The 57,671-nt window shown below is 36.6% G+C and carries 57 protein-coding genes (2 of these 57 running past the window's edge); 24 read left to right on the forward strand and 33 right to left on the reverse strand.

Translation table 11 applies throughout. The features are described from left to right. Nucleotides 1-394, forward strand: the 3' end of a protein-coding gene (locus HU137_RS08945; RefSeq protein ID WP_182043501.1) for a choice-of-anchor L domain-containing protein. The gene continues 3,617 nt to the left of window position 1, outside the view; the window shows 394 of its 4,011 coding nt (coding positions 3,618-4,011); the start codon falls outside the window, past its left edge; its stop codon occupies nucleotides 392-394. A 51-nt stretch (nucleotides 395-445) separates the two neighbouring features. Continuing rightward, entirely contained in the window at nucleotides 446-2,551 is a 2,106-nt protein-coding gene (recG, locus tag HU137_RS08950; protein WP_182043502.1) for an ATP-dependent DNA helicase RecG, read from the forward strand. A 53-nt stretch (nucleotides 2,552-2,604) separates the two neighbouring features. Here the strand turns inward: recG and HU137_RS08955 are convergent, their stop codons facing one another. The 8 genes from HU137_RS08955 to HU137_RS08990 all read right to left on the reverse strand — a co-directional run bounded on the left by HU137_RS08955 (nucleotide 2,605) and on the right by HU137_RS08990 (nucleotide 10,080). After that, entirely contained in the window at nucleotides 2,605-2,775 is a 171-nt protein-coding gene (locus tag HU137_RS08955; RefSeq protein WP_182043503.1) for a lmo0937 family membrane protein, read from the reverse strand. A gap of 156 nt (nucleotides 2,776-2,931) precedes the next feature. Beyond that, on the reverse strand, nucleotides 2,932-3,330 hold the full coding sequence (locus HU137_RS08960; RefSeq protein ID WP_317169919.1) for a prolyl oligopeptidase family serine peptidase: 399 nt from the start codon (nucleotides 3,328-3,330) through the stop codon (nucleotides 2,932-2,934). Between the two features lie 310 nt (nucleotides 3,331-3,640). Further along, nucleotides 3,641-4,813 (reverse strand): ABC transporter permease, encoded by a 1,173-nt coding sequence (locus HU137_RS08965; protein WP_182043505.1) that lies wholly within the window; start codon nucleotides 4,811-4,813, stop codon nucleotides 3,641-3,643. Then, entirely contained in the window at nucleotides 4,800-5,960 is a 1,161-nt protein-coding gene (locus tag HU137_RS08970; protein ID WP_182043506.1) for an ABC transporter permease, read from the reverse strand. Before HU137_RS08970 ends, HU137_RS08965 begins: the two co-directional genes overlap by 14 nt. 4 nt (nucleotides 5,961-5,964) lie before the next feature. Then, nucleotides 5,965-6,984, reverse strand: a complete 1,020-nt coding sequence (locus tag HU137_RS08975; protein WP_182043507.1) for an HlyD family secretion protein — start codon at nucleotides 6,982-6,984, stop codon at nucleotides 5,965-5,967. A gap of 30 nt (nucleotides 6,985-7,014) precedes the next feature. Further along, complete coding sequence (locus HU137_RS08980) at nucleotides 7,015-8,376, reverse strand: TolC family protein (RefSeq protein ID WP_182043508.1); 1,362 nt, start codon at nucleotides 8,374-8,376, stop codon at nucleotides 7,015-7,017. Nucleotides 8,377-8,489: 113 nt separating this feature from the next. Continuing rightward, nucleotides 8,490-9,455 carry an alpha/beta hydrolase gene (locus HU137_RS08985; RefSeq protein WP_182043509.1) on the reverse strand — a complete coding sequence of 322 codons (966 nt, stop codon included), beginning with the start codon at nucleotides 9,453-9,455 and terminating at the stop codon, nucleotides 8,490-8,492. Nucleotides 9,456-9,519: 64 nt separating this feature from the next. Further along, a complete protein-coding gene (locus HU137_RS08990; RefSeq protein ID WP_182043510.1) occupies nucleotides 9,520-10,080 on the reverse strand; it encodes a Crp/Fnr family transcriptional regulator in 561 nt (186 codons plus the stop codon). 142 nt (nucleotides 10,081-10,222) lie between these two features. Here HU137_RS08990 and HU137_RS08995 point away from each other — a divergent pair, with 142 nt between their 5' ends. After that, nucleotides 10,223-11,962, forward strand: a complete 1,740-nt coding sequence (locus HU137_RS08995; protein WP_182043511.1) for a thiamine pyrophosphate-dependent enzyme — start codon at nucleotides 10,223-10,225, stop codon at nucleotides 11,960-11,962. On the opposite strand, the gene HU137_RS09000 is transcribed toward HU137_RS08995, so the two are convergent. From HU137_RS09000 to HU137_RS09015, 4 genes are all read right to left on the reverse strand, one after another. Then, nucleotides 11,922-12,167 (reverse strand): hypothetical protein, encoded by a 246-nt coding sequence (locus tag HU137_RS09000; RefSeq protein ID WP_182043512.1) that lies wholly within the window; start codon nucleotides 12,165-12,167, stop codon nucleotides 11,922-11,924. The genes HU137_RS08995 and HU137_RS09000 overlap by 41 nt on opposite strands. A gap of 134 nt (nucleotides 12,168-12,301) precedes the next feature. Next, complete coding sequence (locus tag HU137_RS09005; protein ID WP_182043513.1) at nucleotides 12,302-12,496, reverse strand: hypothetical protein; 195 nt, start codon at nucleotides 12,494-12,496, stop codon at nucleotides 12,302-12,304. Between the two features lie 8 nt (nucleotides 12,497-12,504). Further along, on the reverse strand, nucleotides 12,505-13,752 hold the full coding sequence (fahA, locus tag HU137_RS09010; protein ID WP_182043514.1) for a fumarylacetoacetase: 1,248 nt from the start codon (nucleotides 13,750-13,752) through the stop codon (nucleotides 12,505-12,507). Between the two features lie 45 nt (nucleotides 13,753-13,797). Beyond that, a complete protein-coding gene (locus HU137_RS09015) occupies nucleotides 13,798-14,460 on the reverse strand; it encodes a uracil-DNA glycosylase (protein WP_182043515.1) in 663 nt (220 codons plus the stop codon). A 42-nt stretch (nucleotides 14,461-14,502) separates the two neighbouring features. Here HU137_RS09015 and HU137_RS09020 point away from each other — a divergent pair, with 42 nt between their 5' ends. Together HU137_RS09020 and HU137_RS09025 are read left to right on the forward strand one after the other, a co-directional pair. Next, nucleotides 14,503-16,650 carry an endonuclease MutS2 gene (locus tag HU137_RS09020; RefSeq protein WP_182043516.1) on the forward strand — a complete coding sequence of 716 codons (2,148 nt, stop codon included), beginning with the start codon at nucleotides 14,503-14,505 and terminating at the stop codon, nucleotides 16,648-16,650. A 14-nt stretch (nucleotides 16,651-16,664) separates the two neighbouring features. Continuing rightward, nucleotides 16,665-18,644, forward strand: a complete 1,980-nt coding sequence (locus HU137_RS09025; protein ID WP_182043517.1) for a S8/S53 family peptidase — start codon at nucleotides 16,665-16,667, stop codon at nucleotides 18,642-18,644. Between the two features lie 280 nt (nucleotides 18,645-18,924). On the opposite strand, the gene HU137_RS09030 is transcribed toward HU137_RS09025, so the two are convergent. From HU137_RS09030 to HU137_RS09045, 4 genes are read right to left on the reverse strand one after another with little or no spacing between them, the layout of a single operon-like run. Next, nucleotides 18,925-19,641, reverse strand: coding sequence for a DUF6048 family protein (locus HU137_RS09030; protein WP_182043518.1), 717 nt, complete (start codon nucleotides 19,639-19,641; stop codon nucleotides 18,925-18,927). After that, a complete protein-coding gene (locus HU137_RS09035; RefSeq protein ID WP_182043519.1) occupies nucleotides 19,601-20,086 on the reverse strand; it encodes a DUF6452 family protein in 486 nt (161 codons plus the stop codon). Before HU137_RS09035 ends, HU137_RS09030 begins: the two co-directional genes overlap by 41 nt. Nucleotides 20,087-20,090: 4 nt before the next feature. Beyond that, the gene (rlmD, locus tag HU137_RS09040) at nucleotides 20,091-21,506 is read right to left on the reverse strand and encodes a 23S rRNA (uracil(1939)-C(5))-methyltransferase RlmD (RefSeq protein WP_182043520.1); all 1,416 of its coding nucleotides are present in this window, start codon (nucleotides 21,504-21,506) and stop codon (nucleotides 20,091-20,093) included. A gap of 42 nt (nucleotides 21,507-21,548) precedes the next feature. Continuing rightward, complete coding sequence (locus HU137_RS09045) at nucleotides 21,549-22,817, reverse strand: MgtC/SapB family protein (RefSeq protein ID WP_182043521.1); 1,269 nt, start codon at nucleotides 22,815-22,817, stop codon at nucleotides 21,549-21,551. Between the two features lie 109 nt (nucleotides 22,818-22,926). On the opposite strand from HU137_RS09045, the gene pncA reads away from it, so the two are divergent. Beyond that, on the forward strand, nucleotides 22,927-23,517 hold the full coding sequence (gene pncA, locus HU137_RS09050; protein WP_182043522.1) for a bifunctional nicotinamidase/pyrazinamidase: 591 nt from the start codon (nucleotides 22,927-22,929) through the stop codon (nucleotides 23,515-23,517). A 6-nt stretch (nucleotides 23,518-23,523) separates the two neighbouring features. Here the strand turns inward: pncA and HU137_RS09055 are convergent, their stop codons facing one another. The 5 genes from HU137_RS09055 to HU137_RS09075 form a co-directional block, all read right to left on the reverse strand. Further along, nucleotides 23,524-23,880: a DUF2200 domain-containing protein gene (locus HU137_RS09055; protein ID WP_182043523.1), complete on the reverse strand. Its 357-nt coding sequence runs from the start codon at nucleotides 23,878-23,880 to the stop codon at nucleotides 23,524-23,526. An 8-nt stretch (nucleotides 23,881-23,888) separates the two neighbouring features. Next, nucleotides 23,889-24,842 (reverse strand): aldo/keto reductase, encoded by a 954-nt coding sequence (locus HU137_RS09060; RefSeq protein ID WP_182043524.1) that lies wholly within the window; start codon nucleotides 24,840-24,842, stop codon nucleotides 23,889-23,891. 75 nt (nucleotides 24,843-24,917) lie between these two features. Beyond that, nucleotides 24,918-25,334, reverse strand: a complete 417-nt coding sequence (locus tag HU137_RS09065; protein WP_182043525.1) for a hypothetical protein — start codon at nucleotides 25,332-25,334, stop codon at nucleotides 24,918-24,920. A gap of 40 nt (nucleotides 25,335-25,374) precedes the next feature. Then, a complete protein-coding gene (locus tag HU137_RS09070; RefSeq protein ID WP_182043526.1) occupies nucleotides 25,375-26,430 on the reverse strand; it encodes an NAD(P)-dependent alcohol dehydrogenase in 1,056 nt (351 codons plus the stop codon). A 327-nt stretch (nucleotides 26,431-26,757) separates the two neighbouring features. Continuing rightward, nucleotides 26,758-27,252, reverse strand: a complete 495-nt coding sequence (locus HU137_RS09075; protein ID WP_182043527.1) for a metallophosphoesterase family protein — start codon at nucleotides 27,250-27,252, stop codon at nucleotides 26,758-26,760. Between the two features lie 177 nt (nucleotides 27,253-27,429). On the opposite strand from HU137_RS09075, the gene truA reads away from it, so the two are divergent. From truA to HU137_RS09100, 5 genes are all read left to right on the forward strand, one after another. Next, nucleotides 27,430-28,176, forward strand: coding sequence for a tRNA pseudouridine(38-40) synthase TruA (truA, locus tag HU137_RS09080; protein WP_182043528.1), 747 nt, complete (start codon nucleotides 27,430-27,432; stop codon nucleotides 28,174-28,176). Further along, nucleotides 28,169-29,953: an ABC transporter ATP-binding protein gene (locus HU137_RS09085; protein ID WP_246361529.1), complete on the forward strand. Its 1,785-nt coding sequence runs from the start codon at nucleotides 28,169-28,171 to the stop codon at nucleotides 29,951-29,953. The genes truA and HU137_RS09085 overlap by 8 nt, the downstream gene beginning before the upstream one ends. Nucleotides 29,954-30,020: 67 nt before the next feature. Beyond that, nucleotides 30,021-30,428, forward strand: coding sequence for a hypothetical protein (locus HU137_RS09090; protein WP_182043530.1), 408 nt, complete (start codon nucleotides 30,021-30,023; stop codon nucleotides 30,426-30,428). A 100-nt stretch (nucleotides 30,429-30,528) separates the two neighbouring features. After that, complete coding sequence (locus tag HU137_RS09095) at nucleotides 30,529-31,554, forward strand: M28 family metallopeptidase (protein ID WP_182043531.1); 1,026 nt, start codon at nucleotides 30,529-30,531, stop codon at nucleotides 31,552-31,554. 64 nt (nucleotides 31,555-31,618) lie between these two features. Next, the gene (locus HU137_RS09100; RefSeq protein ID WP_182043532.1) at nucleotides 31,619-32,242 is read left to right on the forward strand and encodes an L-threonylcarbamoyladenylate synthase; all 624 of its coding nucleotides are present in this window, start codon (nucleotides 31,619-31,621) and stop codon (nucleotides 32,240-32,242) included. Nucleotides 32,243-32,245: 3 nt separating this feature from the next. On the opposite strand, the gene HU137_RS09105 is transcribed toward HU137_RS09100, so the two are convergent. Then, nucleotides 32,246-32,869 (reverse strand): hypothetical protein, encoded by a 624-nt coding sequence (locus HU137_RS09105; RefSeq protein ID WP_182043533.1) that lies wholly within the window; start codon nucleotides 32,867-32,869, stop codon nucleotides 32,246-32,248. A gap of 51 nt (nucleotides 32,870-32,920) precedes the next feature. Between HU137_RS09105 and yaaA the strand changes: the two genes are divergently transcribed. Then, nucleotides 32,921-33,679, forward strand: a complete 759-nt coding sequence (gene yaaA / locus HU137_RS09110) for a peroxide stress protein YaaA (RefSeq protein WP_182043534.1) — start codon at nucleotides 32,921-32,923, stop codon at nucleotides 33,677-33,679. A gap of 2 nt (nucleotides 33,680-33,681) precedes the next feature. On the opposite strand, the gene HU137_RS09115 is transcribed toward yaaA, so the two are convergent. Then, nucleotides 33,682-34,146: an ankyrin repeat domain-containing protein gene (locus HU137_RS09115; protein WP_182043535.1), complete on the reverse strand. Its 465-nt coding sequence runs from the start codon at nucleotides 34,144-34,146 to the stop codon at nucleotides 33,682-33,684. 101 nt (nucleotides 34,147-34,247) lie between these two features. On the opposite strand from HU137_RS09115, the gene HU137_RS09120 reads away from it, so the two are divergent. After that, nucleotides 34,248-35,555 carry a DEAD/DEAH box helicase gene (locus tag HU137_RS09120; RefSeq protein ID WP_182043536.1) on the forward strand — a complete coding sequence of 436 codons (1,308 nt, stop codon included), beginning with the start codon at nucleotides 34,248-34,250 and terminating at the stop codon, nucleotides 35,553-35,555. Between the two features lie 103 nt (nucleotides 35,556-35,658). Here the strand turns inward: HU137_RS09120 and HU137_RS09125 are convergent, their stop codons facing one another. Further along, the gene (locus HU137_RS09125; protein WP_182043537.1) at nucleotides 35,659-36,102 is read right to left on the reverse strand and encodes a thioredoxin fold domain-containing protein; all 444 of its coding nucleotides are present in this window, start codon (nucleotides 36,100-36,102) and stop codon (nucleotides 35,659-35,661) included. Between the two features lie 117 nt (nucleotides 36,103-36,219). Next, complete coding sequence (locus HU137_RS09130) at nucleotides 36,220-36,939, reverse strand: biotin--[acetyl-CoA-carboxylase] ligase (RefSeq protein ID WP_182043538.1); 720 nt, start codon at nucleotides 36,937-36,939, stop codon at nucleotides 36,220-36,222. 92 nt (nucleotides 36,940-37,031) lie between these two features. Between HU137_RS09130 and rsfS the strand changes: the two genes are divergently transcribed. The 6 genes from rsfS (at nucleotide 37,032) to HU137_RS09160 (ending at nucleotide 41,927) form a co-directional block, all read left to right on the forward strand. After that, the gene (gene rsfS / locus HU137_RS09135) at nucleotides 37,032-37,394 is read left to right on the forward strand and encodes a ribosome silencing factor (RefSeq protein ID WP_182043539.1); all 363 of its coding nucleotides are present in this window, start codon (nucleotides 37,032-37,034) and stop codon (nucleotides 37,392-37,394) included. A gap of 67 nt (nucleotides 37,395-37,461) precedes the next feature. Continuing rightward, the gene (gene ftsH, locus HU137_RS09140; protein ID WP_182043599.1) at nucleotides 37,462-39,420 is read left to right on the forward strand and encodes an ATP-dependent zinc metalloprotease FtsH; all 1,959 of its coding nucleotides are present in this window, start codon (nucleotides 37,462-37,464) and stop codon (nucleotides 39,418-39,420) included. 57 nt (nucleotides 39,421-39,477) lie between these two features. After that, complete coding sequence (locus HU137_RS09145) at nucleotides 39,478-40,068, forward strand: LUD domain-containing protein (RefSeq protein WP_182043540.1); 591 nt, start codon at nucleotides 39,478-39,480, stop codon at nucleotides 40,066-40,068. Between the two features lie 29 nt (nucleotides 40,069-40,097). Next, nucleotides 40,098-40,931: a phosphatidate cytidylyltransferase gene (locus HU137_RS09150; protein WP_182043541.1), complete on the forward strand. Its 834-nt coding sequence runs from the start codon at nucleotides 40,098-40,100 to the stop codon at nucleotides 40,929-40,931. 53 nt (nucleotides 40,932-40,984) lie between these two features. Further along, nucleotides 40,985-41,638: a phosphatidylserine decarboxylase family protein gene (locus HU137_RS09155; protein WP_182043542.1), complete on the forward strand. Its 654-nt coding sequence runs from the start codon at nucleotides 40,985-40,987 to the stop codon at nucleotides 41,636-41,638. 31 nt (nucleotides 41,639-41,669) lie between these two features. Further along, nucleotides 41,670-41,927, forward strand: a complete 258-nt coding sequence (locus HU137_RS09160; RefSeq protein WP_182043543.1) for a hypothetical protein — start codon at nucleotides 41,670-41,672, stop codon at nucleotides 41,925-41,927. Here HU137_RS09160 and HU137_RS09165 read toward each other — a convergent pair. Both HU137_RS09165 and recR read right to left on the reverse strand, forming a co-directional pair. Continuing rightward, the gene (locus HU137_RS09165) at nucleotides 41,924-42,991 is read right to left on the reverse strand and encodes a glycosyltransferase family 2 protein (RefSeq protein ID WP_182043544.1); all 1,068 of its coding nucleotides are present in this window, start codon (nucleotides 42,989-42,991) and stop codon (nucleotides 41,924-41,926) included. The two genes, HU137_RS09160 and HU137_RS09165, sit on opposite strands and share 4 nt — an antisense overlap. After that, nucleotides 42,988-43,608 (reverse strand): recombination mediator RecR, encoded by a 621-nt coding sequence (gene recR / locus HU137_RS09170; protein WP_182043545.1) that lies wholly within the window; start codon nucleotides 43,606-43,608, stop codon nucleotides 42,988-42,990. The genes HU137_RS09165 and recR overlap by 4 nt, the downstream gene beginning before the upstream one ends. Before the next feature lie 145 nt (nucleotides 43,609-43,753). On the opposite strand from recR, the gene HU137_RS09175 reads away from it, so the two are divergent. Then, the gene (locus HU137_RS09175; protein WP_182043546.1) at nucleotides 43,754-45,316 is read left to right on the forward strand and encodes a sodium:solute symporter; all 1,563 of its coding nucleotides are present in this window, start codon (nucleotides 43,754-43,756) and stop codon (nucleotides 45,314-45,316) included. Between the two features lie 323 nt (nucleotides 45,317-45,639). On the opposite strand, the gene HU137_RS09180 is transcribed toward HU137_RS09175, so the two are convergent. Further along, nucleotides 45,640-46,152: a gamma carbonic anhydrase family protein gene (locus tag HU137_RS09180; protein WP_182043547.1), complete on the reverse strand. Its 513-nt coding sequence runs from the start codon at nucleotides 46,150-46,152 to the stop codon at nucleotides 45,640-45,642. 147 nt (nucleotides 46,153-46,299) lie between these two features. Here HU137_RS09180 and HU137_RS09185 point away from each other — a divergent pair, with 147 nt between their 5' ends. Both HU137_RS09185 and HU137_RS09190 read left to right on the forward strand, forming a co-directional pair. Continuing rightward, nucleotides 46,300-47,178 carry a NifU family protein gene (locus tag HU137_RS09185; RefSeq protein ID WP_182043548.1) on the forward strand — a complete coding sequence of 293 codons (879 nt, stop codon included), beginning with the start codon at nucleotides 46,300-46,302 and terminating at the stop codon, nucleotides 47,176-47,178. 1 nt (nucleotide 47,179) lies between these two features. Beyond that, entirely contained in the window at nucleotides 47,180-48,523 is a 1,344-nt protein-coding gene (locus HU137_RS09190) for a M28 family metallopeptidase (protein ID WP_182043549.1), read from the forward strand. On the opposite strand, the gene HU137_RS09195 is transcribed toward HU137_RS09190, so the two are convergent. The 5 genes from HU137_RS09195 to HU137_RS09215 all read right to left on the reverse strand — a co-directional run bounded on the left by HU137_RS09195 (nucleotide 48,510) and on the right by HU137_RS09215 (nucleotide 53,291). Beyond that, nucleotides 48,510-49,307, reverse strand: a complete 798-nt coding sequence (locus HU137_RS09195; RefSeq protein WP_220457204.1) for a class I SAM-dependent methyltransferase — start codon at nucleotides 49,305-49,307, stop codon at nucleotides 48,510-48,512. The genes HU137_RS09190 and HU137_RS09195 overlap by 14 nt on opposite strands. 10 nt (nucleotides 49,308-49,317) lie before the next feature. Next, entirely contained in the window at nucleotides 49,318-51,591 is a 2,274-nt protein-coding gene (locus HU137_RS09200; protein ID WP_182043550.1) for a GH92 family glycosyl hydrolase, read from the reverse strand. Between the two features lie 64 nt (nucleotides 51,592-51,655). Then, nucleotides 51,656-52,366: a lipoyl(octanoyl) transferase LipB gene (gene lipB, locus HU137_RS09205; protein WP_182043551.1), complete on the reverse strand. Its 711-nt coding sequence runs from the start codon at nucleotides 52,364-52,366 to the stop codon at nucleotides 51,656-51,658. 22 nt (nucleotides 52,367-52,388) lie between these two features. Next, complete coding sequence (locus tag HU137_RS09210; protein ID WP_182043552.1) at nucleotides 52,389-52,547, reverse strand: YqaE/Pmp3 family membrane protein; 159 nt, start codon at nucleotides 52,545-52,547, stop codon at nucleotides 52,389-52,391. 3 nt (nucleotides 52,548-52,550) lie between these two features. Next, a complete protein-coding gene (locus tag HU137_RS09215) occupies nucleotides 52,551-53,291 on the reverse strand; it encodes a hypothetical protein (protein WP_182043553.1) in 741 nt (246 codons plus the stop codon). Between the two features lie 276 nt (nucleotides 53,292-53,567). Here HU137_RS09215 and HU137_RS09220 point away from each other — a divergent pair, with 276 nt between their 5' ends. Together HU137_RS09220 and HU137_RS09225 are read left to right on the forward strand one after the other, a co-directional pair. Further along, nucleotides 53,568-55,619, forward strand: a complete 2,052-nt coding sequence (locus tag HU137_RS09220; protein ID WP_182043554.1) for an Ig-like domain-containing protein — start codon at nucleotides 53,568-53,570, stop codon at nucleotides 55,617-55,619. A 107-nt stretch (nucleotides 55,620-55,726) separates the two neighbouring features. Then, nucleotides 55,727-57,671: the 5' portion of a S46 family peptidase gene (locus tag HU137_RS09225; RefSeq protein WP_182043555.1), read on the forward strand. The gene runs 200 nt beyond the window's last position; 1,945 of the gene's 2,145 nt are visible here — the first part of the coding sequence; its start codon is at nucleotides 55,727-55,729; the stop codon falls past the right edge of the window.

The raw sequence follows: 57,671 nt of genomic DNA on the forward strand, positions 1-57,671 counted from the left end.
ACTGACTTGGTCTGACCATTACATCATGCACAACGTTCCGGGCGGAATTTATGATTTGATCGTGAAAAGCAAGTATGGTTGCATTTCCACGGCCAAAACCTTTGGTGTTTTGGGAGTTCCAAATCTGATCACACCGAACGGAGACGGGAAAAACGACTATTGGGAAATCAGAGGTTTGGAAGCTTATCCAGATGCGCATATCAAGATTTTTGACCGATACGGTAAAATTTTCGTAGACCGAACGCTTACTGTAGATTTCAGATGGGATGGGAAATACAAAGGCGAGCCGATTCCATCAGGTGATTATTGGTACATCATCACTATAGAAGAAGGAACTCGATCAGTTACAGGGCATGTCTCGGTTCGGAATCGATTTTTGAAGGATAATTATTAAGGAAACCTCAGGATATTTTCAGATATGACTTTTCTAATTTAAATTAGCAAAATGGCTGGAAATATCCTGAAAACTCCGATTGATTACCTAAATGGCGTTGGCCCTGAACGTGCAAAAATCCTGCAGTCAGAATTGGGGATTTACCGATTTGAAGATCTATTGAATCATTTCCCATTTCGGTACATAGACAGATCTAAATATTTTAAAATCAACGAAATACTACCGACTTCCGCTGAAATCCAAATTATTGGAAAAATCAAATCCCGTCAAGAAATTGGCCAACAACGTGGAAAAAGATTGGTCGCCATTTTTCAAGATGAAACCGGCGAAATAGAATTGGTTTGGTTTCGCTTTACCAAATGGCTGAAAGAAACCATACAAAATGCAGTTGGAAAACCAGTTGTGATTTATGGAAAACCCAATGAATTTAACCGTAAATATTCCATCGTCCATCCCGAATTAGAAACACTGGAGAACCATAAATCCTCTCCTCTAAGCTTATTTCCTGTTTATTCGAGCACAGAAAAGCTTCAAAAAAAAGGAATTACTAACCGGGTGATGCAAAAACTGCAACTTCAACTATTTCAGGAAGTTCAAAGGTTAGAAGAAAATTTATCAGATGAAATCATTCAAAAGTTCAGATTCCCTAAACGATTGGATGCCTATCGGCAAATTCATTTTCCGAAAAATTTAGAAGAATTAAAACAAGCAGAAAACCGCTTGAAATTTGAAGAATTCTTTTTTCTTCAATTGGGATTATTGGTCAAAAAATTGAACCATCAACAGAAGTTTAAAAGTTTTGAATTTGATTCTATTGGAGATCATTTTAATGAATTCTATTCCAATTACTTACCTTTTGAATTGACCAATGCGCAAAAAAGAGTCGTCAAAGAAATTCGGGCTGATTTGGCGCGTCCCGTTCAGATGAATCGACTGTTACAAGGAGATGTGGGAAGCGGAAAAACCATGGTAGCGCTACTTTCGGCGTTAATCGCCATAGACAATGGTTATCAAGTTGCCTTTATGGCGCCGACTGAAATTCTCGCCCAGCAACATTATCAAGCTTTGGAAAATTATTTGGGGAAGATGGATTTGAAAATCGGGATTTTATCCGGCTCGACCAAAACCAAAGAAAGAAGGGAAATTTTAGAAGATTTGGCCACAGGGAAATTGGAAATATTGGTCGGAACCCATGCTTTACTGGAAGAAAAAGTCGTGTTTCAAAATTTGGGATTGACCCTCATCGACGAGCAACATAAATTTGGCGTAGCCCAGCGCGCTCAATTTCTGAAAAAAAATAAATTGCCTCCCCATGTTTTGGTGATGACCGCCACTCCTATTCCGCGTACTTTGGCGATGAGTTTGTACGGCGATTTGGATATTTCGGTTTTGGACGAATTGCCTCCGGGTAGAAAATCCATCCAAACGGTTCATAAAAAAGACAAAGACCGATTGGCATTGTTCAAATTTATGAAAGACGAAATCCAAAAAGGTCGACAGGTTTATGTCGTCTATCCTTTGATCGAAGAATCGGAAAAATTGGATTATAAAGATTTAATGGATGGCTTCGAGAGTATTTCTCGAGCTTTCCCTCTCCCCGACTTTGCTGTGAGTATTGTGCATGGAAAAATGAAACCGGCTGACAAAGACTTTGAAATGCAGCGATTTGTCAAAGGACAAACCCAAATTTTAGTCGCCACAACAGTAATTGAAGTGGGCGTCAATGTCCCAAATGCAAGTGTAATGGTAATCGAAAGTGCAGAAAAATTTGGATTATCACAACTGCATCAATTGCGTGGAAGAGTTGGTCGTGGAGCGGAACAAAGTTATTGCATACTCATGACCAAAGATCAATTGAATGAAGATGCTTACCAACGCATTTCTACGATGGTGAGAACCAACGACGGATTTGAAGTAGCAGAAGTCGACATGCAATTACGTGGACCCGGAAATCTCATGGGAACCCAGCAAAGTGGTGTGCTCAATTTTAAATTGGCCAATTTGACTAAAGACCAAAAAATGATGCATACGGCAAGGTTTACAGCTGAAGAATTGTTAAAAAATGATCCTCAACTTGAGAAAATTGAAAACCAAGCCATCAAAAATCATTTTCAGAAAAATTACAAAGAAACTTTGATTTGGAGTCGGATTGGATAAAAAAAATGCGTCAAAAATAAATCTTGACGCATCCTAGTTGGAAAACCAACTCATCAATCCAGCGGCTTTCGCCCCGAAATTACATTGAATAATATAACGATTACCGCAATCACCAATAATATGTGGATCAGATTTCCCATCCCCATACCATCGCCTATCCCAACAAGTCCTAAAACCCAAATCACAATACAGATTACGGCAACTAACCAAAGAATACTTCTCATAATATTTGTTTTTTGTTAATACTATCCTAAAGATACAACAATCATTCCACATGATAAAAGTCATGATTCAATTTATGGGAACTTATTTTTCTATTTCCTTATAAAATCCGGTTTTCATACATGTTTTTTTGAATCTGGATTGATTTTTAAATTGCTCTATTTTTGAAAATCGGGATGTCCTGTTTGCCATAAAATAAAAGCTGTTTTTCTGGCTTCTTCATGGAAATAGTCATCCAACTTGTTGGGCCCAAAGTGTCTGGAAGAGTAATCAACTGCCAAAAATATGGGATTATCAGAGCCAATGAAAGCCTGCATTTTTGCTGCATATTTTGCGGGTATATAGCTCGCAACACGAAGGTCGTTAAATCCTGTGGTAATGATTTGAGCAAGATATTTCACACCTTTTTTTGTTTTTTGGTAGGCGTCCATTTCCAAAAGCGCTTTGAATTCTTCTTCAATATCTTCTAACCAACGGTAAGGATCTTCAATGGTTACACCCCAAAGAGTTTCTTTATCATCTACAGTTATAGTTGTAGGATAAGCAAACTGAGCAATTCATAGATTACTCCAAAGGATCGAAATGATAAAAGTGAATTGGAATGTTTTCATGGCTTTTCGTTTTAGAGTTCATAATTTTTAATTTTAATTTTTAGTAGAGTAAAAAGTAAGGCTAATATTATTCAATATTCTGATATAAAACCACTTAGGCTCTGTATAAATATTCATCCTAATGGATAATTTATACAAATTCTAACTTGGAATTACCCTATGCTTTTCGTTTTAAATCAAAAAAACATCCCGGAAAGTTTTCCAGGATGCCTCACAAACAAACTGTAGAAAAAATCTACAATTAAAAAATTCGGTATTACTTATTTTTATATTTCAAATTCACGACAAATGCCAGTAAAAAATAGAACAAAGCAGTGAACCAAAGATATTTCCACCAAATTCCTACTTCTTGAAATGATGCTCCAAATTGGCTCATCGCGACAAATCCTTTTGCTCCAAAAGTACTGGGGAAACTCGTTGAAAGAATTTTCACCCAAGTTGGAAAAGCAAATTCAGGCCATGAAATTCCCGTAAGAAAAAGTGCCGGAATTGAAGTGAATGTGATGGATAATGCGGCATCTTCTCTCCTTTTAAAAATTCCGCGAAGCGAAAATCCCATAAAAATCACCGCCAGAAAAAACGGAATTAAATAGATGATGACATCAAAGAAATTCGCTAAAAATGGAAGGTCAAAAATAGACATGCATCCGCCTGCAATAATCGAAAACAGAAGAATACAAATCATCAAATACGCCATTGAACGCCCCAATAAAATCGGCAAAATATTAAAATTGCTTTTGTAAATAGAATGATAATTGTCGTACTCACGCATTGTTCCTTCCAAGACACCAATTCCGGTCAATAAAAGCGTTTGAATGATGATTAAGTACACCACAGGCAACAAAAACGTCGCATAACCTCCGGTTGGATTGAAAAGTGCGTTACTAACTGGTGTTACGGCTCTTCTCGTATTCACCGAATTGATGTAAGTCATACCACGACGCATGGTTGCGCTGACTTCAATCTGGGCATTGAACGTAGCCAAAGATTTGGAAACCGCAGTACTTATGCCTTTATTGATCATCATGTTCGAAGCATCGCTGTACAATGAAATCGATGAACCACGACCATAGGTAATATCTTTTTCAAAATTCTCAGGAATTAAAACAATTCCTGATATTTCTCCATGTTCAAATTGCGTTTGAGCATCTTCTAAATTGGAACCAATTCCGACGATTTTTATATTTTGCCCGGCTCCCACCATCGATGTGAAATTTCGGCTTAAAGAAGACTGGCTCATGTCCACAACACTCACCGGGATTTTTTCAGGAATTTCGTTTTGATAAACGGCAGAATAAACAAATGCCACCAAAATTCCCGTCACCACAACAGATGAAAACAAGGCTTTATCTTTAAAAAAGTGAACCAACTCCACCCGAAAAGATCGGAAAAACGCCGAAAAAAAGTGGGAAAAATTAATCTTTTTCATAATGTCCTTTTTGAAGTTTAACTCCGAATTTTGGGAGAGAAAATATTCCAATCAAAGCAAAAATGCTAAAGCCAATTAAATAATTAACGTTGGTAAATAACGGCATTCCTTTAATTGAAAGATCCGTAAACATCCTCGCATAGGAAGAAAATGGAAAAACCATATCCAAAATTTGAATTCCAACCGGCATTCCCATTGCCGGAAAAGTGTAACCGCTAAATGAAAACGCTAAGGCTGCATAACCACCACCAATGGTACAAAGTGTTCTAAAATCTGAAGCGATGGAAACGAAAAACAATCCCATCAATTGAGTAACGATAATGAATAAAAAGGTAATGATGTACACATAACTAATGGGACAATTAAGCGGAATTTGTAGATAACCAAAAAGATACGTAATCATCACAGTAGCCAGCAAAAAATATAGCAAAGTATAAGGGAGAACTTTTCCCCAATACACATTCCAAGCATTTCCGCCACGTTCATAGGTTTGTTTTCCTTGATTGTATTTCAAAATACTTCCGAGTGTAAAAATCGTTACCACCATTACGCACATTTGTAAAGCCATCGGAAATAAGGATAAACTGAGGTAATGCGAATAATTTAAAGATGGATTAAACAAAGTATGCTGATCCAAAGTCACCGGATTGGCGGATAATTTCGCCTGATCCAAAGATTGTCCTTTTTTCATCAAAACATTCACTTTTGCTGAAGCCGAAAAAGTTCCCAAGGTTTGGTTAAATGCTTTGTACAATAAACCTCCGGGTGTTAAATAATTTCCGTTATAATTCAACACAACATCCACATTTTGCCCACGTTGAATATCACGCTCAAAATTTTCCGGAATGGTGATCCACGCAAAAACTTCTCCGGTTCGGATTTGATGCATTGCGTTTTTTTCGTTGTTCACATCTGAGGTAAAATTGATCGTTGAATTGGCATCCAGTTGACGGATTAATTCTCTCGACAATCCCGATTTATCCTGATCTTGTATCGCCACCGGAATTTCGTGCAGCGCGCCGTCTCCAAAAATCGAAGCATACAAATAGAACAGAAACAAAGGCAGCCCAACGTAAGCCAAGAGGCGTTTTGGAGAATTGATCAGATTTTTTATTTCGTCTGTAAAGACATTCCAAAAACCGCTCATCACTTTATTTTTTCAGTTCTGAAGATGGAATTAAAACGCTCATTCCCGGACGGAAACCTTCAATTTTTTGTGTTGGATAGGCTTTAATTTTAAAGGTTTTCAAATCGAAATCGCCTTTGGTTTTTGTAGCCGTCCAAGTTGCAAAATCGCCCAATGGCGAAATATATTTTACCTGAAGTTGAACTTTTTTATTTCCCAAAGCCGGAATTTCTGCATTGAATTTGGCATTCATTTTAAACTGTTCCATCAAATCTTCTTTGATATTGAAAACCACCCAAATATCATTCAAATCAACAATGGTTGCCACCGGATAACCTGCGTTCACCAATTCACCAACGTTTGGAAAAATTTGTTCAATTTCGCCATCTGCAGAAGCCGTTACATTCACTTCTTTTCTATAGGTATTCACCTCAGAAACTGCACCATTGGCTTGATTTACCAATGCTTCTGCCGCCAATTTATCTTCAGTTCTAGCTCCGTTCACCGCCATTTGATAATTATTGTAGGCTGCTTGTTGTTGTTGGTAAGTCGCATTTTTATTGGCAAATGCTTCATCTCTTTTTTGCGCCGGAATTACTTTGTCCCGATACAAATTTTCCATTCTTTGGTAAGTAGAATTCGCCAGATCCGCTGCTGCTTTTGCTTGTTGCCAAAGATTGTAAGCAGCCTGAACTTGTTCGCTTCTCGTTCCGTTATTTGCTTTTTGATATTGTGCAGTAGCTGCGTCTTTTGCAGACTGAGCTTGCTGTAATTTTGCATCTAGCTCCGGACTGGAAAGCACAGCAATTAACTGACCTTTTATTACTTGATCGCCTTCTTTTACCAATTGTTGCTCCAATCTTCCGACGATTTTAGAAGCGACATGAACTTCGGTTGCTTCAGCCTGACCCTGCAGAAAATCTTCGCTCGGTTTGCTGATGAAATGAATGGAAACCGCAGCCAATCCGCCCATTATAAGCAATGCAATGAGAATATTGCTGAATTTAACCGCTTTATTTTTAGATGTATTTTTATTTGTTGACATGATTTTGATGGTGTTTGTTTGTGTGAATTTTTAAAACGTTTCAGAAGTATATTGATCACTGATGCCGCAGATTTCATAAAGTTTGGCAAGCGTAATATCGTAATCGCTATAAGCTTTCAAGGTTTGAAGGTGAATCGATGCTTGGTTCATCTGTGCATCGACAACATCGACCGAATTGGCAATTCCTTCAGAAAAAGCACGTTCACGTACACGCACCAATTCACCTGCCAAATCCTTAGAGACTTCCAGAGAAGTGATCTGTTCCTCCTGTTTTTCAAGTTCTTTGTAGTATTTGCTCACCAAAGTTCGGATATCCAATTCCGCTTTTTTTCTGGCTAATTCTAAAGTAGATTTTTCAGATTCAGCTGCGCGAACATTATTTTTAGTAGCGAAACCATCAAACAAATCATACTTCACTCCCACTCCTAAAAATAATGGATTGTCCAAAGGCAAGTTATTTGAAGCCAAAATTTTCTGGCCAAAAACAGCGACTGTTGGCAAATGATTTGCTTTTTCGGCTTTAATTTTTTGTTCTGAAAGTTGCTCCAGCAATTTCAACTTTTCGATTTGAGGGAAATTATTGGATGCCAAATCCTGATAATAATTAAGCGGCAATAAGTTTGATGAAACAAAAAACGGAGAAGAAAGTTTTTCATTTACATCCTCTACTTCCATCGTACTAGCCAAAGCTTCTTTTGCTAAATCCAAATCTTTTTTACTCGCCAACAATTCTCTTTCCGAATTGGCGACAGCCACTTTTGCCTGAAGTGTTTCTGCACCGGCGATGATACCGTTTTCTTCTAATTTTTGGGCATTATACAAGTGTTTTTGCATCCCGTCAAAAACCAATTGACGCACTTCAACTGCTTCTTGAGCCAATTTGGCTTTGTAGTAATATTCCGCCAATTCCGAAACCAATTTTTGGGTTTCAGTACGGTTTTCATTTTTGGCGATTTCGGTTTTGATTTTGGAAACATTTTGTGCTGCTTTGATTTTTCCACCCGTATAAATCGGCCATGTAACACCTAGTCCAACCATTTGGACATCGTTTTCTTGCAGCGTAAAATTCCAATTTCCTAAAATACTGGGATTTGGAATTTGCAAAAGTCCGGCTACTTGCGCACGTTTGTCGTTTAGATCTAATGCAATGTCTTTGTCCATCCATGTTGCGGCTGCAAATGCATTGAATTTAGGATAACTTAAAGCTTTTGAAGCTTTTTCATTGAATTGGCTGGTTTCCAGTTTCTTTTGGTTGATTTGGAACTGTTTGTTGTTTCCCTTCATCAAATCTTGCGCTTGGGAAAAGGACAAACCCGATTCCTGCGCAAAAACATTGGACTGAAAACCCAAAACCGCCAATAAACCAAAGAATATGGTTTTTGTAGATTTCATTTTCTAATTATTTGTTTGTGAGTACAAATTTCCAACGATAGAAAACGAAATCCTTTGACATTTGTCAAAAAGTGAAAACCGCCACGGTTGCGACGGTTTTGTTTAGATTTAAATTAGAATTGATTTTGTAGTATCCAATCAAACAATTTTTGATAAACTTTTTTTCTCACTTCCTTTCTCGACAACACCAAATCGTGGATGCCATCTTTGAAAGGAAGAATCATTACATTTCCTTGAATTTTCTGAGCATATTTTCGGATGTCTTTTTCGCTCAAAATGATATCGGAACCGAAAACTTCATCACTCATTTTTTTAGGATTTGAAGACTTTTCAGCATGCATTACCAAAACCGGAAAATTGATGCTTACTCCTTTTTTGATTTCCCTTTGGGCTTGATGAATCGCACGAATGAATCCGAAATTTACTTTTTCCGCAACATTGGGTTTCCAATCCAAATTATAATTCCATTTTCCGAAAAAATTCTGATGCAAACTTTGTCCGTACAATGGAGAAAAACCTCCATTTATTTTTTTATCGGGATAATTTTTCCCTAATCTACTGATGACGGGAATTCCGAAGGTTTCTGAAAAAAAAACCAAATTGAAATCATAAAACGGTGAATTGCACCACAATCCTTTCACCATAGGATTATCAGTTCGCGAAGCAAAGTAAGTCAAAGTCAATCCTCCTGTGGAATGTCCCGCTAAAAGTACTTTCGAATGATTTTCTTGCTCAATGATTTTCAATGCTTGGTTGATTTCGGCATCGTATTCTTTCAAATCACGAACGTTGTTCATCTTTTGACTCGGAAGCCAGGAACGACCATATTTTCTTAGATCCAAGGCATAAAAGTTAAAACCATTTTGGTTGAACTTTTCTGCCATTTCCACCTGGAAAAAATAATCATTGAATCCATGAACATACAAAACTGCCTTTTCAGATGGGTTTTCAGATAATTTACGAACTAATGTCGCCGTTACTTTTCCTTCATAATCATCAGGAAAATTTAGCGTCATTTGTTCAAAATCATTTCCTAAAATATTGGGTTGGTAGTTTTCTGAATTGATAGATTTGGTCATAAATAAAATAATTTTTAAAAATCAGAAACTTTCAAATTTTTTCCTTTGATATTTATTAAAAAATCTAAATTGAACTGCGGATACGACTAAGCGTTTCCTGCGAAATTCCGAGGTAAGAAGCAATCATTCCAAGTGGCGCACGCAATAAAATATCAGGATGTTCTGTGAGCAATTCCTGATATTTTTCTTTTGCGGTCATATGCTGTAAAGAGTGTACTCTTTTTTCCATATTAGCGAGAAGAACGCCCAAAACTCTTCGCGAAAAATTGGCAAGAGCCAAAGAGTTTTCGCACAACTCTTCCAGTTTGGAATAATTGAAATAAGTCACCAAAGAAGGTTCAATTGCATCAATATTATTATCATCAGATTGATTAAGAAAAATGGTATTTTTATTGGCAATGAGGTTTCCTTCTTTGTAAAAATTGGCCGTTAAATCTTTTCCATTTTCAAAATAAAAGGAGCGCAAAAGTCCTTTTTCTAAAAAATAAAGATTGTGATCCACAGAATTATGGGAACTTAACACTTCTCCTTTCGACAAGTGTTTTTCTGATCCAAATTGATTAATAAACTGACGAATTTCATCATCAATTTTTACATACTGAGAAATGGATTCTAGGATTTTCATCGAGGAATACAAAGCTACAATATTATTTAAAAATTTATGAAAGATTTAATATTTACAGAATAGTTTAGGTAAAATATTTGTTAAATTTAATGGTTTTAAAGAACGAAACATAGATATTATCTAAATCACTAAAAAAAATATTATGTCCAAGAATGTATCAGATGTCTTAGTAGAAATGCTTGTAGAGGCAGGTGTGAAAAGAATTTACGCAGTCACAGGCGACAGCTTGAATCCTGTAAATGACGCAGTTCGAAGAGACGGACGTTTACAATGGGTGCATGTTCGGCATGAAGAAGCAGGTGCTTATGCAGCATCTATGGATGCTGAACTTAATGGAATTGGTTGCTGTATGGGAAGTAGCGGTCCAGGTCACGTACATCTAGTAAATGGTTTATATGATGCCAACCGGTCGGAAAACCCTGTTATCGCCATTGCTTCAACTGCGAATACGGACAAATTAGGGATTGAATATTTTCAGGAAACCAATGTTACCAAACTTTTTGATGACTGTAGCAAGTATTGCTTTATGGCCAATACGCCAGTTCAGGCTTTACATGGTTTTCAATCAGCAATACAAACTGCTATTAGCCAAAAAGGAGTTGCTGTTGTTGGTTTGCCGGGAGATGTTGCGGCTGCGAAAGTTGAAAATATTGATTCGTCCGTAAAAAATTATTATACGACAGGTAAAGCGATCCCATCTAAGCAAGAGTTAGATGAACTAGTGAAAGTTCTGAACGAAAATAAAAAGATCATGCTGTATTGCGGTTACGGTTGCCGTAATGCAGAGGCTGAAGTTCTAAAATTAGCAGAGAAACTTAATGCACCAATCGGATTTAGTTTCAGAGGAAAAATTTTCTTCGATAAAGAAACTAATCCTTATGCAGTTGGGCTTAACGGACTTTTAGGCAACAAATCGGGCTTTGAAGCAATGAATGAAACCGACATATTATTAATGTTGGGAAGCGATTTTCCGTATAGTAATTTTTTACCTGAAGATAACACGATAATTCAAATTGATAATAAACCGGAGCGAATCGGGCGACGTGCAAAAGTTGATTACGGTTATTGTGGTGATATCGGCGAAACAATTAAATCATTACTACCATTACTTCAGAAAAATGAAGATGAAGAATTTTTTAAAAAAATGAGGAAATTGCACGAAAAAGTGGAAAACGATTACCGATCATACGCCAAAGGACGTTCAGCTGAAGCAAAGATACATCCAGAATATGTAGCCAGTGTCATCGATGATTTAGCTACTGATGATGCCATTTTTACAGTTGATACAGGGATGTCAGCAGTTTGGGCTGCAAGATATCTGAAAGGTAAAAAGAACCGTTATCTCACCGGATCTTTTAATCACGGTTCAATGGCGAATGCAATGCCGATGGCAATAGGTGCAGGATTATCGCATCCAGACCGACAAGTGATCGCCCTTTGTGGAGATGGGGGAATTAGTATGCTTTTGGGTGACCTAATGACCATTAGCCAATATAAAATTCCTGCAAAAATCATTGTTTTTAATAACCGATCATTAGGGATGGTAAAGTTAGAAATGCAAGTTGCAGGACTCCCAGATTGGCAAACAGATCTCGAAAATCCAGATTTTGCAAAAGTAGCGGAAGCGATGAATATAAAAGCTTGGAATGTAAAAGAATGTGCAGAAGTAGAATCAGTGATTAAGTTAGCTCTTGAACATGACGGACCAGCACTAGTTAGTATATTTACAGATCCCAATGCTTTGGCAATGCCGCCTCATATAAGTTTTGAACAAGTGAAAGGCTATGCACAAACGCTTTCCAAAATGATGCTTAATGGGAAAAGTGGTGATGTTCTGGATATTATGGATTCGGGAAAGAAATATCTGCGAGAACTTTTTTAATTAAAAAACTGCGAACACTCCCACGATAAGAAGAAATTCCAAGTGGCGCACGCAATAAAATATCAGGATGTTCTGTGAGTAATTCCTGATATTTTTCTTTTGCAGTCATGTGTTGTAAAGAGTGTACTCTTTTTTCCATATTAGCGAGAAGAACGCCCAAAACTCTTCGCGAAAAATTGGCAAGCGCCAAAGAGTTTTCGCACAACTCTTCCAGTTTTGAATAATTGAAATAAGTCACCAAAGAAGACTCGATCGCTTCAATATTGTTATTTCCCGATTCTTTTAGAAAAATGATATCTTTATTGGCAATGAGATTTCCTTCTTTGTAAAAATTGGCCGTTAAATCTTTTCCATTTTCAAAATAAAAGGACCGTAAAAATCCTTTTTCAAATAATAAAGATTTCGATCAACTGTATTTTGAGAGCTCAGAACTTCTCCTTTCGCCAATTGTTTTTCTTGACCAAATTCGTCAATAAACCGAAGAATTTCATCATCAACTCTTATGTATTGGGAAAGCGTTTCGAGAATTTTCAAAATTAGGATTATGCTTTTGCAGGTAGAATTTTCCCTGAAACTTCACCGAAACCAACTCTTTTCCCGTCTTTTTCACACCATCCGCGCATGATAACAGTATCGTGGTCTTCTATGAATTTTCTTTCAGACCCATCTTTTAATTTCAATGGTTTCGTTCCGCTCCAAGTCAACTCCAACATGGATCCAAACGAGTCTTCCGTTTTTCCACTGATTGTTCCACTGGCATACATGTCTCCTACTTCCAGGTTACAACCATTTACGGTATGATGCGCCAATTGCTGCGCCATGTTCCAATACATGTATTTGAAATTTGAAGTACAAATTAAATTTTCTCCGGCAGCATCATTGGCGATGAAAGTCTGAAGGTTGATATCAAAGTTTTTCTTTCCTTCGAATTTCAAATAATCCAAAACTTCCGGCTCTTGCTTTGGTCCTTCCATTCTAAATGGATCCAAAGCTTCCAGTGTCACAACCCAAGGCGAAACTGATGATCCAAAATTTTTAGCCAAAAATGGCCCCAAAGGAACATATTCCCATTTTTGCATATCACGAGCACTCCAATCGTTAAACAAAACCAATCCAAATATATGTTCTTCTGCTTCCGCTGTAGAAACCGACTCTCCTAAATCTGTATAGGAGTTGGTGATAAATGCCACTTCCAATTCGAAGTCCAATCTTTTGGTAGGACCGAAAACCGGAGCGCTCGCATCTGGAGGTAAAGTTTGTCCTTTTGGTCTGTGAATCGGCGTTCCGGAAACGACTATCGAAGAAGCACGTCCATGATAACCTACCGGAAGATGTTTCCAGTTGGGCAACAAAGCGTTTTCCGGATCACGGAACATTTTCCCTACATTGGTCGCATGTTCTATGCTGCTGTAAAAATCGGTATAGTTGGGAACATGAACCGGTAATTGCATGGAAACGTTGTGTATCAAATGAAAAGCTTCTTTTTGCGTTGCTTCATCTTTTGATAATTCAGATCCTTCCAATAATAATTCCTGAATTCTTTCGCGAATGGGAACAGTAACGGATTTTCCAAGTGATATGAATTCATTTAAAGTAAAAGCTTCAAAAATATTTTCACCCAAATCAAATGCCTCAAAATATCCGTTATCATACAAAACAGCTAAATTGATGACGGTACTTCCAATTCTTGTTACACAACCAATTTCATCATCAGCAAAAATGGCAACACCAAATGGAATGTTATGGATAGAAAAGTCAGAATGATCCTCGTACGGAATAAATGATTTCATATTTGTTTGTTTTTTTATGGATTCCAAAATTACAAATTATTATTGTCACCAATCAATTTCTGGTTGTCCTATTGATCGTAAAAATTGATTGGTTTGGGAAAAAGGCTTACTGCCAAAAAAACCATTGTATGCAGACAATGGAGATGGATGAGCCGACTTTAATACAAAATGTTTATCAGCATCGATGATGCTTCCTTTTTTCTGGGCATAAGCCCCCCAAAGAATGAAAACTAAATTTTCTTTTTCATCTGACAACTTTTTGATCACTGCATCTGTAAAAGCTTCCCAACCTTTTTTTTGGTGAGAACCGGCTTGAGAAGCCCGAACCGTTAACATTGCATTGAGAAGAAAAACACCTTGATCTGCCCATCTTTCTAAATTTCCGGAAGAAGAAGGAATTTTCCCTAGGTCAGAGGCTATTTCTTTAAAAATATTTCGCAAACTCGGTGGCAATCGGACTTCATCAGCTACAGAAAAACACAATCCATTGGCTTGGTTAGGTCCATGATAGGGATCTTGTCCTAAAATCACCACTTTTACTTGTTCAAAAGGTGTATGATCAAAAGCCGAAAAAATTTTATTACCAGGTGGAAATACAGATTGCGTTCTGTATTCATTTTTGACAAATTCTACCAATTCTTTAAAATAGATTTTATCAAATTCTTCTTTTAATACTGCTTTCCAACTCGATTCTAAATTCACTTCCATTTTTTCAAACTCGGTTTCCAAATATAAAGTATTTTTGTACCAATGCAGGTATCAGAACAGACTTTAAAAGACTTAGAATTTCCAAAAATATTGGAAAAAATTGCCGAACTGGCTTATAATGAAAGAACAGCTCAGATTTTAACCGAATTAAAACCTTATGAAAATCAAGATCATTTGGTTCAGGATTTAAACGCAACAAACGAATTTCTTTCCAGTTTTCAATCTGGAAACAGAATTCCTTTTTCGGAGTTTTTTTACATGAGTGATTTTTTACCGAGATTGGAAATTGAAAATTATTATTTGAATGCGGAACAGTTTTTCCAAATCAAATCCAATGCACTTCAAATCAAAGAAATAATAAAGTTTTTTGCAAATTTTGAAGAATATTTCCCGACTTTAAATGGATTGGTTACTGAGGTGATTTACGAAAAACAAATCGTCAAAGAAATCGATGGTGTTTTTAATCGACATGGCGAAATAAAAGACGATGCCAGTCCGGAATTGTATGAAATCAGAAAACAAATCAAAATGATTTCTGCTCGTGTAGCTGATTTGTTTAAAAAATCAATCGCATATAATAGTCAATATCTGGATGATATCAAAGAAACAGTTGTGGATGATAAACGTGTTTTGGCTGTGATTTCATCGGTCAGAAAACGAGTAAAAGGTCGATTTTTAGGCACTTCCAAAACTGGTTCGATTTCATTTATAGAACCCGAATCGGTTCAAAAATCCAATCGGGAGTTGGAAGATTTAAAAGAAGAAGAAGGAAAAGAAATCATCAAAATTCTGCGTAATTTGACATCGGTTATTTCTGTCCATAAAGAACTTCTAGAAGATTATGAATCGCTTTTAGAATATTATGATTTCACACAAGCCAAGGCGCAATTTGCATTGAAAATCAATGGCATTCTTCCGGAAATCAAGGGAGATTCTGTCTTAAATTTGGTGGATGCCTATCATCCTTTGTTGTATTTATCCAATTCAGAAAAAAAATTAAATACCATTCCGCAAACTTTAAAATTGGATAAAAATCAACGGATCATCATTATTTCCGGTCCCAATGCCGGTGGAAAAAGTATCACGCTCAAGACCATTGGTCTGAACCAATTGATGATCCAAAGCGGCATTTTGATTCCAGTACACCCCAAATCTGAAATTGGATTTTTTGATAAAATCTTTACAGACATCGGTGACAATCAATCTATAGAAAATCAATTGAGTACTTATAGTTATCGTTTAAAACAAATGTCTTATTTCATTAGAAATGTGGATGAAGGAACTTTATTGTTGGTGGATGAATTTGGAACTGGATCTGATCCGGAGTTGGGAGGTGCACTGGCAGAAGTGTTTTTTGAAGAATTTTATGAACGCAAGGCATTTGGGGTTTTCACCACGCATTACACCAATATCAAAATAGCGGCTGAGAATTTACCGGAAGCGATCAATGCGAGCATGTTGTTTGATGAAAAATCCTTAAATCCTTTGTATAAATTGGAAATCGGACAAGCAGGAAGTTCATTTACATTTGAAGTTGCGGAAAAAAACAAAATCCCATTTCGGTTGATCAATCGTGCCAAAAAGAAAGTGGAACAAGACAAAGTTCGTTTGGACAAAACGATTTTAAAGTTACAACAGGAAAAATTTGAAATTCAAAAAACCAAAAATCAAGTTCAAGAGTTAAAGGAAACTTCTGCCGAACAAAGCAAAGAATTGGAAACGACGCATGAAAAAGTTAGGGAAAAGTTGGTGGATTTTCAATTGTTATATGACAATGAGTTAAAATCTCTTCAAGCCGGAAGAAAAATGAACGATTGGGCAGACGATTATTTAAAATCACGGAATAAAAAGAAGCTCATCGGTGAGTTTTTAAAATGGGTGGAAATGGAGAATTCTAAGAAAACAGATAGTTTGGCTTTAGAAAAAGAAAAGGATAAAATCGTCAAAAAAGAGATTAAAAAAGAATTAAAAAGAAATCAAGAAAACATCATTGTCGAAAAGAAAAAAATAGAAGAGAAAAAAGAAAAAGAAGTCCAAATGTCGATAGACAATCTTAAAGTTGGGGATCGCGTTAAAATCAAAGATAGCAATAGTGTTGCGACAATAGAAAAAATAGAAGGAAAGTCAATTATATTAAATTATGGTCAATTTACGGCAAAAGTTTCTATATTTGATATCCGTAAAATTTAATAAAAATAAAGGGAATGAAAAAAAATATACTTTTTGCTGCCTTGGCGCTTGGTGCGATAGTCAACGCACAAGATAAGGTAAACAAAGAAGAACTGCAAAAAATTGCAGCAGAAGCTCAATTAAAACATGATGAAGCAAAGGTTTATGAAGATACATACATCAAGCCTTACCATAATTTTCCGGAAGAAGTTTCTTATGAAGGAAAAACTTCAAATGGAATTCATGAATATTTATCAATAGACAGTCAGACGCAAATCAATTCGATGAATGTGGATTATCTTCATGATGGAGGTATACCGGGCGTTTCCGTTTCGGGTGAAGGATTTAAAGCCTATATTTGGGATGGCGGTGCTATCAGAACCACACACCAGGATTTTGAAGGAAGAGCGACCAATGAACAGACATCAGGTTCAGGATCGCACTCTACTCCGGTAGCAGGTGTCATCGTGGGGGCAGGGCTTAATCCAGCAGCAAAAGGAATGGCCTATCAAGCCAATGTGGTTGGATACAATTACACCAATAATATTCCGGAAATGATCTATGAATCCAATAATCCTGAGAATGCAAATTATTTGATTTCAAATCATTCCTACGGTTCACTAGCAGGATGGTATTATAGTGGATCAACTTGGTACTGGTATGGATACCCAAATATTTCTCCTACAGAATCAGTATTGTTCGGATTTTATACTTCAACAGATGCTGCTTGGGATAATTTAGCTTATAATGCTCCTCAACATACTATGTTCAAATCATCAGGAAACAACAGAAACGAGGGTCCGGGCACTACTGTTGACCATTATGCTTATGCACCTGATGGATCTTGGGAATTTTACACAGGTGTGAGTCGTCCAAATGATTGTATGACTCAAGGAGGATATGATTGTCTTTCTTTTTCAGGCTCTGTTGCTAAAAACACTATTTTAGTAGGAGCGATTAATCCTCTGGGAGGAAATAACCGTTATGAAGACCCATCAGACGTAGTTGCAACTTCATTTACCAGTTATGGACCGACTGATGATGGAAGAATTAAGCCAGATGTTACCGCGATAGGTGCAGTAGTAATTGCAGCTAGTGGAAGTAGTGATACCCAATATTCCGGAAACAGCGGTACTTCTTTCTCCTCACCAGCTGCTGCAGGCGTTGGACTTTTATTACAACAAATAAAAAATGAAGCCGATGGTGGATATTTGCGTTCTGATATGATGAAAGCATTGTTGACCCACACTGCTTTTGAGTCAGGCTCAGATTTAGGTCCGGATTATAAATTTGGTTTTGGATTAATCAATGCTTTTGGTGCAGCTGAAACTTTGTTAAATGTCAATCAAAATGCTTTTGTCAGTAATTTGTCAATTGACAATGGCGGAACCTATGATGTTGAAGTTGTTGCAAATGGTGATGAACCTTTAAAAGTATCTATTGCATGGTTAGACCCTGCAGGTTCTCCACTTCCTGAATTGACTTTAAATGACAGAACTCCATTACTAGTCAATGACTTGGATGTTCGAGTAACCAATGGAGGAAATACTTATTATCCATGGAAATTGGATCCAGATAACCCTTCTGCAGCTGCAACCCAAGAAGACAATATCGTCGACAATGTTGAACAAGTTTATATCGAATCTCCTGTTGCAGGTCAAACTTATACCGTTACCGTAAGTCATAAAGGAACTCTAACAAACGGATCTCAGAATTTTGCTCTGGTGGTAACAGGAGTAGAATCTCCTTTAGCAACCACTGATTTGGATTTAAACGAAATAATGGCTATTTATCCAAATCCGGTTGTAGATCAATTGAATATTCAATTGAGCAAACAATTGAATCATGCTGAAGTAAAAGTATTTAACCAAATGGGACAAATCGTCTATGGAAATAAATTTGATTCATTAAAGAACAAAGAATCCATCGATTTCAAATCTTTACCGGCTGGAACCTATATGGTTTATATCAAATCTGATGAAGGTGTCATTACGAAAAAAGTAATCAAGAAATAATTCAATTTCTATCCAAACAAAAGCCCGGAAATTCCGGGCTTTTTTTATGAATCTATTTTCTAGCACTGCCATAAGCTATAGCAATGCATTTATTATTAACTACTTAAGCTGAATTTGAAATGAAAACATTAAGATTTAAAGTCAAAATGAATTAATTCGATTTATTAAGGATTATTAAGGAATCAACAAGTTGATATAAGAATAAAAGACTTCAATCATTCATTATCCTTTCAAAGCAATTTGTTTCAATTAATTTCTAATTGAATTTAACTTAGAATATCTAAAATAACTTATACGTAATTCCCCAAAACATGCTGAAATTAATCGGCCCGATATCTTTTCCATACCCCGGAATCACAAGTGGATCCAGTCCTTCTTGCTTTTTACTTCCTGCATAAATTTCTGGTCGGACAGAAACATCTACATAAAAATTACCGATCAACCGAACTCTAGCTCCCGCCAAAATTTCAACCCAATAAGCACTCACATTGGCTTCGGGCAAACTTCCGTATTCGTCCACTTGATTTCCTGAAACCCTGATCGGATACTGATTTACAGTCTGTTTGTATGCAGCATAGGCAAATCGGGCACCTGCATAAAAACCATTAGAAGCATCTTCATAGTCTTGAGAAAGAAAATAATTAAATCCCAACTTAAAATACAAACCATTTACATCAATGTCCCAATCCAATTCATCATAATGGTTCTTTTCAAATCCAACTTCTGCAACCGCATTCCATTTTTTATAGACGTTATAGGAAACCATAGCTTGCCCTCCTTGTTTTTCTGTAAAAAAAGATACGGCCGGATTAAATATATCTACTCCGACAAATAATTTCCCGGCTCTTTTTTGCGGGTTTAACACAGTATCTTCTATGGCTTTTGTTTCCTCAACAACTGTCTCTGCTTCGATAGAAATCGAATCCTCTTGTCCTAAAACCGGAATGATCCCTAAATTAATTGCTAAGGCGAATGTATAAATTGGTAGTCGTTTCATCTTTTAATTCGTTTGATTCACCCGGTTCTATGGCTTGAATGTAATTAAATGTCGTATTGTAACCCAAATTTCCATAAGTCACCCGAAAACCACAAGCTTTTGAAACATATTCAGTTTGGGTCGAATAATTTACAGTAAGTACATCTGGAGTTGAGTTGCTTCTCCTTTTGATTCGGAAAAAAGTTTGGGTTTCATCCAGACCACCCAAAGGCAATTTTATGCTGTCCGTAAAACTTTTTAAATAAATCGTGTCCGCATTTGCAAAATCAGCAGTCACATCTGATTCGATCGTTAACGTATCAGACCGATTTTCCGTATCCAAAGCATTTCTAAAAACAACAGTTAAATAAGGCGTTCCCTCTCCTACACAAACATCATCTTCTTCACAGGAAACTGCAAAAATCATCGGCAAGATTATTCCAAAAACCAAATATCGCTTTTTCATATTTCTAATCAATTCGTTCCAAAAGTACAACATTTTCCACATGATGCGTCTGTGGAAACATATCCACCGGTTGAACTTTTTTGATCTCGTATTTTTCTTTCATCAATTCCAAATCTCGCGCCTGTGTAGCCGAATTACAACTCACATACACCACCCTTTCAGGATGAATTCGTAAAATGGTTTCCACTACATTTTTGTGCATGCCATCACGTGGTGGATCTGTAATGATCACGTCGGGATGACCGTTTTCAGCGATAAATTCGTCCGTAAAAATGTCTTTCATATCACCACAATAAAAAGTACAATTCTCAATTCCGTTTCGCTCCGCATTTTCTTTTGCCGCATCGATGGCTTCCTGAACCGCCTCTACTCCTACTACTTTTTTGGCTTTTTTGGAAACGAATTGCGCGATGGTTCCCGTTCCGGTATACAAATCATATACGACTTCATCTCCTTTTAAATCGGCAAAATCTCTAGTGATTTTATACAATTCATAAGCTTGTTCCGGATTGGTTTGGTAAAAACTTTTAGGACCGATTTTAAACTGCAAATCTTCCATTTCTTCCGTGATAAAATCCTGACCTGTATAATTTTGAATATCCAAATCATAAATAGAATCATTTCCTTTTGGATTAATGGCATACAACAAAGAAACAATCTGCGGAAATTTCAATTTTAAATTCTCCAAAAAAGCTTCACGTTTTTCTTTGTCTTCCTTGAAAAATTGAACCAAAACCATAAATTCCCCTTTCTGTGTAGAACGAATCATCAAGGTGCGTAAAAATCCTTCCTGATTTTTCAAATCATAAAAATCATAACCGTTTTCGTTCGCAAACCGTTTGGCTTCCAATCGTATAGCATTGGATGGTTCTTTTTGCAAATGACAATTTTTGATGTCGAGCACTTTTGACCATTGCCCCGGAATATGGAATCCAAGCGCATTTCGGTCATAGGTTGCTTCTGTATTTCGGATTTCTTCCAGTGTCAACCATCGGGAATTAGAAAAAGTATATTCCAATTTATTTCGGTAATAATAGTCGTGTTCAGAACCCAAAATCGGTGTGATTTCCAAATCTTCAAATTTCCCGATTCGTTTCAGGTTATTTTCTACTTCATCTTGTTTGAATTTCAATTGGGCATCATAACTCAAATTCTGCCATTTGCAACCACCACAAATCCCGAAATGTTCACATTTGGGATTGACACGATAAATTGATTTCTGTAGAATTTCAACTGCTTTCCCTTCAAGATAACTCGATTTCTTTTTGTAAACCGATACGTTGACTACATCACCCGGAACGGCATCCTGAATCAAAACCGTTTTTCCATCATCAGATTTGCCTATGGAAATTCCCTTCGCTCCTGCACGAAGCACTTCTATATTTTCAAGAAAAATTTCTTTACGTTGTTTTCTTCCCATGCCGCAAATTTAAATTTAAATTGTGGAAAGGATCAACTATGATCAGATTAATAATGCAATATTATCCGGCCATAGCCATATAAGCAATACGGAAAATGCTACGGAAATCATGATGAACAATCCCAACCATTTGGCTAATCTTGCTTTTCCTATTACAGAAGCTATCAGGACTTTAAAAATCATATTGGAAATGATGGCAGTCATAATCAGTCTCCAACCTAAATTTATATCCAATCCACTTCGAATTCTTCCAGACAAAGATAGTGTGATAGCATCTTTGTTTGCCAGTCCGCCTATGGCAGAGGCAACATACAATCCTTCATTACCAAATTCCTTTTCTGTAAATGCCACAAATACCATAATTGCAGCATAAATTCCTGCAAAAATAAGCGCACTTTTAAATTGAGCCGGATTTTTGGGTTCTGGTAATTCTTCTTCATTTTTATCCTTGATGATCAAAAAAAAGAATACAACACAAAGCAAAATCATGAAAACAAATAAAACGGCTATGGGCAAAATCACTTCCCATGATTTGTTCTTAACAACCACCATGATTTCAATTGCAACGCGAACCAATGAAATAGTTACTGCCAAGAGAATGACAAAAGCGGCAAGTTTTCCTCCTCCACTACCAGCTTTTGTTTTTCTAGAAAAACTTACGGTTGTCGCTGTACTACTAATTATTCCACCTAAAATACCGCTCGTTACCAATCCCGATTTATTTCCCATCCATTTGTATACAAAATAACCGAACACACTCATCCCAACAATTAAAGCAACCATCATCCAGATGTTTCTTGGATTTAAAACTTCCATTGGACCGAAATTTTCGTCCGGTAAAATCGGCAGAATGATCAAAGTAATGCCTACAAAAGTCATGATAGCCGAGATTTCTTTGTCTTTCAATTTATCGATGAAATCATGAAGACGTTCTTTGGCATACAGCATAACGGCCAGAATTCCTCCGACCATAATCCCAACAACTCTTTCTCCCACAACCAAATAAGCACCAATTGAAAAAACCATTAATGCCGCAATTTCTGTCGTAATTCCAATGGATTTCACTTCTTTACTTTGAATTTTACCCAAATTGGAAATGACCATCAAAATCACAATCCCAAATCCCATCGTAGGAATGATATAAGGATTTTCATAAGCTTCAGAAAGAAATCCACTAAGTGTACCCAGCAAAGTTATAAATGTAAATGTTCTGACTCCAGCCATTCCATTTTTAGTGGACTCTCTCTGTAAACCGACCAAAATTCCTATTCCAAAAGAAATACCCAGCGTAATAATTGGTTCATAATCCATAGTCCATAAATTTCAGATTAATCCGAATTTACACTTTCTCATCGAGAGAATCAATTTCATGTTCAATTTCAATTCAAATAAACCCAAAAAATCTAGTTACTTTAGCCAAATGAAAGCACTAATTATCGTTGACGTTCAGAACGACTTTTTAGAAAATGGAAGTCTAGCAGTACCAAATGGAAACCAAATCATACCGATCATTAACGAAATCCAAAATGATTTTGATTTGATTGTTGTTACTCAGGATTGGCATCCTTCCGACCACAAAAGTTTTGCAAAAGAACATCCGGGGAAAAAAGAATTTGAAACCATCGACTTAAATGGACTGGAACAAGTTCTCTGGCCGGTTCATTGTGTTCAAGGAAGTTTCGGGGCGGAATTTCATCAAGAATTAAACACAAATTCCGTAGAGGCCATTTTCCGAAAAGGAATGGACCCCGAAATCGACAGTTACAGCGGATTTTTTGACAACGGCAAACGGAAAAACACGGGACTATTTGGTTATTTGAAAGACCGAAAGGTTTCGGAAGTATTTGTCTGCGGTTTAGCGGCTGATTTTTGTGTGTATTTTACGGCTCAGGATGCGCTCGATTTAGGTTTTCAAACCACCATTTTAAAAGAAGCAACAAAACCCATCAATGAAGAAAATTGGAAAATTATCCAAAAGAAATTTCAAGAAAATGGAGGAGAAATTATCTAACCCCTCCTATTCTCTTAATATTTTCTCCATCTTTTTGCCTTTAGCGAGTTCGTCGATTAATTTATCCAGATACCGGATTTTCTGCATCAATTCGTCTTCGATTTCCTCTACCCGATAACCGCAAATGACGCCGGTAATTTTGGATACGTTTGGGTTAAGTTGTGGAGCTTCGGCAAAAAAAGTTTCAAAATTGATCTTTTCGTCCAAAATCTTTTGAAGACCTTTTTCATCATAACCGGTCAACCAAAAAATGATTTCGTGGACTTCTTCTTTGGTTCTGCCTTTTTTTTCTGCTTTTGCGATATAATGTGGATAAACACTCGCAAAAGACATTTTAAAAACTCTTGAATTGTCTGACTTCATAACTTAATTTAATACTCACTTGCTTCATTTAAACGCATCAAAGCTGATGAATTCAAATCCAATAAAGGCGCTTGTTTGATTGCTTCCATCTGACTCAAACTCGTCGCACTTACGATCGGTGCCGTTATCGATGGGCGATTTAAAAGCCAAGCTAAAGCTACCACTGCAGCCGTTGTTTTGTATTCAAATGAAATTTCGTCAAGAGCATTTAAAATTCGGATGCCTCTTTCATCCAAATATTTTTGCACGTCTTTTCCTCTTTGACTTTGAGACAAATCGTTTGTTTTTCGGTACTTCCCTGTCAGAAATCCACTTGCGAGCGAATAATAATTCATCACGCTAAGTCCATTTTCTAAGGTAATGGCTTCGAATTTGGTTTCATAATTTTCACGCTCGTAAAGATTGTATTCGGGTTGAAGCGTTTGGTATTTCGGAAGATTGTATTTCTCAGCAATTTCCAAAGATTCAACCAATCTTTCCGGGGAAATATTGGATGCTCCGATCCATCTGATTTTCCCTTCTTTGATCAAATCTTGATAAGCAGATAGCGTTTCTTCAATTGGGGTTTTACCGTCATCATAGTGCGTTTGATACAAATCGATGTAATCCGTTTGCAGTCGCATCAGAGACTTATCCACTTCCTCCATGATGTGCTTTCGGGTGGTGTTGGGATTGTCCATTTGTTTGTTTCGTCCGCCTACTTTTGTGGCGATGACTACTTTATCGCGAATTCTCCTCTTTTTCAACCAATTCCCAATGATTCGTTCCGATTCTCCTCCATCGTTTCCTTTAACCCAATACGAATAATTATTGGCCGTATCAATTAAATTAAAACCAGAACCGACGAATTCGTCTATGATTTCAAATGATTTTTCTTGATCTATGGTCCACCCAAACACATTTCCACCAAAGGCAATGGGTGCAACTTCCAGTTCCGTATTTCCTAATCTTCTTTTTTGCATTTCAATTTGATTTGAATACTAAATTAATAAAGTAATGGGAATCCCAACAGGAAATTTATCAGTAATTGATTTCAATTATTTAGAACAAATCCTTGCACCAATTTTCCCACCTAACCAAGCCATCGGAATATAAGCCACTACCAAATCCAAGACGATGAACCAAGCCGGAGCGGGAATCATAAAACAAGCTGCTATTCCTCCGATTAAAAATAAAACACCAATCGCCAAAGCAAATTTCATTTTGTGCGTCGCTGCAATTCCGGCCGCTACAATTGCCCCAACCAAAGTTCCAACAGCATGCGCTAGAAATGGAAAAATAAAATATTCCCCGCCCAAAGTATGCAAAGCATTGGCCAAGCCTTCCATGTCGTTGGGATCGATTCCGGGAATCAGCATGACTTTGTGGCCAAGCATCACGATGCCCATATTGACCGCTCCGCCGATGAACCAACCTAAAATTACAGCTAATATGTTTCTGATAATTGGATGCATAGTTTTAAGATTTAGAATTAAAAAAGTAAATCTAAATTTTTTATTTCAAACTTTTCATATCAATTACGAAACGGTATTTCACGTCGCTTTTCAACATTCTTTCGTAGGCGTCATTGATGTTTTGGATATCGATCATTTCGATTTCCGAAACGATATTTTTCTCACCACAGAAATCCAATAATTCTTGGGTTTCCGCAATTCCGCCAATCACAGAAGCGGCCACAGCACGTCTTCCCAAAATCATCGGAACCGTATTCAACAAAGATTTCACTTGACCTAAATAACCCACCAAAACCAATGTTCCATCTATCGCCAATGTAGAAATGTACGGATTCAAATCATGGTCATAAGGAACGGTATCAATGATCAAATCGAATTTCCCCATCGAAGATTTCATCTGATTTTCATCAGTGGAAATGATCACTTCATCACAACCCAAATCTTTTGCATCTTGCTCTTTGGAAGGCGTTCTGGAAAACAAAGAAACCTGTGCTCCCAAACCTTTTGCGAGTTTTATCGCCATGTGACCGAGTCCGCCCAAACCAACAACCGCAACTTTGCTTCCTTCTTTCACATTCCAATGACGAAGCGGTGACCAAGTCGTAATTCCCGCACAAAGAACCGGCGCAACTGCCGCCAAATCTAAATTTTCCGGCACACTCAAAACGAAATGTTCATCGACCACCACTTTTTCGGAATAACCTCCGTAGGTTCGGGAATTCAAATGTTTGTCAGGCGAATTGTACGTTCCCGTCATTCCGTTCAAACAATATTGTTCCAAATCCTTTTCGCAAGAACTGCAAGTTCGGCAAGAATCAACCATACAACCGACCGCAACGGTATCGCCAACTTTATGTTTGGTGACTTCAGAACCGATTGCCGTTACTTTTCCGACAATTTCGTGACCGGGAACAATGGGATATTGCGAACCGCCCCAATCGTTTCTCGCCGTATGCAAATCAGAATGGCAAACGCCACAATACAAAATATCGATTTCTACATCCTTGGGTTGAACTTCTCTTCGTTCAATCATCATTTCGATTAAATCCGCATCCTGAGCTTCTGTTCCAAATGCTTTAACTTTTGTTGTATTCATTTTTATTTGATTAAGTTCATTTCTTGAAGCCAATTTACGACTTCTTTTTGCACATCTGTTTCTTTCTAGCTTGGCAAAGAAAATTACTTTTCTTTTGAAGTAATTTAAAATTTAAATCAATAAGGAAATGAGGATAAAAATTTAAATGTAGGAAAATCGATTAATTCTCAAAAGATTCAACAAAAAAATCCTTCCGACTAGTGGAGGAAGGATTCACAATAATTAAATTATAGTAATTGAGGTTGGTTCGTTTGTAGGACAAAGTTATCTTCATTTTATTCAATTAAAAAAGGAAAAAGCACTTAAAATAAATAGGAAAAATCCCCTTTATCCTCTTGTTCCTAATTCGATTACTTCAGGGCTTTCTATTTTTCCGTTCGATATTTCAAATCGGATCATGGTTCTGATCTTATGGAAACCGTAAATCCCACAAGCTCCAGGATTCATATGGATCAGATTCAATTTTTTATCCGGCATAACTTTTAAAATATGGGAATGGCCGCAAATAAATAATTTCGGAGGATTTTGATACAATTCTTCTCTGATTGCCGGACTGTACTTCCCCGGATATCCACCTATATGCGTCATCAAAACATCCAATCCTTCTACCGAAAATCGATTATGCAAAGGGAATTCTCTGCGGATTTCGGCATTGTCTATGTTTCCATATACCGCTCTTAATTTGCTCAGTTTAGAAAGTTCGTCCGTTACTTTTAAATCTCCGATATCACCAGCATGCCATACTTCATCTGCTTTTTTGGCATAGTCGAGAATTCGTTCATCTATATAACTATGTGTATCTGAGAGCAAAAGGATTTTCATTTAAAAAAGAAATTTTGATAGAATTGATCACGAAAATAATAGAAATTTAATTTCTTTTGAATTAAAACGAATGAATCGCTGAATAAATTAGAATAAAAATGAATTTTAAATTTTACCTACCATGAAAATGATAAACCTATTGAAGTATCTTACATTTGCATTTCTAACAATTTTACATTGCGTTATTTTTTAGAATTGGCTTATAATGGAAAGAATTATTATGGTTGGCAAGTGCAACCCAATCAAATTTCTGTACAAGAAGTTTTGGAGAAATCGCTCTCTACCCTATTGCGAGAAAATATTGCCATAACAGGAGCCGGAAGAACCGATACCGGCGTTCATGCCAAAAAAATGTTCGCCCATTTTGATTTTGAAGGAAAAATACCAGATGATTTGGTACATCGCATGAATTCATTTCTACCAAAAGACATTTGCATTTATCAAATTCACAAAGTAACCGCTGAGGCACATGCGAGATTTGATGCTAAAGGTCGTACTTATCATTATTTTGTTCAAATCGGAAAAGATCCATTTAATTTTGATGCAGCTTGGCAAATTCATTTCGACTTAAACGTAGAAAAAATGAACCAAGCTGCCGAATACTTATTGGGTACAAAAGATTTCAGCAGTTTTGCCAAAATCCATACCGATGTGAAAACGCATATTTGTGATGTAAAATTTGCTAAATGGGAAAAATCAGGAAAAGAATTAAAATTCACCATAACTGCAGACCGATTTTTACGCAATATGGTTAGAGCGATCGTCGGAACTTTGGTCGATGTAGGAAAAGGAAAAATCAGTTTAGAAGAATTTAACACCATCATTGCTCAAAAAGACCGTAGTTTTGCAAGTGGTTCTGCTCCTGCACAAGGACTTTACTTGGCAGATGTCAAATACCCAAAATCAATTTTCATCAATGAGTGAATCCAATAAGTTCGATTTCAGCGGATTAAAACGTGTAGTTAAAATAGGTGTCAGTTACCGAGGATTGTTTTTTTCTGTGGTAATTTTTGCGATTTTAAGTGCTATCGTTTCTTCGTTGCGACCTTATTTGGTAGGAAATTCAATCGATCAATACATTTTGTTATTTGATCAAAACAACAATCCAATCGCTCCGGATTTGGATGGATTGTTTATTTTCTTGCTGATTTTAGCCGGAATTCTATTGATAGAGGTTTTATTGAGTTTTTCCGTTATTTATTTGGCCAATAAAATTGCGCAACGCGTCATCCGGTATTTACGTGTCAGACTGTTTGATCATATCATCAAATTCAAATTGGGTTATTTTGACCGAACGCCAAACGGCGTTTTGGTAACGCGTTCCGTGTCGGATATCGAAACCATCGCTGAGATTTTTAACAATGGAATTTTGACTTTGATGGTGGATTCACTCCGGATTATTTTCATCATCAGCATCATGTATTATATGAACTGGATGGTGGCTTCAGTTGTGATCATCATTTTACCGTTGATGGTCATCATTACCAATTTATTTCAGAAAGCCCTTAAAAAAGTTTACCAAGCAGAAAGAACGGTTACAGCAAAATTAAATACTTATGTTCAAGAACGATTGAGTGGCATGACCATCGTTCAACTTTTCAATCGTGAAGAAAGAGAATTTGAAGGATTTAAATCCATCAACAAAGAATTGCGCACCGCATTTTTAAAAACCAATTTGTATTTCGCTTTGCTATTTCCAGTTGTAGACGTGGTTTCAGCTTTGGCGATCGGATTGCTTTTATGGTTTGGTGGATTGCGAACTGCTGTTCATGGAGACGTTTCTGTGGGTGAAGTCATGGCGTTTATATCTTATATCACGATGTTGACACAGCCTATGCGTCAAATTGCAGACCGATTCAATTCGATCCAAAGAGGATTAATCGGTGCAGATCGGGTATTTAAAATTCTGGATGATGACCAAACTTTACCAAATCATGGTAAAGAAATTTTAACAGATGTAAAAGGTAAAATTGAATTTGAAAATGTCTTCTTTTCTTATATTCCGGACAACCCGGTTTTAAAAGGAATTTCCTTTCAGACCGAACCCGGACAAACCATCGCCATCGTCGGTGCAACGGGAGCAGGAAAATCGACGATTATCAATCTTTTGAGTCGGTTTTACGATATCGATTCCGGTGACATTAAAATTGATAATAAAAGCATATACTCACTGGATATAAGCAACTTAAGGAGTCATATTGCAGTAGTACTACAAGATGTGTTTTTGTTCAATTCTACGATTTACGAAAACATCATTTTGGGCAATGAGGAAATCAGTCTGGAACAAGTCCAACAAGCTGCAAAAGAAATCGGTATCCATGATTTCATCCTAAATTTACCAAAAGGCTATCATTCCGAAGTCAGTGAAAGAGGTGCCAGTCTTTCAGTAGGACAGCGCCAATTGATTTCCTTTCTACGCGCTTATGTTTACAATCCGGAAATTTTGGTATTGGATGAAGCGACTTCCTCTATCGATACGGAATCAGAAACACTGATTCAAAATGCGACGGACAAATTGACAAAAGGAAGGACTTCAGTTGTCATTGCACATAGATTGGCAACTATCCAACAAGCCGATCAAATCATCGTCATGGACGATGGGAAAATCGTAGAAAAAGGAACACATCAAGAGCTTCTGGACAAAGAAGGATATTACCATAAACTCTATGAAGTTCAATTCCAATCCAATGAATACAGTTGATAAATAATTAAAATTCCTAAAATATTTTTCTTAATTTTGATACAATTAAACCGTAAAAAATTACAAAATGAAAAAACTTTTTTTAGCTATTACCGTAATGGGATTGGTTTCTTTAACTTCTTGTAAAAAGGAAGAAGCAAAAGTAGAAGATGCTACAGAACAAGCAACTGAAGATGCAACTGATACTGCTGAAGAAGCGGCTGAAGTTGTAGATAATGCTGCTGCTGCAGTTTCTGATATTCCACAGTTCAGCAGTCCTGAAATTCAGAAATTTGCTGAGGAATATGCTGCTTATTTCAATGAAGTGACGGAAGCTACCAAATCTGGTGATGCTGCAAAAATTCAGGAGTTGTCTGCAAAAAGCGTAGAGTGGACGAAAAAAGCGTCTGAATGGACACAAAAAATGACCGCTGAAGATGCTCAGAAATGGGTAGAATGGTCACAAAAAATCGCTCAAGCTGCTTCAGGACAATAATTCCCGAACATTAAGATTTTTTACCTATCCCGCTCATGTAGCGGGATTTTTTTATTTGATGAATTGATGCTATTTTTGAGCAAATTCAATTTTCTTACGTATGAAATTTTCATCACTCCTTGTCTGGATTTCAATTGGTTTAATTTCCCTGCAATGCTCATCTCAAAAACAATTGACCAAAGAAGATTACGACAAAGCACTTCCCAAATACATCGAATCCATCAAAGCCAATTCACTGAAAGATCATCTCTATATCTTTGCTTCAGATGAATTTGAGGGACGAGACACCGGTGAGGAAGGTCAGAAAAAAGCCGCCAATTATATCCGTGATTTCTATATAAAAAATAATATCGAATCACCTGAAAGTCCATTTGTCGAAAATTACTTTCAACATATTCCTGCCAAAACCTATCCGAGAATCAACAAAGACACTGAAAATGTTTTGGGATTTATACAAGGAAGCGAAAAACCGGAAGAAATCATCGTCATTTCTGCACATTATGATCATGTGGGTGTGAAAAATGGTGAAGTCTATAATGGTGCGGATGATGACGGCTCTGGGAGCGTTGCCATTTTAGAAATAGCAAATGCCTTTAAAAAAGCAGAAAAAGCCGGATTTCAACCCAAAAGATCAATTTTATTTCTCCATGTAACCGCCGAAGAAATCGGTCTACTCGGTTCTAAGTTTTATACCGATATGCAGCCCGTTTTTCCGCTTGAAAATACAGTAGCCAATCTCAATACGGACATGATTGGGAGAATTGATGATGCACATTTGGGAAATGAAAATTATGTGTATTTAATCGGATCTGACAAATTGAGTAAGGAATTGCATAAACTTTCAGAAGAAATCAATCAAAAATACGTAGGATTGGAATTGGATTATACCTATAACGATGAAAACGATCCCAATCGTTTTTATTATCGTTCAGACCATTATAATTTCGCTAAAAACTATATCCCTATCATTTTTTATTTCAATGGTGTTCATGCAGATTATCATCAGCCGTCCGATACGCCTGATAAAATCAATTATAATGCACTCGCAAAAAGAACCAAACTCATTTTTGCAACCGCTTGGGAATTGGCCAATAGAGAAAATAGAATTCTTGTCGATAAAAAATAATTTTCACTTCTGATTCTTTTTGAATCATTTGGAAATTATGTAGATTTGATCAAAACCAAAAAATATGGCAAAAATCATCAAAGTACATCCGGAAAATCCTCACGAAAGAGCCATTGAGCAAATCGTAGAAGTCTTAAAAAATGGTGGTTTGATCATTTATCCTTCTGATACGGTTTATGGATTGGGTTGTGATATCACCAATTCAAAAGCGATGGAAAAACTTTGTCGACTGAAAAACATCAAACCGGAAAAAGCGCAGTTTTCTTTTGTTTGTAATGATTTGAGCCATCTTTCTCAGTATACCAAACCGATTTCCAATTCCAATTTCAAATTGTTAAAACGTGCGCTACCCGGTCCTTTTACATTTGTACTGGAAGCCTCAAACAACTTACCCAATACTTTTAAAAACCGAAAAACAGTAGGAATCCGTGTTCCAGATCATATGGTACCGCAAATGATCGTTGAAAAACTGGGAAATCCCATCGCTTCTACCTCTATCCGTGATGAGGATGAAATCATCGAATACACCACTGATCCTGAGTTGATTGCAGAGAAGTTTGATAAATTGGTCGATCTGGTTGTGGACAGCGGAATGGGCGACAATGTAGCTTCTTCTGTCATCGATTTAAGCAGTGATGAAGTAATTGTTTTGCGGGAAGGAAAGGGTGATATAGATGCGTTTTTGTAAAATTTAATAGAATTGAAAATTTAATTTTTCCGGTAATTCAATTTTTAAATCCAATTTTTCAATTTTCACTTCTGAGTTTACTGTCGTTTTTTCTGATTTGCACTGATAGGATTTTATTTTGAAGTGTTTATAGGATTCCAACTGTTCTTTAATCAATCCAACTATTTGATGATTTCTAATCAGACTTTTTTCAAAAGGAACATAAATAAAGGGAGTGTTAGATTCTTCTAATTGAAGCGTGTATTCATACACACTTTTTTTCTTTCTCTTATTTTTAAATTTTTTAACTTCAAATTCCTTTTCATTTATTTTTGTGATTTCTACTAAACCTAAATTGAACTTTTCACCTTTGAGCAACTTTTTACTACGATTATATTCAAAAGAATGATGTTTATCCAGAGATTTTTTATTTGAAAAAGTAAAAATGTGCAATTCGTTTGAATCATAATCCCTTATTACTCCTCCTTCATTATTTATATACATAGCATAGTTTGGACTTTCATCATTCATTAAAGTCATACTTGGATATTTGTCTGACTCTATTATTACCGCGCTTTCAAACGAATAACTCTGAGAAAAAGCAAAAAAAGAAAGCGAAAAAATAAAAACGGATATTACTTTTTTCAAAACATCAATAGATTAGAAAACAAAACTAAAGAATTATTATATTTTTACAGCATGAAAATCTTATTGTCCCCTGCCAAATTGATGTCGCTGGAAACAAACGGAAATTGGAACAAATCCAGTTCGCCTAAATTTATTTCTCAGTCCGAAATCGTCATGGAAAAACTAAAATCTTTGAACACCAAAGACTTAGAAAAACTGATGCATATTTCTAAAGATTTAGCCGAAATGAACATCGAACGAAATGCAGTTTGGAAAACCAAACCTACCGCAAAAAAGAGCGTTCAAGCCGCATTGGCATTTAAAGGCGAAGTTTACAGAGGTTTGGACGCAGAGACTTTAAGTGAATCGGCGCAAACTTATCTGAACCAACACCTTTTTATCCTTTCCGGTTTATACGGTATTTTGAAGCCAAGCGATAAAGTCATGTTGTATCGTTTGGAAATGGGAAGCAAATTGGATGTTCAGGGTTCAAAAAATCTCTATGGGTTTTGGAAAGAAACTTTAACCGATTTTGTCAATTCCAAATTGAAGAAAAACGAAATTCTATTGAATTTAGCCAGTAACGAATACGCCAAAGTACTGGACGACAAAAAACTAAAATCTCCAAAAATCGATGTTGAATTTCTCGATTTTAAAAACGGACAACTCAAACCGATCATGGTTTTCTTCAAACAAGCAAGAGGAATGATGGCAAGATATTGCGCTGAAAATGAGGTCACTGATTTGGACGAAGTAAAATTATTCAACGAAAATAATTATGCTTTTGATGAAAAATTGTCTACAGATTCTAAATTGGTCTTTGTGCGATAAATTTATTTCAAAAGCGCAACAATTTCTTTAAAACCCTGTGATTCTGCCTGTTGCAAAGCGGTCATTCCACGATTGTCTCGGATGGATTGATCGGCACCGGCTTCGATCAGCATTTTGACGATTTCTACTTTGTTGAACATAGCAGCAAATGAAAGCGCCGTTCCTCCCATTCCATTTTGAATATTTACATCTGCTCCGGAATCAATTAATTTTTGGGCGATTTCATCATGACCTTTAAAACAAACGCCCATCAAAGCTGTATTTCCAGAACCATCTTTTTCATTTAATTCAGGATTTAGACTCAAAAGAAATTCAACTATGGATTTGAAACCATAATAAGTTGCCAACAACAAAGGTGTAGAACCTCTTTGGTCTTTCGTATTGATCAATGAAGGTGTTTCTTTCAAGGTTTCTTTAACCGTTTCCAAATCTTCACTTCTGATGGCATAAAACAACTTTTCTGACATATTGTTATTATTTTTATGGCTAAAACTACAAAAAAATCAGAAAATTGAAAGGGATTTATTTTATAGACAAACAAACCTAGGAATTGCCTTAACTTTGCCCCATGGAATTAAATTCGATCTTCAAAAAATTGCAGATTCAAGACATGAATCAAATGCAAAAGTCAATCTATAAATCTTCTGAAAACAACCAAGACATCATCCTTCTTTCACCGACAGGTTCTGGAAAAACATTGGGTTTTTTGTTTCCATTGTTAAGAAATTTAGATCAAAATATAGATGGAATCCAAGCCATAGTGATGGTTCCGGCGAGAGAATTGGCTTTACAAATCGAACAGGTTTTTAAATCCATGGGAACCGATTTTAAAGTTTCTGTTTGCTATGGCGGTCATAATAAAAAGATTGAAATCAATAATTTCATAGAACCGCCTGCTCTTTTAATCGGCACACCGGGTAGAATTGCGTATCATTTAAAAAATGAAAATTTCGACCCATCTACCATTAAAACCCTCGTTTTGGATGAATTTGACAAATCTCTTGAGTTTGGTTTTCAGGAAGATATGCAGTTCATCATCCAGAACTTGAAAAACCTTTCTCAAAGGATTTTGACTTCTGCTACAGCCATGAAAGAAATCCCTGAATTTGCCGGTTTAGTCGAGGAAAAAGTCATCGATTTTTTAAAAATGGCAGATGCTCAACCGGATATTCAGTTGAGAAAAGTAATGACCAGTTCTGAAGAAAAATTAGATACTTTATTTAATTTGATTTGTAAAATTGGTAACAAAAGGACATTGATTTTTTGTAACCACCGAGATGCTGTAGATAGAATTTCAGATTTGCTTTATGAAAAAGGAATTGACCGTGAGAATTTTCATGGCGGAATGGAGCAGGATGAACGAGAACGCTCCTTATTAAAATTCAGAAATGATTCTTCAAGAATACTGATTACCACTGATTTAGCTTCCAGAGGGTTGGATATTCCCGAAGTTGAATCAATCGTTCATTATCAATTACCACCAAAGGAAGACGCTTTTATTCATAGAAACGGTCGTACGGCGCGTATGAGTGCCAAAGGTTTTGCATATCTGATCATGACGCCGGAAGAGAATTTTCCATTTATTAAAAATGATACAGCTGAGGAGTCGGTTAAAGGATACAACAAAGTACCGGAAAATTCTGCTTGGCAGACGATTTATATCAGCGCTGGAAAAAAGGACAAAGTCAACAAAGTGGACATCGTAGGTTATTTGATAAAAAAAGGAGAATTGACAAAAGATGATATTGGATTAATTGAAGTCAAAGACAACACTTCTTATGTAGCGATAAACCGTAAAAAAGTAAAAAATGTTTTGAATAAATTGGCGCATGTCAAGTTGAAAAACAAAAAAGTGAAAATGGAAGTGGCTTATTGAAGTAATTCCTTAATAGTGAACTTTGCGTAGAAAATCTTGTGAATCTTGTGGTAAGATTTTAAACACCACGAACACAAAGTTAATTCACAAAGGACACAATTAATTAATTAATCAGTTTCTCCAAAATAGCTTTTAAATCTTGCGTTTTAATTAATCCTTCGTATTCAAAAATAATTTCCAAATCAGGATTGATGATGACCCAAGCCGGATATGCCGATTTTCCCTTTAAAATTTCTTCTGCAAATTCATGGATTTTGTTTTTTCCGGGTTCAAAGGTTTTACCGAATAATTGAAAAGTTTCGGTGGATTCAGCGTCAAAATCGATATAATAAAAACGATCATTCAATAACTTGATCAACTCTTCATTTTTTTGAATTTTCTTATCCTGAATTGCACAAATTCCACACCAATCTGTTTGAAATTTAATTATCAGATTTTTAAGTGATTGAGATAATTTACCTTCAATTTCACTTAAAGAATATTTTTGTTGTGCATTTAGGTCATAAATGCAAAAAAACAAATCCATTAACATCAAAATTCTTTTCATAAAATTCATCCATTATCTCAATACACTTAAAAAAATGAGGACTAAAATAAATTATACCTAATCCCTATAAAACCAAGAATTCCTTGAAAAGAGGCCTAGTCTAACAAATTTATTTGATTAATATTTTAATTCAATTTCTTTGTGTTGATAAGCGTTGATTTTTTTGTCTTCTAAATTTTCTATGACCAACCTTCCTTTACCGTCTACTTCTCTAATGATTCCTTGAAACTCAATTTGATTTTTGATGAAAGTAGAAACTTGATTGCGTCTAAAAAGATGTTGATTGTAAGAATTTTTAATGTTTTCCCAATTCTTATTTTCAATTTCCAAATAAGCATTTTCCAATTCTGTCATAAAACCTGACAAAATTTCCTCTAAATTAAATTTACGATGCAATTCACTTGCCAGAGAGCCCGCTTTTGGTAAAGAACCAAAATCCAATTGATTAACGTTTAACCCTACCCCCAATATGATATTCAACTCACTATCAGCTTTATGCGTTTCGATTAGAATACCTGCAATTTTCTTGTTTTTCAGAATGATGTCATTGGGCCATTTGATCCATAGATCATTTGAAAACTGACTGAGGAATTGAAATAAAACGACAGAGATCCATTGGTTAAAGTAAATCAACTCATCGTATTTTAAAACGCTCTTTATCAACACACTGACTGCAATATTCCGGTCTTTTTCAGAAACCCAATTACTTCCGGCATAGCCTTTTCCGGCAGTTTGGTGAGATGTCCAAACGACCGTCCATGATTTGGCATTTTTTTTGGACAATTCTAAAAGTTCAGAATTGGTACTTGAGAGAGCGTCATAACGATAAATTTCCATCAGTTCAGAATTAAATTGAGCAAAGCTAAATTATTTTAAAATTTAAGATTTTAGCCCATAATTCACTAATTTTGCAAATTATCAAAAAAAGAATGAGTAATAAAGTAGATACCAAAATAATCATCGATACGATAATTGATTCGATTTCAGACCTAAAGGGTGAAGAAATCGTTTTGTTGGATTTAAGAGAAATTGAAAATGCTTTTTGTGAGTATTTCATTTTATGTACCGGAAATTCCAACACCCATGTTTCTTCCATCGCCGGGGCGATTGAACGGAAAGTTAGAAACGAAACAAAAGAAAGACCTTGGCATGTAGAAGGAACTGATAATGCGCAGTGGATTTTGTTGGACTACACCAACATCATCGTCCATGTATTTCAGAAACAATATCGGGAATACTATGATATCGAAAGTCTATGGGGAGATGCCAAGGAAATAGCCATAACCATTTAAAAAAAACAGAAAATTGGATAATAATAACAATCAGAAAAAACCAAATACAACTGGCGGATTTAACCCCATGTGGATTTATGCCACGGTGGGCTTTTTGTTGATCGGATTTTGGTTTTTCTCCAGTAGCATGGCTACTGAGTCTAAACGACTGGAAAGGGGAACTTTTTTTGAATATCTGAAAGAAGGATACGTTAAAAATGTAAGATTAAATCTGGAAGAAAATAAAGTCGATGTTTATTTGACCGACGAAGCTTTAAAATTGGACCAATTCAAACAATTCAAAGATACCGGTTCCAATATGACTGCTTTTTCGCAACCAGCACCAAATTATTCTTTCATTGTTGCGGACAACGCCAACTTTGAAACCGAAATCGAAAAAGCCATTCAAGAAAATAATTTAGCAACGAAATATTCAAATATTCCGCCGGATAAATTCAGCAGTATATTTTGGAATATATTGATTTGGATTTTGATTTTCGGTGCGATTTGGTATTTCATGTTCCGTCGTTTAGGAGCTGCTGCAGGTGGACCAGGCGGACAGATTTTCAACATCGGGAAATCCCGAGCCAAATTATTTGACGAAAACGATAAAGTGCGCGTAACCTTTAAAGATGTTGCCGGACTTGAAGGTGCAAAAGAGGAAGTAGAAGAAATCGTTGAATTCCTTAAAAATCCAGAGAAATTCACCAAATTGGGTGGTAAAATCCCTAAAGGAGCACTTTTGGTAGGCCCTCCGGGAACCGGAAAAACCTTATTGGCAAAAGCCGTTGCTGGTGAAGCAAAAGTTCCTTTTTTCTCACTTTCGGGTTCAGATTTCGTGGAAATGTTTGTGGGCGTTGGAGCTTCCAGAGTTCGGGATTTGTTTAAAAATGCAAAAGATAAAGCACCTGCGATTATCTTCATCGACGAAATCGATGCCATAGGTCGTGCCCGCGGGAAAAATAATTTCACCGGAGGAAATGACGAACGTGAAAATACACTAAATCAATTACTTACCGAAATGGATGGTTTTGGTACTGACACTAACGTTATCGTACTGGCAGCTACCAACCGTGCAGATGTTCTAGACAAAGCCTTGATGCGTGCCGGAAGATTTGATCGATTGATCCATGTAGATTTACCGGAATTAAATGAAAGAAAAGAAATCTTTGATGTGCATTTGAAGCCTTTGAAATTGGGTACAGATGTAGATTCTGAATTTTTATCTAAACAAACACCTGGATTCAGTGGAGCAGATATTGCCAATGTTTGTAATGAAGCAGCCCTTGTAGCAGCGAGAAAAAATAAGGAAGTCATTGAAAAACAAGACTTTCTTGATGCTGTCGATCGAATCGTAGGTGGTTTGGAGAAGAAAAATAAATTGATCAAACCAAAAGAAAAACGCAGAATTGCTTATCATGAAGCAGGTCACGCCACGATCGGTTGGTTATTGCCACATGCGGCTCCATTGGTAAAAGTAACCATCGTTCCGAGAGGAAAATCACTTGGTGCAGCTTGGTATTTACCGGAAGAAAGACAAATCACCACCACAGAGCAAATGCTAGATGAAATGGCTGCTACAATGGGTGGTAGAGCGGCTGAGGAAGTCGTTTTTGGAGATATTTCAACTGGTGCTTTGAGTGATTTGGAACGTGTGACCAAACAAGCTTCTGCTATGGTCAGTATTTATGGTTTGAACGATAAAATAGGGAATATTTCCTATTATGATTCTACAGGTCAAAATGAATATGGGTTTGGAAAACCTTATTCGGAAGAAACCGCTAAAACCATCGATGCAGAAGTTTCAAAAATGATCGAAGGTCAGTATGAAAGAGCCAAAGATTTGTTGGCAAAACATAGATCACAACTGGATCAATTGGCCGATAAATTATTGGAAAAAGAAGTGATTTTCCGTGAGGATTTGGTTGAAATCTTTGGTGAAAGAATTTTTGAGGACGATGAAAACTTAGAACCTCCGGGAAATGCAGTTTCTTCATTGAACGCAGAACCAGTTGTCAGTGAAGAATCTGTTGATAAAAAGGATTAAGTAATAGAGACATTTCGTAGAATTTAATTATTTTCGCTAAACATCACCATGATGAGTATGTGGAAAAAGATAAAACAACTTATTGTTCCCCCATCCGATGAAACGGAAAACGAAGAATCTGATTTGGAATTTGTAACTTTTCAATCCAAAGAACCTATCGACGTTTTGTTTACCCGAAATTTCGTCAATGGTGGTGGTCATTTTTTCTATTGTGAAAATGAACAAGAAGCACTTGAGAATTTAAAGGATATCGTTGACAATGAGCAAATTGATGAGGTAATTTGTTTCGACAACAAATTAAAATCCTTGTTGAATCGATTGAATGTCAATCAAATTCAAAATTTCAAATCATTTTCAAATTTTGCATTTATTGAATGTGAATATTTAGTAGCATTTGATGGTGCGATCATGCTTTCCTCCCATCAAACCAATGGAAGAAAGCAAGAAGACATTCCAAATAATGTGATCGTTTATGCAAGTCCGGGGCAATTGGTTTCCAATATAAGTGAAGCGCTTCAGAGGTTAAAATCCTCCAAAAACGAAAATCTACCAACCAATATAACCTCTATACGCGGAAAAAATCTACATAACGTCGATTCTTCTGCCAATGCAAAAAATATTTATTTGCTTTTGGTTGAACAGATTTAAATTCTCTACCAAAATATGAAACAGATCAAATGAAAGATTTATTACCCCGCATCCTTTCGGGGAGCGTTTATATAGGATTGGTAGTTTTGGGAACGACGATGGGACCTTGGTTTTTTGCCGGTCTTATGGCGCTTTTTCTCGTTTTATGTTTGATGGAATACATTTCTATCACGGAACTTTCCGACAAATTGTATATCGCTTTGGCCGTTATTGGCTCAGCCGGTATTTTTTATTTTTTCTCAGATTATTTATTCAATCAGCATAGCGCATTTGTTCTTCAATCCTTAAGTTTTGCAGGACCGGTCTTGTTTTTATTGGCTTGTTTTACCATTCTTTTTTCTACCAAAGAATTGTATGTCGAATTTGGAAATGCAACAATTGCTGTGATTTACATCGCCGTTCCATTTTCATTGGCATTGACCATTCCTCAGATTTCTTATGATTTAGGTAAAGAAGTGATTTCAAATGAGATATTGTTTATTTTCATTTTGATATGGATCAGCGACATCATGGCATATGTGGTGGGAAGTCTTTGGGGAAAACATAAATTGGTCCCAAAAATTTCGAATGGAAAAACATGGGAAGGAGCCATCGGCGGTTTTTTGTTTACATTGATCGTCGGATATGTTTTGGAATTTCACATTTTCCCGGAAAGCCGATTTAACTGGATGATCATCAGCATGATCGTCGCTATAGCTGCTCCAATTGGAGATATCGTTGAGTCGAAATTGAAGCGAAGTTTCAATACGAAAGACAGTGGAAAATGGATTCCGGGTCATGGTGGTTTTTTAGATAGATTGGATAGTTTTATATTTGTCATCCCGATGGTTTATTTGTATTTGCTAATTACCGGTATTTGGTAAATGAATTTTTAAATAAAACCTTGAAAAACAGTTTTTTACTAAATTAAGAATTGATGAAGTTACACAAAGAAGGTAGAATGATATTGATCGGATTTTTTCTGGCATTTCTACTGATAAGCATTGCTTTGTATGTATTTGTTCCGGCTTATTATTCGTATATTTTAATGCTTCCCTTTTGGATTTTATTCGGATTTATCGTTTGGTTTTTCCGAAATCCTGAAAGATTTGGAGAATCGACCGTTTATGATGTGATTGCTCCGGTAGATGGTAAAGTTGTGGTAATCGAAGAAGTAGAAGAAAAAGAATTCATCAAAGGAAAATGTATCCAACTTTCTATTTTCATGTCGCCTTTAAATGTTCATGTAAATCGATATCCTGTTTCCGGGAAAGTAATCTATACAAAATACCATCCCGGTAAATATTTGGTAGCCTTTCATCCCAAATCTTCAGAACTAAATGAAAGAACTACTGTCGTTGTAGAAACTGAAAATAAGGCCAATGTGCTTTTCCGTCAAATCGCCGGAGCTGTTGCCAGACGAATCGTGCTTTATGCAAAAGAAGGCGATGATGCCAACGCCGGTGTCGAATATGGATTTATAAAATTTGGTTCTAGGTTGGATATCTTTTTACCGTTAGGAACCGAAATTTTGGTGAAAATTGGCGATAAAACCAAAGGCGGAATCCAGAAAATTGCAGAATTAAAATAAGTTAGAAATATTAAGCATAAAAAAATTAAACATGAAAAAATTTGGACTATTAATCGCAGGAGCATTTATTTTGGCAAGTTGTGATGCTACTCCAGGTGGTAATCAAAACGTATTGCCGGTTGTGCATGAGGGAGTTGCGGAAGAAATGGATCATCATGGTGGAGATCATGCACACGAAGGACATGAAGCGCAAAAGGAGCATGTAGATCCTGCACATGCCACAGAGAAATCGGATTCTACTACGGCTCATGATCATGCTACGGCTGAGCCAAAGGATTCTGCACACTAAATCTTCACCGGTCCCGAATCGCCAATTATCACATCCATCGCTTTGGGTTGAATGAAAAATTGTATTCCGGGTTTTGCATGATTTGAGATGATTTCCAACATTTCACCATGCGTAAAAATATTTCCGTCCAATAAAATTTGGGCGGAATTTTCTTTTATGTCCTCTACCGAATTGATTCGTTCCAAAGAATCCAGCTCCACTCCAAGTTTTTCCTTTTTATCTTCCGGCTTAAATGCACCGTTCAGATTCGCCCAAAAATACCGGAGTTTGAGCCCTAAACTGAAAATTTGATAGCGAAAGAAATGTTTTCCATAATATTTTTTAATGAAAATTTCCATCGCACCAAAAAAGATTTTCAAGTATTTTTTGTCCTTTCTTGTGCTTTCTCCTTTGTAATGCAAAACGGAAATTTCGCCAAAATAATAATTGGTAAAACCGTTTAATTCCAAGGAATAACTCAAATCGATGTCTTCACCATACATGAAATACCGTTCATCAAATCCGCCTACTTTTTCATAAACCGATTTTTTCAAAAACATAAATGCACCGACCAAGACTTCTGCAGGAGCTATATCCAATTCGCCAACATTTGATTTATAATAACCTTTTGCATTCTTTTTATCAATCAACGTCCCAAATAATTTCCCAAAGGTATTTTGTAAAGTAGGAATATTTCGTTTGCTTTCCGGATGAAAATTCCCGTTGGCATCGATAAGTCTGACACCCAAAGCGCCCATTTTAACATTGGCATCTGCAAATGGAATTATCTTTTCAAATAAATTTTCAGGAACCAAGGTATCTGGATTTAAAATCAAGACATATTCGCCTTTTGCTTTTTTTACACCGAGATTATTGGCTTTTGCAAAGCCTAAATTTTCTTTTGATTCGATGAATTGAACATTTGGAAAATGATTTCGGATGAAATCAATCGGTTTTTCAGGCGAATCATTGTCCACAACGATGATTTCTCCTTCAATGTTTTCTAATGCTTTTTCAACACTGTAAAGACATTGTTCCAAATAATACCGGGCATTATAACTGACGATTACGACTGAAACTTTCATCCTTTCAACGTTGATTCAACATAAGGAATTCGGTTTTGGATAGAGCGTACAAGTGTCGCTTCATCTGCATATTCCAGCTCATCTCCTACTCCAATTCCTCTTGCGATGGTTGAAAAATTGACATTGAAATCTTTTAAAACTTTGTACAGATAAAAAGCCGTTGTATCTCCTTCCATTGTAGAACTTAATGCAAAAATCAATTCTCCAACTGACTCATTTTCAATTCTTTTCAACAATGATTCGATTTGTAATTGTCCCGGACCGATTCCATCCATCGGCGAAATTCTCCCACCCAAAACATGGTAAACACCTTTGAACTGTCCAGTGTTTTCAATCGCCATCACATCACGTACATCTTCCACCACACAAATCACAGATGAATCACGAAGTGGATTGGCACAAATCTGACAAATATGCGCATCTGAAATAGTATGGCATTTTTCACAATATTGGATATCCTGAACGAGATGATTCAGCGCATTTGCCAAATTTTCAGTTTGGGAAACAGGACGGTTCAACATATGCAAAACCAAACGCAATGCCGTCCTTTTCCCGATCCCCGGTAGATGTGAGATTTCTTCCACTGCGCGCTCCAAAACTTTACTTGGGTAGTTCATTTTCCTTTTTCCCTAAATTGGATGTAAAGATACACAACCATAGCGAATCCAAAAAGGCTTTGGTTTCTGCTTTGGGAATACAAAATAAATTCTCTGTTTCATTCCAATTGAAAAATACTATTTTTGGATGAAATTTTGATCCAATATGAATTCAACCATCATTTTAATTTGCGTAGTTATCTATTTCGTAGGACTACTTTTTATCGCCTATAGAACCAGTAAAAACGCTGATAATCAATCCTTTTTTATAGGAAATCGAAAAAGCAAATGGTGGTTGGTAGCATTTGGGATGATCGGAACGAGTTTAAGTGGTGTCACTTTTATTTCTGTGCCGGGAACAGTCGGGAAACTTACCGGAACGGAATATGTCTACGGCGGATTTGAATATTACATGATGGTCGTCGGATTTTTTCTAGGGTATTTCATTGTGGCATTTATCCTTCTTCCACTTTATTATCGGATGAATCTAACTTCGATTTATACTTATTTAGGCAGGAGATTCAATGTGGAAGCACACAAAACCGGATCCATCTTTTTTATTATTTCAAGAGGAATTGGCGCTACAGCTCGTTTATTCCTGGTAATCAATGTTTTACAAATATTCTTATTGGACCAAATCGGAATTCCATTTTGGTTGACGACGTTGGTTATTTTATTGATGATCGTGCTCTATACGTATGAAGGCGGTGTGAAAACCATCGTGGTGACAGATACTTTACAGACGACTTTCATGTTGTTGAGTTTGGTGATTTGTATCATTTATGTGTTGACACAATTGGATATGTCGGCCTCGGAAGGTTATACAAAATTAGCAGAATACAATTATACACATTTGATGAATTTTGATGGAAATTCGGCGACTTATTTTCTAAAATCCTTGATAGGCGGAATGTTTATTACGATTGCAATGACAGGATTGGATCAGGAAATGATGCAAAAAAATATCAGTGTTGACAATCTATACAATTCCAAAAAGAATATGCTGACGTTTGCCGGAACGCTTTTGATTGTGAATTTTGCCTTTTTGTTTTTGGGTGGTTTGTTGTATCTCTATTCGATGCAAAACGGAGCGGTTTATGGAGATGGGGTTTTTGGATTTAAAAACGCAGCCGGAGAAATCCAAAACATCATGGGCGATGACATCTTCCCTGCTCTTTCCCTTCAAGGATTTTTCCCATTGTTCATTGCGGTCATTTTTATCATCGGATTGATTTCCGCTTTGTTTCCATCAGCTGATGGAGCTTTGACATCACTGACAAGTTCATTTTGTGTGGATTTATTGAAGATGAATGATAACGAAAAAATGTCTGAATCACAGAAAAAGAAAACCCGAATCACAGTACATTTGGTTTTTACCGTCATTTTCTTTTTGTTGATATTAATTTTCAAATGGATCAACGATAAATCTATTGTTTATCTTATCATGAACGTTGCAGGATATACTTATGGACCGCTTTTAGGATTATTTGCATTTGGGATTTTAACCAAAAGAACCATTTCGCTAAAGTTTGCCATTTTAAGTGTGGCTTTAATCGCTCCGGTTATTACCTATACGATCAATGAATTGTTTATTCAATTTACCGATTACCGAATCGGCGTAGAATTAATTGTTCTGAACGGTTTGTTGACATTCATCGGGCTTTGGTTGATCAGTAAAAAGAAAAATTCCCAAGAGAAATTAGAACCTATAAATCAAGAATTTAACTAAATTACCATCGCCTGATGGCGAAGAGTTGAGAAGGTCGACTGAAGCTGACTAAATAAAACAATAGTGTTCTTTGTGTCCGCCGCGGCGGATGTGACCATTTGTGGTTAAAAGTTCATGAACTAAGTCGAAGGGTTTACCACCAAGAACACAAAGCAAAATGCACAAAGTTCACAAAAAAACAAACTAACGGTGAGGGATTTTCTCTCGGATGGAAACATTAAGTTTGATTCAAATTGGATCAAAAAAGCCGCTTCAAAATCTGAAACGACTTTTTTATTATTTCTAATTACCAATTACTATTTACCAATTACCAATCACTAAAATCACTTGTACCAACTACTATATTTCACATAATTATTGGCAATTCGTTCGATTTCTCCTTCTTTTAAGTTTTGAGAAACCATCCCGATTTTTTTCGCTGGAATTCCGGCCCAAAGCTCTCCTTCTTTGATATGCGTGTTTTGGGTAACCACAGCTCCAGCCGCCACGATCGAATAAGACTCTACGACACAATCGTCCATCACGATAGCGCCCATTCCAATCAATACATTGTCATGGATCGTACAACCATGAACGATAGCGTTATGCCCGATAGAAACATGATTGCCAATGTTCGTTGGAGACTTTTGGTAGGTACAATGTACCATTGCGTTATCTTGAATATTGACTTTATCGCCCATCTTGATATAATGTACATCGCCCCGCAAAACCGCATTGTACCATATACTACAGTCCTTTCCCATGACCACATCACCGATGATGACAGCCGTTTCTGCCAAATAACAATTCTCTCCAAATTGAGGTTCTTTCTCGTTTAATTTCTTAATTAGCGCCATTGTAATTTTATGTTTTCTGTCTAATTGTGCAATTTACACCTGTTCTGATAAAAAATTGATTTAGATCGAAAATTTCTAATCATTAGATTAGTTTTAAATATGATATTCTGACCGATTTAAATATATAAATGCCGTAAATTTGCCCTCATGATGAGAGTTTATATTGATACAACACCCAATCCAAATATTTTAAAATTTGTTTGTGACGAAACCTTAACGACGGGTGCGCTAGAGTTGGGGAAAGATGATCCAGCAACCGATTCATTATTGGCTCAGGAAATCCTTCAATTCCCCTTTGTTTCAAAGGTTTACATTACGGCGAATTTTGTTGCCGTCCAAAAAACAGATGCCGTCGAATGGGAAATGGTAGCAGATGAATTGAAACAAATCGTCAACCAACATTTGATTGATGGTACGATTTTGATGTCAGCGCAAGAAGAAGATCCTTTCACGCTTTATGTAGAAATGACGCCTAATCCTGCCGTAATGAAATTTGTGACCAATAAATTGCTTTACAATGGAATAGCCGAGTCAAAAAATGCAGAAGATACAGCGCATTTTCCACTAGCTAAAGCCTTGTACCAATTTGATTATGTAAAAGAAGTTTTTGTTTCTGAGAATTATATTTCGATTACGAAAATAGAAACAGCCGACTGGAACGAACTCGCACTTGAATTGCGTTATTTCCTTTTGGAATATTTACAAAAAGGTGATGAAATCGTAGGAAGTGAATATGTTCCTCTGCAAAATCCATTTGAAAAAGAATTCATCAAAAAAGAATATACAGATGTCGAAATGCAAATCAAAGACATCATCACCGAATACATCCAACCGGCTGTCGCAGGGGATGGAGGAAATATCCAATTGATTGAATTTGAAGAAGATACAAAAACCGCCCGCATGCTGCTTCAAGGCGCTTGTTCAGGCTGTCCTTCTTCTACCATTACGCTAAAAAACGGGATCGAATCCATGTTGAAACAAATGATGCCCGGAAAAGTAGAAAACGTAGAAGCGGTAAATGGATAATATGAATTCAAATCCGATCAAAAAACCTTGTCAAATTCTAAACTTGACAAGGTTTTTTCATTTTTTAATATTTCTTTCTTTTTCAAATTTTCTTTTTGCCCAAGAAATATCCGCTTCTTTAATTGAGCCGAAAAACACCATTTCAATTTTAACCTCACCCGAATTTTCCGGTCGCGGATATGTTGAAAATGGAATGGGGAAATCAGCCGATTTCATCGCTGATCAATTTGATAAAATAGGATTAGAAAAAATAAATAGCTCTTATTTTCAGGAATTTACGATGCCTATCAACATCATCAAAGATGCTGCACTTAAAATCAACAACCAAAAATTGCGCTATGGAATCGATTTCATCGTAAAACCCAATTCCAAATCAATTTCATTTCATGAAAACCCAAATTACATATTCGATCCTTTGGATTTTGAAAATGCATTAAAATCTGAAAATGCATTAATTGATTTCATCCAACGGGATATGTTGGCACAGAACTCCAAAAATGTGGTATTTCCGCCGCATCATTTTGAAGTGGACTCGCTCAATCAATATTATAAAAATTGGCCAAGTTTTTATCGACCGGAAGAAAACCGAAACCGTGCGATTTTCTTTTTCACAAAAGAAAAATTGACCGCTTCCCTATCCCAAGTTCAAGACAGCATTTCAGAATTTTTCATCGACGGAAAATATTTTTCCAATGATTTGAAAATCAATGACTACAAAATTGAAACTGAATTTCAAAATAATTTCAAAGCGAAAAATGTAATCGGTAAAATCGAAGGAACAAACAAAGATTCTTTAATCGTTATTACAGCGCATTATGACCATTTGGGGAAAGTGGGTGATGTATATTTTCCCGGTGCGAGTGACAACGCAAGTGGTGTCGCATTTCTACTCGAATTGGCTAAATACTATAAAAAAAATTTACCCAAATATTCATTGGTTTTCATCGCTTTTGCCGCTGAAGAAGCAGGTTTGCTGGGTTCTACTTATTTTGTAGAAAATCCATTGGTAGATTTAAGTAAAATTAAATTTCTATTGAATTTTGACATCATGGGCGCTGGCGAAGACGGCATCCAAATCGTAAACAGTTCGATTTTCACCAAAGAATTTGAACTTTTAAATCAAATTAATTCCAAACAAAATTTAGTCAAACAAATCAAAAAACGTGGCGAAGCTTGTAATTCTGACCATTGTCCGTTTTATGAAAAAGGCGTTCCCTCCTATTTTGTGTATACGCTGGGGGGGCCGGGTCATTATCACGATATTTTTGACAAAGGCGAATCTTTGAATCTCGCTGAATTTGAGGATTTACAGAAATTGTTTGTAGAATTTATCAACCAGTTTTAATCGCTTGAATCGCATAGAGCAACGGCAATTTATTCCCGAACTTTTTTATTTGAAATTTACCTGATTGGACTTCTTCCATTTCGGGAAAAATATTGTACGGCGAATGATCAAATTCTTCCAAACATCTAATTTCTAAATTATTTTTAATCAATGAATTAACAACTTCACTTACACTATGATTCCAACTGATTTCAGAAATTGTTTCCGCCAATTTTCCTTCGGTATAAGATTCATCTTTTGTCTCTATAATCGCTTCACCTTTGAAATAATTGTACTGAATTTTTTCAAATTCGTTATCAAACATCCAAACGAAAGGATGAAATTCTACAAAAACAAATTGACCATTTGGTTTTAAAAATTCTGCAATAATTTTTGCCCATTTATCCAAATCCGGTAACCATCCGATCGTTCCATAAGAAGTAAAAACGATATCAAATTTTTCATCCAAATGATAGGGTAAATCATAGATATCGGAACAAATAAATTGGGCGGAAGAATTTGCTTTTTGCGCTAATTCTATAGCCAATTCAATGGCTTTGTCAGACAAATCTACGCCTGTCACCTCGGCTCCCAACCGGTTCAAAGAAATCGAATCCTGTCCGAAATGACATTGCAGATGCAGTATGGATTTCCCTTTCACATCTCCCAATAATTCCAATTCGATCGGGTTCAGGGATGACTTCCCATTTAAAAAACCTTCTACATCATAAAATGCCGATGAGAAGTGTAATTCAGAACGTTTGTTCCAAGCATTTCGGTTTTTCTCAATGTAGTTTTCCTCCATTTGACTTAATTTATTTTTCGTTGGACAATGAATAAGGTACATCATCTTTTGCAGAAGCCCAATTTTTATTGGGCTCATCTTTCATTTCCACATAAAATATTCCTCCGTTAACGATGTCCTGATAATTCATATAGTTTTTTTCGTATTTTTTTCCGTTAAACCAAGTTTTATTTATATAGCGGTTTTCCGCCGAATTCCCATCGGCCTGGATCACAAAATAATTTCCATTTTCCAATTCTAAAATTGCTTTTTTAAAGAGTGGCGCGCCTATAACATATTGGTTAACACCCGGCGTAACGGGATAAAAACCCAAAGCACTGAAAACATACCAGGCGGAAGTCTGTCCATTGTCTTCATCACCACAATATCCATCCGGAGAAGAATGATACAATCTGTTCATCACTTCACGTGCCCAAAACTGCGTTTTATAAGGTTCTCCTGCATAATTGTACAAATAAATCATGTGTTGAATGGGTTGGTTACCATGCGCATATTGTCCCATGTTGACGATCTGCATTTCACGTATTTCATGGATAACTTGACCATAATAGGAATCATCAAAAATCGGTGGTGTTTCAAAAATTTCGTCGAGTTTATTCAGAAATTTCTTGTTTCCACCCATTAGATCAATTAAGCCTTGAACATCGTGAAAAACCGACCAAGTATAATGCAAACTATTTCCTTCCGTAAATGCATCGCCCCATTTGTAAGGATTAAAAGGAGTTTGAAAACTGCCGTTCTGATTTTTACCACGCATCCAACCGCTTTCTTTGTCAAATAAATTTCGGTAATTCAAACTTCTTTGTTTGAATATTTCAATCTCTGAATCCGGTTTTCCTAACACTTTTCCCAATTTCCAAATACAAAAATCGGCATAAGCATACTCAAGCGTTCTCGCAGCATTTTCATTGATGTCCACATCATAAGGAACATAGCCGAGTGAATTGTAAAACCCAACGCCTTTTCTTCCTACAGCCGAAACTGGACCTTCATGATTGGCTCCGTGAATTACTGCTTTCCAAAGGGTTTCGATGTCATATTCGCCTCCATTTTTGATAAAAGCGTCTGCTACGACTGAAGCCGAATTATTTCCAATCATAATGTCCGCATAACCCGGACTTGACCATTCGGGAAGAAATCCACCTTCCTTGAAATCATTGACCAATCCTTCTTGCATTTCTTGATTGATCGACGGATAAACCAAATTCAACAAGGGATAAAGCGCTCTGAACGTATCCCAAAATCCGGTTCCGGCAAACATTTTTCCGGAGAGGACTTGACCGTTATACGGACTCCAATGTACAATTTTATCCTTTTCATTGATTTCGTATAATTTATTTGGAAATAATAAAGTCCGATACAAACAAGAATAAAATGTTTTCATTTGTTCTTCCGTTCCGCCTTCTACTTTGATTTTGCTCAACTTTTCATTCCAAACATTTTTAGCATTTTCCATCGTTTCGTCAAAATCATCAGAACCGATTTCGCGTTTTAAATTTAATTCCGCCTGCTCAAAACTGATAAAGGATGAAGCGACTTTGGCGTGAATTTCTTCTCCTTTTTTTGTTTTAAACCGAACAGCCGCAATGGAATGATTGGCCGTAATTTCCGTTTTTCCCGATTGAATTTTCTTTCCATCCCAAACCCGAAAATCCATTATTTTTTCATCAAATTCGATGACAAAATAATTCTTAAAATTGATCAAATTTCCACGACTGTACCTTGTGGAATACCCGATGATTTTCCGTTCTTCCGGAATGATTTTCACATACGAATTTTTATCAAATGCATCTACGACGATCCATGCATCTTCGCTTTCGGGAAAAGTAAATCGGAATTGTGCCGCACGTTCGGTCGGTGTGATTTCTGTCGTGATGTCGTGATCAGCTAAATACACTTGGTAATAATACGGCTTACTGATTTCGGCTTTGTGAGAAAACCAACTTTCTCGCTCTGTTTCCGTCATTTTCAAACCAATCGTCGGCATAATGGAAAATTGTCCGTAATCATTCATCCAAGGCGATGGTTGATGCGTTTGTTTGAACCCTTTGATTTTGTTTGCGGTGTAAGTGTACATCCAACCATCGCCCATTTTTCCGGTTTGTGGCGACCAATAATTCATGCCCCAAGGAACGCCAATTGCGGGATAAGTATTTCCGTTGGATAATTCGTAGCTGGATTGCGTTCCCATCAAAGGATTGACGAAATCCACATAAGAAATTTCATCTTGTGAAAAGGCAAATTGCCAAAGGAAAATTAAAATAAAGGAAAAGTAAAAGCGCATCCGGAAAAAATTTAATCGGAAAGCTACAAATTTTCAAGGTTTTCGAGAAACAATTGACTTGAATTTAAGAAACCTTCGTTTCAAAAACTTCTTCGAAATAAAGTTTGACTTTTGCTTTGACTTCATCCATCGGGACAGGATTTCCCAATTCTCTTTCGAGTGAAGTCACGGCTTTGTCTTTGATGCCGCAAGGAATGATGTATTCAAAATATTTCAAATCGGGGTTTACATTCAGCGCAAATCCATGCATTGTCACCCAACGAGAAGCTTTTACACCCATCGCACAAATCTTTCTGGCAAAAGGTTTCCCGACATCCAACCAAACGCCCGTTTCGCCTTTTGAACGTTCGCCTTTCAGTCCAAAATCGTTAAGGGTTTTGATGATGACTTCTTCCAAACTCCGCATGTACCAATGGATATCCGGCTTAAAATTCTCCAAATCCAAAATCGGATAACCGACCAATTGTCCCGGTCCATGATAGGTGATATCGCCTCCCCGATTGGTTTTCACAAAAGTTGCTTGGATTTGATTTAGATAATCTTGGTTCGCCAAAAGGTTTTCCATGTGTCCGCTTTTTCCCAAAGTATAAACGTGCGGATGTTCCACAAAAAGCAGATGATTTTTAGTTGGTTCAAAATCGATTTCTCCGTTTTTTTCTCTGGTTCTGTTACGCATTTTCACGGCAACACTTTCCGCCAAAAGTTTTTCCTGAAAGTCCCAGGTTTTTTGGTAATCTTGGTTTTCGCCTAAATCTTTAAAAAAAATCTCCTTCATTTTCTTGTCTAATTCTTAATAATTAACGGTTCGGATTATTTAAAATAACCAAGGCAGCAATCACACCCGGAATCCAACCCAAAAAAGTCAGAATTGTAACGATGATGATCGAACCACAGCCTTTATCTAGAACTGCTAACGGTGGAAAAATAATGGACAAAATAACCCTTCCTATGCCCATGAATTATTCAAATTCAACCGTAAAATTATATTTTTCCGGATTTTCCATCAATTCACTCATCGGAACTTCTACAGTCATCGTTTTTCCATCTAGACTATAAGTTGCATTTTCAATGTTAGAAGATTTGATTCTTTTAGGGAAATGGTATTCCAATTTGTATTCAAACATCCCCATCATTTCCTGGGCAGCCATAGAAACGCTATCATCTTTTTCACCAAATAATTGATCTACTTCGCCCGCTATTCTTTGGAATTTTTTTCCATCATATTTGATTTCCATGGTTTTCAAAAGACCTGATTGAGCCAAATTTTTAGCTGCTTCAGGATCTTCTTTCACCAATTTATCACTCGATTCCTGTACCTTCTTCAAATAAGCATTGAAACTTTTCACATCTTTTTCCTCCAAACCTATGCTCATCAAGGCTTGCGTTTCATCCATCTTCATCCTTACGCGCATTTTATCCAAAGATTGCATGAATTCTCTTTCTGCATCGCTGATACTATCATTTCCTAATTCTGAATAATTTTCCAAATCAGCGATCTTCATCAAAGTATCCACCGGAAATTCACCGATTTGACGGAGGGAATCTCTTTTGTTTTCCGGGAAAATAAATCCTGACATCTGCGAAAAGTCAAATTCAGTTTCGTATTTCACACCGCCGTTTTCTTGTAAATAAACGCGTTCCGTTATCTGACAAGAAACCAGAAATACGGAAAGAAAAAAGAATAAAAAGGAATTTTTCATGAGTTAATATTTATTGTTTTTAACGGTCACATGGAACACCTAAATTAACATTCCGCTCTATGATTTTAGCTTAATCATAGGTGTTTCATTTGAATAAATTAGACGGTAAAATTAGAATTTTTTGAACAAATACTTGAATTCGATTGACAATAAAATGAAAGAAAACCTATCAGGTTTATAATGCTAATTCAATTCTTCTGTTAAATGATTCAATTTTAACATAAATTAACATAATTAATTGTAATTTAAGCACGCTAATAATTCAAAATTTACATTATGAAAAAAAATTTACTCTTTTTAGGGTTTTTGATTTTACTGGCAATTCAATCTTTTTCACAAGAAAAAATTGCAGTCGTCCAAGATCCTTTTGTTTTATTGTTAAATGCCGAGACGGGAGAAGTTGAAGACCCTGAATTCATCGATCTTACTGCACTGAACCCTGGAACGCCTAAAGGAATTCGACAAGTGGGAGAAGAAATTTGGATTTCAGATCAAAATGAAGACATGATTTTTCGCTTTGATTTGGATGGAAATTTCATCAGCAGTATCAGCGGAGCAATGGATAACATCAAAGGATTTGATTTGATCAATGACTCTGAAGTTTGGGTTTCCAATGCAGGGTCCAATAATGGAGCTCCAGGTAATGGTATCGTGAAAATTGGAACAGATGGTACAATTACCGGTAACTTTTTGACACCTACTGGTTCATCATTTGATGTGCTGGACAATGGAAATGGTGAAGTTTATATTTCTTTTATCAACGGTGGTTCACCTATTGAGAGATGGGATTATGATGGAAATTTCATCGATAATTTAGTAGATCCTGGTGTGCTCAACTTTGCGCAGCAAATGTGGATGACGCAAGATGGAGATTTATTGGTTGCCAATTTCAGTTCTCCGGGAGGAATCTATCTATTTGATATTGAAACTGGAACGCAATTGGAATACTGGGCTCAATCCAATTCAAGAGGAGTTATCGAAACAGCTGATGGCAATATTTTATGGTCCAATTCCAACGGTGTCCATCGTTTGGACCCAACTTCTGGCGTTTCTACTACCATTTCAAGTGGTAACGCTCAGTATTTTGCTCTATTATTTGCAGATGAAAATACGGAATGTACAGACCCAACACTTTCTGTCGAAACTCCAGATCCCGTTTGTGAAGGAACATCTACAACCATAACCGCAACTTCAGATGCTGATGAAGTCAATTGGTATGATACTGCCGATGGAACAACGCCGATATTTACCGGACTTGAGTTTGAAACCCCGGAATTAACGGAGGCAACATCTTATTGGGTTCAAGCATTCAATCAAGGAAATGGAGGAGGCGAAATCATAGAAGGTGGAGCCAGAGTAGCACCAAGCACCAATTCACAATCCACAGTTGTGGATGTAACCACGCCATGGGGCTTGAGTTTTGATACGACAGCAGACTTTACGATAACGGCTGTTGATGTATATTTAACCGATGCTAATCCTGGAAATGTCATCGTTCAACTACTCGATGTAAACTGGGCTGTACTTGACGAAACCACTATCGCCGTTCCGGCCGGAAACTCTACCAATCCGGTTCAACATGAATTGAGTTTAGATTTTTCTGTGGAAGCCGGAAATACGTATCGACTTGTAGCCGCTTTTCCAAGTGTGGAAATGGTTAGAGAATTTTCATCTGAACACCCGGGATTCCCTTACCCAATTGGTGATGTAGGATCAGTAACCGGAGGAACGATCAATAATTCCAATACCAACAATTCTGTATATTATTTCTTCTACAATTGGACGGTAGAAACATCAACCGGAGGAACTTGTGAGTCGGAAAGAATCCAAGTCGATGTAAGTGTCAACCCAGCTCCAGAAGCACCAATGGCCGTTGGTGATTTCTTTTTCCAAGATGGAGAAACACTCGCAGATTTGGAAGATGATCTCGATTTCACAGGAACTTTAACTTGGTATGCAGACGAAGCTTTGACTACGGTTTTACCAGATACAACTTTAATTGAGGACGAAACAACTTATTGGGTTACCCAGACTATTGATGGTTGTGAAAGCGAAGCCCTTGCAGTTCTGGTAGAGGAATTAGGTCTAAGCGAAATCGATGGACAAATGTTCAGCATTTATCCAAATCCGGTGAAAAACTTGCTGAATATCGATGGAAAAAAACAGATTGATCAAATTGAAATTTTTGATATGACCGGAAGGAAAATCAGTTCAATTTCAAATCTTCAAAACAACCAAATCGATTTTAGCGGATTTGAAAAAGGAACTTATTTAATCAGAATACATGCTGAAAATCAAATTATAGTCAATAAAGTAATCAAAAACTAACCAAAACCTTCAACATCCCTAAACAATTTTACCAAAAGGGGTTCCTTTACGGAACCCTTTTTCATTCGTATAAATTTATGTAGTTTTGAAAATTGAATTTTTAAAAGATGAAATTACATTTAGCAGTACTTAGCACAATTTTAGCGATGGGTCTTTCCTTTGCCCAACAAGGAGGAGGAATGTGGATTCCGACAGAACTCAACGAGTCCGAAATGAAACAAATGGGAATGCAGATTTCCGCCGAAGATATTTTTACACCAAACGCACCGAGCATTAAAGATGCAATCGCGCATTTCGGTGGAGGATGTACTTCTGAAGTAATTTCTTCAAAAGGATTATTATTGACCAACCATCATTGTGGTTATGGCCAAATCCAATCCCATTCCAGTTTGGAAAATGATTATTTGAAAAATGGATTTTGGGCGATGAACAACAGCGAAGAATTGCCCAACAAAGGCTTGACCGCTACTTTCATTGTGGATATTAAAGACGTTACAGATAAAATCCTTCAAGGTATTTCAGATGAAATGACAGAGGAAAAAAGACAGGAATTTGTTAAATCCAACATCGAAATCATCTCTAAAAATGTCGTAAAAGAAGCTTATCAAGATGTTTTCATCCGAGCATTTTACAAAGGAAATAAATACTACCAATTCATCACAGAAACCTACAAAGATGTCCGATTGGTCGGCGCTCCGCCTTCTGCCATCGGAAATTTTGGGATGGACACAGACAACTGGTCTTGGCCGCGTCATACCGGAGATTTCTCATTGTTCAGAATTTATGCCGACAAAAACAACAAACCAGCTGAATATTCGCCAGACAACGTTCCCTACACACCCAAACATTTCTTACCGGTTTCGATCAAAGGAATCAAAGAAGGAGATTTTACCTTTGTGTTTGGATTTCCGGGAAGTACGGACGAATACCTTCCCGCTTCTGCACTGGATCAAATTTTGAAAACAACCAATCCGGCGAGAATTGGAATCCGTGACGTCGCATTGAAAATTTTAAATGCCAAAATGCGTCAGGACAATGCTACGCGAATTAAATATGCTTCCAAATACGCCCGAATCTCCAATTACCATAAAAAATGGTCAGGAGAAAGTTTGGGATTGAAAAAATCAAATGCCGTTGAAAAAAGAAAAGAATTTGAAACAGAATTCACCAAAAGAATTGCTGCGAATTCCAATTGGAACAAAAACTATGGCAGTCTTTTAAACGAAATGGATGAGTTGTATACGTTTCAAGCGCCGTATCAAACTGCCGAGATTTATTTTGATGAAGCGATTTACAGAAACTCTGAAACTTTCCGTGTTGCGCTTTTGGTTCAAAACCTGATCAAAGCAAAAGGAACACCTGAGTTTTCGGATTTGAAAAACCGTTACATCAATTATTTAAAAGGATTGTACAAAGATTATGATGCAGATTTGGATCAAGAAGTTTCATTGGCTTTGATCGATTTGTACAAAAAAAATGTGCCGGCTGAATTTTTACCGGAAACCGCCATTCATATCAATGCTTCTACTTTCCAAAGTTCGGTTCTAACCGGAAAAGAAAGAATAAACGGTGTGAGCATCATTGAAGACACAGAAAAAGCTTTTGAAAACGATGAAGTGTTGATCGCAGCTTTGGAAAATGATCCATTGGTTCAAGAAATCGGATTGATTCAAAAAGCGTATGAACAAAAAGTTTCTCCTAAATTTACCGCTACGCAAAACCAATTGAACCAATTGCAAAGAACATATATGAAAGCGCAATTGGAAGTTTTTCCTGATAAAAAATTCTTTCCAGACGCCAATTCGACTTTGCGTGTCACTTATGGAAAAGTAGACGGATACAAGCCGGAAGACAAACCGCGTTATCCTTATCAAACTTATTTGGATGGTGTGATCGAGAAATATGTTCCGGGCGATTATGAATTTGATTTGCCGCAGAAGTTGATCGATTTGGAGAAATCAAAAGATTTTGGAATTTATGGTGAAGGCAAAAAGAAAAAAGCCAAAATGCCGGTAAATTTCATTGCAACCAATCATACAACTGGTGGAAATT

Origin of the sequence: Moheibacter lacus (genome assembly GCF_014042165.1) — a bacterium.
In the GTDB taxonomy this organism is placed as follows: domain Bacteria; phylum Bacteroidota; class Bacteroidia; order Flavobacteriales; family Weeksellaceae; genus Moheibacter; species Moheibacter lacus.

What these genes read in the sequence shown, in the direction of transcription:
- HU137_RS09120 (WP_182043536.1), top strand. Translation starts at nt 34,248, where the DNA reads ATGGAATTAAATTCGATCTTCAAAAAATTGCAGATTCAAGACATGAAT.
- HU137_RS09035 (WP_182043519.1), bottom strand. Translation starts at nt 20,086, where the DNA reads ATGAAAAAGCGATATTTGGTTTTTGGAATAATCTTGCCGATGATTTTT.
- HU137_RS09130 (WP_182043538.1), bottom strand. Translation starts at nt 36,939, where the DNA reads ATGGAAATTTATCGTTATGACGCTCTCTCAAGTACCAATTCTGAACTT.
- HU137_RS09015 (WP_182043515.1), bottom strand. Translation starts at nt 14,460, where the DNA reads ATGGAAGTGAATTTAGAATCGAGTTGGAAAGCAGTATTAAAAGAAGAA.
- HU137_RS09220 (WP_182043554.1), top strand. Translation starts at nt 53,568, where the DNA reads ATGAAAAAAAATTTACTCTTTTTAGGGTTTTTGATTTTACTGGCAATT.
- HU137_RS08970 (WP_182043506.1), bottom strand. Translation starts at nt 5,960, where the DNA reads ATGAGCGGTTTTTGGAATGTCTTTACAGACGAAATAAAAAATCTGATC.
- rsfS (WP_182043539.1), top strand. Translation starts at nt 37,032, where the DNA reads ATGAGTAATAAAGTAGATACCAAAATAATCATCGATACGATAATTGAT.
- HU137_RS09185 (WP_182043548.1), top strand. Translation starts at nt 46,300, where the DNA reads ATGATGAGAGTTTATATTGATACAACACCCAATCCAAATATTTTAAAA.
- HU137_RS08965 (WP_182043505.1), bottom strand. Translation starts at nt 4,813, where the DNA reads ATGAAAAAGATTAATTTTTCCCACTTTTTTTCGGCGTTTTTCCGATCT.
- HU137_RS09020 (WP_182043516.1), top strand. Translation starts at nt 14,503, where the DNA reads ATGCAGGTATCAGAACAGACTTTAAAAGACTTAGAATTTCCAAAAATA.
- HU137_RS09085 (WP_246361529.1), top strand. Translation starts at nt 28,169, where the DNA reads ATGAGTGAATCCAATAAGTTCGATTTCAGCGGATTAAAACGTGTAGTT.
- HU137_RS09145 (WP_182043540.1), top strand. Translation starts at nt 39,478, where the DNA reads ATGTGGAAAAAGATAAAACAACTTATTGTTCCCCCATCCGATGAAACG.
- HU137_RS09125 (WP_182043537.1), bottom strand. Translation starts at nt 36,102, where the DNA reads ATGAAAAGAATTTTGATGTTAATGGATTTGTTTTTTTGCATTTATGAC.
- HU137_RS08995 (WP_182043511.1), top strand. Translation starts at nt 10,223, where the DNA reads ATGTCCAAGAATGTATCAGATGTCTTAGTAGAAATGCTTGTAGAGGCA.
- HU137_RS09155 (WP_182043542.1), top strand. Translation starts at nt 40,985, where the DNA reads ATGAAGTTACACAAAGAAGGTAGAATGATATTGATCGGATTTTTTCTG.
- HU137_RS08990 (WP_182043510.1), bottom strand. Translation starts at nt 10,080, where the DNA reads ATGAAAATCCTAGAATCCATTTCTCAGTATGTAAAAATTGATGATGAA.
- HU137_RS08955 (WP_182043503.1), bottom strand. Translation starts at nt 2,775, where the DNA reads ATGAGAAGTATTCTTTGGTTAGTTGCCGTAATCTGTATTGTGATTTGG.
- HU137_RS09055 (WP_182043523.1), bottom strand. Translation starts at nt 23,880, where the DNA reads ATGAAGTCAGACAATTCAAGAGTTTTTAAAATGTCTTTTGCGAGTGTT.
- HU137_RS08975 (WP_182043507.1), bottom strand. Translation starts at nt 6,984, where the DNA reads ATGTCAACAAATAAAAATACATCTAAAAATAAAGCGGTTAAATTCAGC.
- pncA (WP_182043522.1), top strand. Translation starts at nt 22,927, where the DNA reads ATGAAAGCACTAATTATCGTTGACGTTCAGAACGACTTTTTAGAAAAT.
- HU137_RS09045 (WP_182043521.1), bottom strand. Translation starts at nt 22,817, where the DNA reads ATGGATTATGAACCAATTATTACGCTGGGTATTTCTTTTGGAATAGGA.
- HU137_RS08980 (WP_182043508.1), bottom strand. Translation starts at nt 8,376, where the DNA reads ATGAAATCTACAAAAACCATATTCTTTGGTTTATTGGCGGTTTTGGGT.
- recG (WP_182043502.1), top strand. Translation starts at nt 446, where the DNA reads ATGGCTGGAAATATCCTGAAAACTCCGATTGATTACCTAAATGGCGTT.
- HU137_RS08985 (WP_182043509.1), bottom strand. Translation starts at nt 9,455, where the DNA reads ATGACCAAATCTATCAATTCAGAAAACTACCAACCCAATATTTTAGGA.
- HU137_RS09075 (WP_182043527.1), bottom strand. Translation starts at nt 27,252, where the DNA reads ATGAAAATCCTTTTGCTCTCAGATACACATAGTTATATAGATGAACGA.
- lipB (WP_182043551.1), bottom strand. Translation starts at nt 52,366, where the DNA reads ATGAAGGAGATTTTTTTTAAAGATTTAGGCGAAAACCAAGATTACCAA.
- HU137_RS09100 (WP_182043532.1), top strand. Translation starts at nt 31,619, where the DNA reads ATGGCAAAAATCATCAAAGTACATCCGGAAAATCCTCACGAAAGAGCC.
- HU137_RS09150 (WP_182043541.1), top strand. Translation starts at nt 40,098, where the DNA reads ATGAAAGATTTATTACCCCGCATCCTTTCGGGGAGCGTTTATATAGGA.
- HU137_RS09200 (WP_182043550.1), bottom strand. Translation starts at nt 51,591, where the DNA reads ATGCGCTTTTACTTTTCCTTTATTTTAATTTTCCTTTGGCAATTTGCC.
- ftsH (WP_182043599.1), top strand. Translation starts at nt 37,462, where the DNA reads ATGTGGATTTATGCCACGGTGGGCTTTTTGTTGATCGGATTTTGGTTT.
- yaaA (WP_182043534.1), top strand. Translation starts at nt 32,921, where the DNA reads ATGAAAATCTTATTGTCCCCTGCCAAATTGATGTCGCTGGAAACAAAC.
- HU137_RS09180 (WP_182043547.1), bottom strand. Translation starts at nt 46,152, where the DNA reads ATGGCGCTAATTAAGAAATTAAACGAGAAAGAACCTCAATTTGGAGAG.
- rlmD (WP_182043520.1), bottom strand. Translation starts at nt 21,506, where the DNA reads ATGGGAAGAAAACAACGTAAAGAAATTTTTCTTGAAAATATAGAAGTG.
- HU137_RS09160 (WP_182043543.1), top strand. Translation starts at nt 41,670, where the DNA reads ATGAAAAAATTTGGACTATTAATCGCAGGAGCATTTATTTTGGCAAGT.
- HU137_RS09165 (WP_182043544.1), bottom strand. Translation starts at nt 42,991, where the DNA reads ATGAAAGTTTCAGTCGTAATCGTCAGTTATAATGCCCGGTATTATTTG.
- HU137_RS09095 (WP_182043531.1), top strand. Translation starts at nt 30,529, where the DNA reads ATGAAATTTTCATCACTCCTTGTCTGGATTTCAATTGGTTTAATTTCC.
- HU137_RS09070 (WP_182043526.1), bottom strand. Translation starts at nt 26,430, where the DNA reads ATGAATACAACAAAAGTTAAAGCATTTGGAACAGAAGCTCAGGATGCG.
- fahA (WP_182043514.1), bottom strand. Translation starts at nt 13,752, where the DNA reads ATGAAATCATTTATTCCGTACGAGGATCATTCTGACTTTTCTATCCAT.
- HU137_RS09115 (WP_182043535.1), bottom strand. Translation starts at nt 34,146, where the DNA reads ATGTCAGAAAAGTTGTTTTATGCCATCAGAAGTGAAGATTTGGAAACG.
- recR (WP_182043545.1), bottom strand. Translation starts at nt 43,608, where the DNA reads ATGAACTACCCAAGTAAAGTTTTGGAGCGCGCAGTGGAAGAAATCTCA.
- HU137_RS09175 (WP_182043546.1), top strand. Translation starts at nt 43,754, where the DNA reads ATGAATTCAACCATCATTTTAATTTGCGTAGTTATCTATTTCGTAGGA.
- HU137_RS09025 (WP_182043517.1), top strand. Translation starts at nt 16,665, where the DNA reads ATGAAAAAAAATATACTTTTTGCTGCCTTGGCGCTTGGTGCGATAGTC.
- HU137_RS09030 (WP_182043518.1), bottom strand. Translation starts at nt 19,641, where the DNA reads ATGAAACGACTACCAATTTATACATTCGCCTTAGCAATTAATTTAGGG.
- HU137_RS09090 (WP_182043530.1), top strand. Translation starts at nt 30,021, where the DNA reads ATGAAAAAACTTTTTTTAGCTATTACCGTAATGGGATTGGTTTCTTTA.
- HU137_RS09065 (WP_182043525.1), bottom strand. Translation starts at nt 25,334, where the DNA reads ATGCATCCAATTATCAGAAACATATTAGCTGTAATTTTAGGTTGGTTC.
- HU137_RS09060 (WP_182043524.1), bottom strand. Translation starts at nt 24,842, where the DNA reads ATGCAAAAAAGAAGATTAGGAAATACGGAACTGGAAGTTGCACCCATT.
- HU137_RS09215 (WP_182043553.1), bottom strand. Translation starts at nt 53,291, where the DNA reads ATGAAAAATTCCTTTTTATTCTTTTTTCTTTCCGTATTTCTGGTTTCT.
- HU137_RS09210 (WP_182043552.1), bottom strand. Translation starts at nt 52,547, where the DNA reads ATGGGCATAGGAAGGGTTATTTTGTCCATTATTTTTCCACCGTTAGCA.
- HU137_RS09190 (WP_182043549.1), top strand. Translation starts at nt 47,180, where the DNA reads ATGAATTCAAATCCGATCAAAAAACCTTGTCAAATTCTAAACTTGACA.
- HU137_RS09195 (WP_220457204.1), bottom strand. Translation starts at nt 49,307, where the DNA reads ATGGAGGAAAACTACATTGAGAAAAACCGAAATGCTTGGAACAAACGT.